The sequence below is a fragment of the Streptomyces chattanoogensis genome (assembly GCF_001294335.1).
GTDB lineage: Bacteria > Actinomycetota > Actinomycetes > Streptomycetales > Streptomycetaceae > Streptomyces > Streptomyces chattanoogensis.
In genome coordinates this window covers 1-57,671 of record NZ_LGKG01000135.1, presented here as the reverse complement: position 1 = coordinate 57,671, position 57,671 = coordinate 1, and the positions used below count along the sequence as shown (strand labels likewise).

At 71.7% G+C, this 57,671-nt stretch carries 44 protein-coding genes, 8 tRNA genes, 2 pseudogenes and 1 riboswitch (1 of these 55 running past the window's edge); of the genes and pseudogenes, 25 read left to right on the top strand and 29 right to left on the bottom strand.

From position 1 onward, the window contains the following. Nucleotides 1–1,133, top strand: the 3' portion of a protein-coding gene (locus ADL29_RS16685; protein ID WP_245689455.1) for an MFS transporter. Its footprint begins 232 nt before the window's first position; 1,133 of the gene's 1,365 nt are visible here — the last part of the coding sequence; its start codon lies off the left edge, out of view; its stop codon occupies nt 1,131–1,133. 88 nt (nt 1,134–1,221) lie between these two features. Beyond that, nucleotides 1,222–2,136 carry a phosphoribosylaminoimidazolesuccinocarboxamide synthase gene (locus ADL29_RS16680; RefSeq protein ID WP_053924427.1) on the top strand — a complete coding sequence of 305 codons (915 nt, stop codon included), beginning with the start codon at nt 1,222–1,224 and terminating at the stop codon, nt 2,134–2,136. A 78-nt stretch (nt 2,137–2,214) separates the two neighbouring features. On the opposite strand, the gene ADL29_RS16675 is transcribed toward ADL29_RS16680, so the two are convergent. The 8 genes from ADL29_RS16675 to ADL29_RS16640 all read right to left on the bottom strand — a co-directional run bounded on the left by ADL29_RS16675 (nt 2,215) and on the right by ADL29_RS16640 (nt 6,872). After that, nucleotides 2,215–2,287, bottom strand: a tRNA-Gly gene (locus ADL29_RS16675). A 34-nt stretch (nt 2,288–2,321) separates the two neighbouring features. Further along, the gene (locus ADL29_RS16670; protein ID WP_053924426.1) at nt 2,322–2,948 is read right to left on the bottom strand and encodes a response regulator transcription factor; all 627 of its coding nucleotides are present in this window, start codon (nt 2,946–2,948) and stop codon (nt 2,322–2,324) included. Beyond that, nucleotides 2,945–4,234, bottom strand: a complete 1,290-nt coding sequence (locus ADL29_RS16665) for a sensor histidine kinase (protein WP_053924425.1) — start codon at nt 4,232–4,234, stop codon at nt 2,945–2,947. Before ADL29_RS16665 ends, ADL29_RS16670 begins: the two co-directional genes overlap by 4 nt. Nucleotides 4,235–4,264: 30 nt before the next feature. Beyond that, nucleotides 4,265–5,059: an ABC transporter permease gene (locus ADL29_RS16660; protein ID WP_053924424.1), complete on the bottom strand. Its 795-nt coding sequence runs from the start codon at nt 5,057–5,059 to the stop codon at nt 4,265–4,267. Between the two features lie 14 nt (nt 5,060–5,073). Then, nucleotides 5,074–6,084 carry an ABC transporter ATP-binding protein gene (locus tag ADL29_RS16655; RefSeq protein ID WP_053924423.1) on the bottom strand — a complete coding sequence of 337 codons (1,011 nt, stop codon included), beginning with the start codon at nt 6,082–6,084 and terminating at the stop codon, nt 5,074–5,076. A 129-nt stretch (nt 6,085–6,213) separates the two neighbouring features. Then, a tRNA-Gly gene (locus tag ADL29_RS16650) sits at nt 6,214–6,286 on the bottom strand. A gap of 75 nt (nt 6,287–6,361) precedes the next feature. After that, nucleotides 6,362–6,433, bottom strand: a tRNA-Gly gene (locus tag ADL29_RS16645). Nucleotides 6,434–6,551: 118 nt separating this feature from the next. Then, nucleotides 6,552–6,872, bottom strand: coding sequence for a histone-like nucleoid-structuring protein Lsr2 (locus tag ADL29_RS16640; protein ID WP_052687155.1), 321 nt, complete (start codon nt 6,870–6,872; stop codon nt 6,552–6,554). A 299-nt stretch (nt 6,873–7,171) separates the two neighbouring features. Between ADL29_RS16640 and purS the strand changes: the two genes are divergently transcribed. The 6 genes from purS (at nt 7,172) to ADL29_RS16610 (ending at nt 12,808) form a co-directional block, all read left to right on the top strand. Further along, on the top strand, nt 7,172–7,435 hold the full coding sequence (gene purS / locus ADL29_RS16635; protein WP_053924422.1) for a phosphoribosylformylglycinamidine synthase subunit PurS: 264 nt from the start codon (nt 7,172–7,174) through the stop codon (nt 7,433–7,435). Then, nucleotides 7,432–8,112, top strand: coding sequence for a phosphoribosylformylglycinamidine synthase subunit PurQ (purQ, locus tag ADL29_RS16630; RefSeq protein WP_046927288.1), 681 nt, complete (start codon nt 7,432–7,434; stop codon nt 8,110–8,112). The genes purS and purQ overlap by 4 nt, the downstream gene beginning before the upstream one ends. Continuing rightward, nucleotides 8,109–10,358, top strand: a complete 2,250-nt coding sequence (gene purL / locus ADL29_RS16625) for a phosphoribosylformylglycinamidine synthase subunit PurL (protein WP_053924421.1) — start codon at nt 8,109–8,111, stop codon at nt 10,356–10,358. The genes purQ and purL overlap by 4 nt, the downstream gene beginning before the upstream one ends. 129 nt (nt 10,359–10,487) lie before the next feature. After that, entirely contained in the window at nt 10,488–11,030 is a 543-nt protein-coding gene (locus tag ADL29_RS16620) for an ArsR/SmtB family transcription factor (protein WP_053924420.1), read from the top strand. A gap of 34 nt (nt 11,031–11,064) precedes the next feature. After that, nucleotides 11,065–11,949 carry a M23 family metallopeptidase gene (locus ADL29_RS16615; RefSeq protein ID WP_053924419.1) on the top strand — a complete coding sequence of 295 codons (885 nt, stop codon included), beginning with the start codon at nt 11,065–11,067 and terminating at the stop codon, nt 11,947–11,949. 58 nt (nt 11,950–12,007) lie between these two features. Continuing rightward, a complete protein-coding gene (locus ADL29_RS16610) occupies nt 12,008–12,808 on the top strand; it encodes a maleylpyruvate isomerase family mycothiol-dependent enzyme (protein ID WP_053924418.1) in 801 nt (266 codons plus the stop codon). A gap of 58 nt (nt 12,809–12,866) precedes the next feature. Here the strand turns inward: ADL29_RS16610 and ADL29_RS16605 are convergent, their stop codons facing one another. The 3 genes from ADL29_RS16605 to ADL29_RS46600 all read right to left on the bottom strand — a co-directional run bounded on the left by ADL29_RS16605 (nt 12,867) and on the right by ADL29_RS46600 (nt 14,783). After that, entirely contained in the window at nt 12,867–14,333 is a 1,467-nt protein-coding gene (locus ADL29_RS16605; protein ID WP_053924417.1) for a sulfatase family protein, read from the bottom strand. An 88-nt stretch (nt 14,334–14,421) separates the two neighbouring features. Continuing rightward, the gene (locus tag ADL29_RS46605) at nt 14,422–14,667 is read right to left on the bottom strand and encodes a hypothetical protein (protein WP_157878506.1); all 246 of its coding nucleotides are present in this window, start codon (nt 14,665–14,667) and stop codon (nt 14,422–14,424) included. Next, nucleotides 14,565–14,783 (bottom strand): putative leader peptide, encoded by a 219-nt coding sequence (locus tag ADL29_RS46600; protein WP_425424251.1) that lies wholly within the window; start codon nt 14,781–14,783, stop codon nt 14,565–14,567. Before ADL29_RS46600 ends, ADL29_RS46605 begins: the two co-directional genes overlap by 103 nt. A 43-nt stretch (nt 14,784–14,826) precedes the next feature. Here ADL29_RS46600 and purF point away from each other — a divergent pair, with 43 nt between their 5' ends. Next, the gene (gene purF / locus ADL29_RS16600; protein WP_053924416.1) at nt 14,827–16,386 is read left to right on the top strand and encodes an amidophosphoribosyltransferase; all 1,560 of its coding nucleotides are present in this window, start codon (nt 14,827–14,829) and stop codon (nt 16,384–16,386) included. Between the two features lie 47 nt (nt 16,387–16,433). Continuing rightward, nucleotides 16,434–17,504, top strand: coding sequence for a phosphoribosylformylglycinamidine cyclo-ligase (gene purM / locus ADL29_RS16595; RefSeq protein ID WP_053924415.1), 1,071 nt, complete (start codon nt 16,434–16,436; stop codon nt 17,502–17,504). Between the two features lie 185 nt (nt 17,505–17,689). Here purM and ADL29_RS16590 read toward each other — a convergent pair whose 3' ends face one another. Next, nucleotides 17,690–17,941, bottom strand: a complete 252-nt coding sequence (locus ADL29_RS16590; RefSeq protein ID WP_046927295.1) for a DUF3073 domain-containing protein — start codon at nt 17,939–17,941, stop codon at nt 17,690–17,692. Nucleotides 17,942–18,265: 324 nt separating this feature from the next. Beyond that, nucleotides 18,266–19,402, bottom strand: coding sequence for a Leu/Phe/Val dehydrogenase (locus ADL29_RS16585; protein WP_107094995.1), 1,137 nt, complete (start codon nt 19,400–19,402; stop codon nt 18,266–18,268). Between the two features lie 303 nt (nt 19,403–19,705). Here ADL29_RS16585 and ADL29_RS16580 point away from each other — a divergent pair, with 303 nt between their 5' ends. Both ADL29_RS16580 and bldC read left to right on the top strand, forming a co-directional pair. Then, a complete protein-coding gene (locus tag ADL29_RS16580) occupies nt 19,706–20,542 on the top strand; it encodes a DUF8083 family protein (RefSeq protein WP_053924413.1) in 837 nt (278 codons plus the stop codon). 457 nt (nt 20,543–20,999) lie between these two features. Beyond that, complete coding sequence (gene bldC / locus ADL29_RS16575; protein WP_003949541.1) at nt 21,000–21,206, top strand: developmental transcriptional regulator BldC; 207 nt, start codon at nt 21,000–21,002, stop codon at nt 21,204–21,206. Nucleotides 21,207–21,747: 541 nt separating this feature from the next. Here bldC and ADL29_RS16570 read toward each other — a convergent pair. The 3 genes from ADL29_RS16570 to hrpA all read right to left on the bottom strand — a co-directional run bounded on the left by ADL29_RS16570 (nt 21,748) and on the right by hrpA (nt 26,425). Further along, the gene (locus ADL29_RS16570) at nt 21,748–21,981 is read right to left on the bottom strand and encodes a DUF6274 family protein (RefSeq protein ID WP_053924412.1); all 234 of its coding nucleotides are present in this window, start codon (nt 21,979–21,981) and stop codon (nt 21,748–21,750) included. A gap of 255 nt (nt 21,982–22,236) precedes the next feature. Next, nucleotides 22,237–22,311: transfer RNA gene (locus ADL29_RS16565), tRNA-Asp, on the bottom strand. 91 nt (nt 22,312–22,402) lie between these two features. Continuing rightward, nucleotides 22,403–26,425 (bottom strand): ATP-dependent RNA helicase HrpA, encoded by a 4,023-nt coding sequence (hrpA, locus tag ADL29_RS16560; protein WP_053924411.1) that lies wholly within the window; start codon nt 26,423–26,425, stop codon nt 22,403–22,405. A 206-nt stretch (nt 26,426–26,631) separates the two neighbouring features. Here hrpA and ADL29_RS16555 point away from each other — a divergent pair, with 206 nt between their 5' ends. Next, nucleotides 26,632–26,850, top strand: a complete 219-nt coding sequence (locus ADL29_RS16555) for a hypothetical protein (RefSeq protein ID WP_157878505.1) — start codon at nt 26,632–26,634, stop codon at nt 26,848–26,850. Between the two features lie 43 nt (nt 26,851–26,893). Here ADL29_RS16555 and ADL29_RS16550 read toward each other — a convergent pair. The 4 genes from ADL29_RS16550 to ADL29_RS16535 form a co-directional block, all read right to left on the bottom strand. Beyond that, nucleotides 26,894–26,967, bottom strand: a tRNA-Phe gene (locus ADL29_RS16550). Between the two features lie 4 nt (nt 26,968–26,971). Further along, nucleotides 26,972–27,046, bottom strand: a tRNA-Asp gene (locus tag ADL29_RS16545). Between the two features lie 48 nt (nt 27,047–27,094). Further along, nucleotides 27,095–27,167, bottom strand: a tRNA-Glu gene (locus ADL29_RS16540). An 82-nt stretch (nt 27,168–27,249) separates the two neighbouring features. After that, on the bottom strand, nt 27,250–28,776 hold the full coding sequence (locus ADL29_RS16535) for a metallophosphoesterase family protein (protein ID WP_053924409.1): 1,527 nt from the start codon (nt 28,774–28,776) through the stop codon (nt 27,250–27,252). A gap of 130 nt (nt 28,777–28,906) precedes the next feature. On the opposite strand from ADL29_RS16535, the gene ADL29_RS16530 reads away from it, so the two are divergent. From ADL29_RS16530 to ADL29_RS16505, 6 genes and pseudogenes are all read left to right on the top strand, one after another. Further along, entirely contained in the window at nt 28,907–29,257 is a 351-nt protein-coding gene (locus ADL29_RS16530) for a metallopeptidase family protein (protein WP_053924408.1), read from the top strand. Nucleotides 29,258–29,361: 104 nt separating this feature from the next. Then, entirely contained in the window at nt 29,362–30,039 is a 678-nt protein-coding gene (locus ADL29_RS42685; protein WP_211274332.1) for a hypothetical protein, read from the top strand. 238 nt (nt 30,040–30,277) lie between these two features. Continuing rightward, nucleotides 30,278–32,271, top strand: a pseudogene (locus tag ADL29_RS16520) (DEAD/DEAH box helicase). 194 nt (nt 32,272–32,465) lie between these two features. After that, nucleotides 32,466–32,538 (top strand) — tRNA-Lys (locus ADL29_RS16515). A gap of 290 nt (nt 32,539–32,828) precedes the next feature. Continuing rightward, complete coding sequence (locus ADL29_RS16510; RefSeq protein ID WP_053924407.1) at nt 32,829–34,340, top strand: serine/threonine-protein kinase; 1,512 nt, start codon at nt 32,829–32,831, stop codon at nt 34,338–34,340. Between the two features lie 149 nt (nt 34,341–34,489). Continuing rightward, nucleotides 34,490–35,623, top strand: a complete 1,134-nt coding sequence (locus tag ADL29_RS16505; protein WP_053924494.1) for a PP2C family protein-serine/threonine phosphatase — start codon at nt 34,490–34,492, stop codon at nt 35,621–35,623. A gap of 4 nt (nt 35,624–35,627) precedes the next feature. Here ADL29_RS16505 and ADL29_RS16500 read toward each other — a convergent pair whose 3' ends face one another. After that, on the bottom strand, nt 35,628–36,752 hold the full coding sequence (locus ADL29_RS16500) for a DUF2332 domain-containing protein (protein ID WP_053924406.1): 1,125 nt from the start codon (nt 36,750–36,752) through the stop codon (nt 35,628–35,630). Between the two features lie 452 nt (nt 36,753–37,204). Next, a riboswitch (cyclic di-AMP (ydaO/yuaA leader) is annotated at nt 37,205–37,337 on the top strand. Between the two features lie 12 nt (nt 37,338–37,349). Here ADL29_RS16500 and ADL29_RS16495 point away from each other — a divergent pair. Then, on the top strand, nt 37,350–38,543 hold the full coding sequence (locus ADL29_RS16495) for a M23 family metallopeptidase (RefSeq protein WP_053924405.1): 1,194 nt from the start codon (nt 37,350–37,352) through the stop codon (nt 38,541–38,543). Between the two features lie 124 nt (nt 38,544–38,667). Next, complete coding sequence (locus ADL29_RS16490) at nt 38,668–39,663, top strand: aldo/keto reductase (RefSeq protein ID WP_078971061.1); 996 nt, start codon at nt 38,668–38,670, stop codon at nt 39,661–39,663. A gap of 47 nt (nt 39,664–39,710) precedes the next feature. On the opposite strand, the gene ADL29_RS16485 is transcribed toward ADL29_RS16490, so the two are convergent. From ADL29_RS16485 to ADL29_RS16465, 5 genes are all read right to left on the bottom strand, one after another. Beyond that, the gene (locus ADL29_RS16485; protein WP_053924404.1) at nt 39,711–40,013 is read right to left on the bottom strand and encodes a hypothetical protein; all 303 of its coding nucleotides are present in this window, start codon (nt 40,011–40,013) and stop codon (nt 39,711–39,713) included. Between the two features lie 315 nt (nt 40,014–40,328). Next, entirely contained in the window at nt 40,329–41,657 is a 1,329-nt protein-coding gene (locus tag ADL29_RS16480; RefSeq protein WP_078971051.1) for a PrsW family intramembrane metalloprotease, read from the bottom strand. Between the two features lie 115 nt (nt 41,658–41,772). Continuing rightward, nucleotides 41,773–42,678: a tRNA (guanosine(46)-N7)-methyltransferase TrmB gene (gene trmB, locus ADL29_RS16475; RefSeq protein WP_053924403.1), complete on the bottom strand. Its 906-nt coding sequence runs from the start codon at nt 42,676–42,678 to the stop codon at nt 41,773–41,775. A 230-nt stretch (nt 42,679–42,908) separates the two neighbouring features. Next, nucleotides 42,909–44,120 carry an L-2-hydroxyglutarate oxidase gene (gene lhgO / locus ADL29_RS16470; RefSeq protein WP_053924402.1) on the bottom strand — a complete coding sequence of 404 codons (1,212 nt, stop codon included), beginning with the start codon at nt 44,118–44,120 and terminating at the stop codon, nt 42,909–42,911. A 164-nt stretch (nt 44,121–44,284) separates the two neighbouring features. Continuing rightward, nucleotides 44,285–45,733, bottom strand: coding sequence for an NsdA family TPR-like regulatory protein (locus ADL29_RS16465; RefSeq protein ID WP_006604728.1), 1,449 nt, complete (start codon nt 45,731–45,733; stop codon nt 44,285–44,287). Nucleotides 45,734–46,415: 682 nt separating this feature from the next. Here ADL29_RS16465 and ADL29_RS16460 point away from each other — a divergent pair. Continuing rightward, entirely contained in the window at nt 46,416–48,494 is a 2,079-nt protein-coding gene (locus ADL29_RS16460; protein ID WP_053924491.1) for an asparagine synthase-related protein, read from the top strand. A gap of 148 nt (nt 48,495–48,642) precedes the next feature. On the opposite strand, the gene ADL29_RS16455 is transcribed toward ADL29_RS16460, so the two are convergent. Together ADL29_RS16455 and ADL29_RS16450 are read right to left on the bottom strand one after the other, a co-directional pair. After that, nucleotides 48,643–50,604 carry a sigma-70 family RNA polymerase sigma factor gene (locus ADL29_RS16455; RefSeq protein WP_053924401.1) on the bottom strand — a complete coding sequence of 654 codons (1,962 nt, stop codon included), beginning with the start codon at nt 50,602–50,604 and terminating at the stop codon, nt 48,643–48,645. A gap of 242 nt (nt 50,605–50,846) precedes the next feature. After that, nucleotides 50,847–51,710, bottom strand: coding sequence for a TetR/AcrR family transcriptional regulator (locus ADL29_RS16450; protein ID WP_053924400.1), 864 nt, complete (start codon nt 51,708–51,710; stop codon nt 50,847–50,849). Nucleotides 51,711–52,102: 392 nt separating this feature from the next. Between ADL29_RS16450 and ADL29_RS16445 the strand changes: the two genes are divergently transcribed. Next, on the top strand, nt 52,103–53,467 hold the full coding sequence (locus tag ADL29_RS16445) for an NAD(P)/FAD-dependent oxidoreductase (RefSeq protein WP_053924399.1): 1,365 nt from the start codon (nt 52,103–52,105) through the stop codon (nt 53,465–53,467). Between the two features lie 324 nt (nt 53,468–53,791). Beyond that, nucleotides 53,792–55,355, top strand: a pseudogene (locus ADL29_RS16440) (SpoIIE family protein phosphatase). A gap of 58 nt (nt 55,356–55,413) precedes the next feature. On the opposite strand, the gene ADL29_RS16435 reads toward ADL29_RS16440, so the two are convergent. Beyond that, nucleotides 55,414–56,700, bottom strand: a complete 1,287-nt coding sequence (locus ADL29_RS16435; RefSeq protein ID WP_053924398.1) for an MFS transporter — start codon at nt 56,698–56,700, stop codon at nt 55,414–55,416. Nucleotides 56,701–56,874: 174 nt separating this feature from the next. Here ADL29_RS16435 and ADL29_RS16430 point away from each other — a divergent pair, with 174 nt between their 5' ends. Further along, entirely contained in the window at nt 56,875–57,435 is a 561-nt protein-coding gene (locus tag ADL29_RS16430) for a MarR family winged helix-turn-helix transcriptional regulator (protein WP_046927316.1), read from the top strand. The last annotated feature ends 236 nt before the right edge of the window (nt 57,436–57,671 follow it).

The following is a 57,671-nucleotide window of genomic DNA, read 5'->3' as shown; positions in this document are numbered from 1 at the left end:
CGGCCGCCGACCGCCACGGCCGCCGCCCCCTCGTCTACACCGCCCTGGCCGTCTCCTTCGTGTCGACCTGCCTGCTGATGGCGGGCCCGGCCGCCGGCTGGCTGCTGTGGCCCGGCCGCTTCCTCACCGGACTCGGCGCCGGCGCCCTCCTCACCGCGGGCAGCGCCTGGGTCAAGGAACTGTCCTGCCCGCCGCACGGCACCGCCGCCACCCCCGGCGCCGCCGCCCGCCGCTCCGGCCTCTTCCTCTCCGCGGGCTTCGCCTCCGGCGGCCTCGCCGCCGCCCTCATAGCCCAGTGGTCGCCCTGCCCGATGGTCATGGCCTACGTCCCCCATCTGCTCCTCGCCACGGCCGCGGCCGTCTCCGCTGCCCGCGTCCCCGAGACCTCGCCTTCACTGACCTCACCCTCGCCGGCCTCTCCCTCACTCACCCGCACACTTCGACTACATAACGTGAACACCGACGGGCTGCGAAGGGTTGCCTCCGCTAGCACAAACGCCGCCGAAGCCGCGAAAGCCCAGGCTGCGAAAGCCCCGGCCGAGGGTGCCGGGGAGGCCGGGCACCGCACCCGCACCCGCTCCTTCCGCCGCCTCGTCCTCCCCGTGGCGCCCTGGGTCTTCGCGGCCCCCGCCATCGCCTTCGCCGTCGTCCCCGGCCTCGTCGACGCACGCCTCGACGGCTGGGGGACCGTCTACGCCGGCATCGTCACCGCCGTCACCCCCGGCGCAGGCATCCTCGTCGCCCCGCTCGCCCGCCGCCTTGCCGCCCGGCACCGCATCGCCAACGCCGTCGCGGGCCTGGCCGCCATCGTCCTCGGCTTCGCGGTCGACGCCCTCGCCGTCGCCCACACCCAGCCCGCCGTCGCCCTGTTCGCCGCCGCGCTGCTCGGCGCCGGATACGGCCTGTGCGTGGCCCACGGCCTGACGGAGGTCGCCGCCCTCGCCCCGCCGCACCGCCTGGCCCGGCTCACCGCGCGCTTCTGGTCCGTCTGCTACCTGGGCTTTTGTGCCCCGTACGCGTTCACTCTGCTCACCGGAGCCTTCTCGCCGCCCGCGATCCTCGTCGCCGCCGCCGTCCTGGCCGCCCTCACCCTCGCCGCGGTCGCGCTGCGCGGAGTCCGTACGGCGTCCTGACCGTCCGGCCGGTGACCCTGAGGCGAAGATCCCCTTCCGTATACGGGAGAATCGGAGCGACTCCTGGATCAACCTACGCGGAGGCAGCGTGTCCGGTTTCGTAGAAAAGCCCGAGCCCGTGCAGGTCCCGGGGCTCACCCACCTGCACACCGGCAAGGTGCGCGACCTCTACCAGAACGCCGACGGCCAACTGATCATGGTCGCCAGCGACCGTCAGTCCGCGTACGACTGGGTGCTGCCCACGGACATCCCGGACAAGGGCCGCGTGCTGACCCAGCTGTCCCTGTGGTGGTTCGAGCAGCTCGCCGACCTGGCGCCCCACCACGTCCTGTCCACCGACGTCCCGGCCGGCGCCCCGGCCGACTGGGCCGGCCGCACCCTGGTCTGCAAGTCCCTGGCCATGGTCCCGGTCGAATGCGTGGCCCGCGGCTACCTCACCGGCTCCGGCCTCGCCGAGTACCGGCAGTCCCGTACGGTCTGCGGTCTGGCGCTTCCCGAGGGTCTGGCCGACGGTTCCGAACTGCCCGAGCCGATCTTCACCCCGGCCACCAAGGCCGCCGTCGGCGACCACGACGAGAACGTCTCCTACGAAGAGGTCGTCCGCCAGGCCGGCGCCGATGTCGCCGCCGAACTGCGCCGGACCACCCTCGCCGTCTACGGCCGGGCCCGCGACATCGCCCGCGAGCGCGGCATCATCCTGGCCGACACCAAATTCGAGTTCGGCTTCGACGAGCGCCCCGGGGGCGAGAGGGTGCTGACCCTGGCCGACGAGGTGCTCACCCCCGACTCCTCCCGCTTCTGGCCCGCCGACCAGTGGCAGCCGGGCCGCGCGCAGCCGTCCTTCGACAAGCAGTACGTCCGCGACTGGCTGACCTCCCCGGCCGCCGCCTGGGACCGTACGGGCGAGCAGCCGCCGCCCGCCCTCCCGCAGGAGATCGTCGACCGCACCCGCGCCAAGTACATCGAGGCCTATGAGCGCCTCACGGGTCTGACCTGGTCGTGACCGGCCCGGCCCGCCCCGGGGGGGGAGGGGCGGGCATGCGAAAAGGCCCCGGACCGAAGATCCGGGGCCTTCTTTCTGAGCGGACGACGAGGCTCGAACTCGCGACCTCAACCTTGGCAAGGTTGCGCTCTACCAACTGAGCTACGTCCGCCTGCCCGCCGCCTGAGCGCGCGGTGCGGGGTCCACTATAGCCAACCCCGGGCGCGGGCGATGCGTGCCGCGGTATGACGGTTCTCCGCGGACAGCTTCGCGGTGGCCGAGGAGAGGTAGTTGCGCACCGTCCCGGGCGAGAGCGAGGCCCGCACCGCGATCTCCGCGATGGGCGCCCCGTTCTCCGCGTACTCCAGCACTTCCGCCTCCCGCGCGGTCAGCGGCGAGTCCCCCGCGCTGATGGCGTCGGCCGCCAACTCCGGGTCGATGTACCGGTTTCCGGCGTGCACCGCACGGATGATCTCCGCGAGCCGCTGCGCCGAGACGGTCTTGGGGACGAACCCCCGCACGTCCGCCTCCAGGGCCCGTTTCAGATGTCCGGCGCGGCCGTGACTCGTCACGATCATGGTGCGGCACCCCGGCAGCCGGCTGCGCAGCGATGTGGCCACCGCCACACCGTCCGCCCCCGGCATCTGCAGATCCAGTACGGCCACATCGGGCCGGTGTGCCTCGGCCATCGCCAGCGCCTCGGGGCCGGACGCGGCCTGGGCGACGACCGCCAGGTCGTCCTCCAGGGCCAGGAGGGCCGCCAGCGCCCCCCGGATCAGATGCTCGTCATCGGCGAGCAGCACCCGCACCGGCGCGGGCTCGTTCCCGGTCATGCGGCGCCCTCCGTACCCTTCGTGTCAGCGGGCCGCAGCCCGGCACCGTCCCCGTCCACGGCCGGCGCATGCTCCAAGGGCACCTCGGCCCGCAGCCGGAACCGCCCTTCGGGCCGCGGCCCGGCCACCAGCGTTCCGTCGAGCGCCGCCAGCCGCTCCCGCAGCCCGGCGATCCCGGAGCCCGCGCCGCCGTCCGGCCCGGCCTGCGGCACCCCGTCGTTCTCCATGGTCAGCACCGCCGCGCCGCCGTCCGCCGCGACCCGCAGTACCAGCCGGCAGATACGGGCATCCGCGTGCCGCAGCACATTGGTTGTGCCCTCCCGTATGACCCAGCCGAGCGTCGACTGCACCCGCTCGGGCAGCCCGGCGCCGCCCTCCCCCTCGATCAGGCACTCCACGCCGGCGGCCCCCAGCACCGCCCGCGCCCCCGCCAGTTCCACCTGCAGATCGGCCTGCCGGTAGGCGCGCACCACGTCGCGCATCTCGCGCTGGGAGTCCCGGGTGATCCGCTGCACCTCGTCCATGTGCTCGGCCGCCTCGGGCCGCCCCTTGCGGGCCAGCCGCGCCGCCAGTTCGCTCTTGAGCGCGATCACCGCCAGGTTGCGCCCGACGACGTCGTGCATGTCCCGTGAGAAGCGGAGCCGCTCCTCGGCGACGGCCAGCCGCGCCTGGACGGACCGCGCCTCGTCCACCTCCCACATGACCGCGAGCGACCAGGCGCCGGGCCGGGCGGTCAGCAGGGAGATCGCGCCGCCCACCAGCAGCGCCCCGAAAGCGAACGCGCCCTTCAGCCAGTTGCCACTGGCCACGGCGAGCACGGTGCCCCCGACGACGGCGGCCGCCGCATTCGCGGCGCCGTAGACCCGCAGGGGTACGACCAGGGCGAACGCGCTGCCGACCGGTATCGGGAGATACCCGGCGGACAGGACGATCATCCCGTCGTGGAGCCCGTGCACCGCCTCCAGGGCGGCCATCAGGCCCAGGGCGACGACGGCCAGCACCACCCCGGCGATGATCCCCCGCCGGGGGGCATCGCCCCTGCCCAGATAGTGGTCCAGCGCGGGCCCGATCGCCGGGGCGCTCACGGCGGCCTGTGCCAGGCTCACCAGGGCGAGCGCCCCGCCCAGGGCCAGAGCCACGGGGCGGTGCTCCAGGCTGCCGGTCAGCGGAAAGACGCCCCAGCAGGCCGCGAAGAACCACTGTGAGGTGCTCAGTGTGCCCCGTGTGTAGGAGTCGACCTGCGCGAGCTTGCTGCGCCCCCGCCATCTCCGTACGCGTCCGATCACGTGATGCGTCCCCCCCCTGGTCGTGCCCGGTTACCGTCGCGGCTCCCACCGGAACCCGCGCTTCACAGCCAACACCCCGAGGCCGATCCACACCAAGCCGACGACCAGCCGCTTCACCGTCTCCCCGGCATCCGCCCCGCCGGTCCACCCGTCGCGCAGCAGACCTATCACCGGCGACATCGGCAGCAACTCCAGCACAGTGGCGAGCCGTTCGGGCAGCACCGTCAGCGGCACGATCATCCCGGACCCGGCCATCGACAGGAACATCAGCGGCATCACCGTCAGCTGTGCCGACTCCGCGGTCCTGGTGATCCCGGCGGATGCGGCGGCCAGCGCCACCACCGTCACCAGGCCGATGGCCACGCCCGCCAGCACCAGCAACGGCGCCTGCGGCGGCTCGGCGTCCATCATCAGCCCGCCGCAGGCCGCCAGCAGCACACACTGCGCCAGCGCGATGACCACCGTCGGCAGCGCCGTCCCCGCCAGCACCTCCCCGTCGGACAGCTCCCCGCTGCGCAGCCGCTTCAGTACGAGTTCCTCGCGCCGCACCACGAACGCGCTGGTCAGATTGGAGTAGACGGCGAAGAGCAGCACAAAGCCGATCGCCCCCGGCAGCAGCACCGTTCCCACCGTCAGCCCGGAGTTCTTCAGCGGCATCTGACTGACTGCCTGCCGCATCGCGAAGGCCATACCGATGGGCAGCACCAGCGAGGTGAACAGGGCGGTCTTGTTCCGCCCCAGCAGCCTCAGTTCCGACTTCCCCAGGGCACTCAGCCGCATGACCGCCGTCGTACGGGCACCCGTACCGGCCGCCGACACCCTCATCCCGCTCACTTGTCTCACAGTCCCTTCTCTTCCAGGTCGTCCAGCCCTTTCGCGATCCCCAGAAACGCCTCTTCCAGCGATGCCGAGCGGATGTCCAGCCCGCGCAGCTCGACCCCCTTGTCCCGGGCCCAGACCAGCACCCCGGTCGCGGCCCGCTGCAGCTCGCCGGTCCGCAGCCGTACGGTCCGCCCGGACATCTCGTGGCCGCCGACGCCCAGCTCCGCGAGCGGCGGCAGGTCCCCGAGGTGGAACCCGTCGGGCAGCTCGAAGGAGATCTGCGAGGGCCGCGCCGCCACCACGTCCGCGACCGTCCCGGTCGTCGCGATCCGCCCCTTGTGCATGATCGCCAGGCGGTCGGCCAGCTCCTCGGCCTCTTCCAGGTAGTGCGTGGTCAGCAGCACGGTCGTGCCGCCGTCGCGCAGTTCACGCACCAACTCCCAGGTCTCGCGCCGTGCTTCGGTGTCCAGACCGGTGGTCGGCTCGTCCAGGAACAGCACCTCGGGCCGCCCCAGCAGCGCCAGCGCCAGATCCAGGCGCCGCCGTTCACCGCCGGACAGCTGCTTGACGCGGATGTCGGCGCGGCGGTCCAGGCCCACCATCGAGAGCGCCTCCCGGGCGGGCCGCGCCCCGCTGGTGCACCCCGCCCACATCTGCACGGTCTCCAGCGCCGTCAGCTCCGACGGGAAGCCGCCCTCCTGGAGCATCACCCCGGTCCGCGGCCGTACCGCGGACCGCTCGGTGTACGGGTCGTGGCCCAGCACCCGAACCTGCCCGCCGCTCGGTGCGGCCAGGCCCTCCAGCAGCTCGACGGTGGAGGTCTTGCCCGCGCCGTTCGTCCCCAGCAGCGCGAACAGCTCCCCGCGCCGGACCGAGAAGTCGATCCCGCGCACGGCCTCGTAGTCCGGCCGGCTCTTCGTGCCGCGCGCGGCCTTCCCTGCTCTGCCGCGCCCGCGGGGCGTCCCCCCGTAACTCCGTCGCAGCCCCGTGACCTCGATCACGAAATCCCCGAAATCCCCGATGTCCATGTCTCCAGACTCGGGCCGGGGGACGGCCGGCGGCAGTGCGGTTTGTCATCACCGCAGATGACAAATGTCATTACGGAAACCGGGGCATGCAGAAGGCCCCGGATCAATGATCCGGGGCCTTCTTTTCTGAGCGGACGACGAGGCTCGAACTCGCGACCTCAACCTTGGCAAGGTTGCGCTCTACCAACTGAGCTACGTCCGCAGGCATCCACTCGGCTTTCACCGAGCGGCGCGACAGCTACTCTACCCGATCCCGAGGAGTGGTTGAGACTGTCAGAGCGGGTGACAGGGATTGCACACTGCGCCTCCCCCTTGGAAAGGGGGCGCTCTACTACTGAGCTACACCCGCGTGACTCCGTGAGGTCCGGCCTTTCGGCCTGGCCCCTCGGCGTGCTCCAGACTCTAGCTGATCAGTAGGGGTGCTGTGCAAGTCGGCTGTGCGCGGTCGCGGAGTGCCGGCAAGTTGGTTAGTGGTTGGCGGCGTTGAAGGCCTCGTAGACCTTCTTGGGGATCCGGCCGCGCGGAGGGACGTCCATCTGGTGGGAGCGGGCCCAGGCCCGGACCGCCGCGGGGTCGGGGGTGACCGCGGTCCGGTGGTAGGCCTTGCCGGACTTCGACCGCTTGCGGCCCGCCTCGACGAACGGGGCGAGTGCGGCGCGCAGTTTCTTCGCATTGGCGGGATTGAGGTCGATCTCGTACGACTTCCCGTCCAATCCGAAGGCGACCGTCTCTGCGGCTTCTCCGCCGTCGATGTCATCGGAGAGCGTTACTACTACGCGCTGCGCCACGGAAATCGGTCCTTTCGTGCAGCAACCCTGTCTTGACATGGGGTGATGCTGCGGATCCGGCTGATCGGAATCAATGCTTTTTCATTTGTACAGCGATGGGCATTGCATTGTGAAGCCCAGTTAATTTTCTCAGCGTGTCCTGCGCAATCCGGACCCTAGATCTTTTCCGGATTTTTTCTCTGGGCGCACCGCGGCCGATACCGGACCGTGATGGGGGGTTCTGTATATCTATGCGCGTAGATTTTCGAACGCGGTACTGTGAGGTCACCGCCTTACGCACCACACCACCGGGAGTGCCAGTGGCACGCGTCGTAGTCGACGTCATGCTCAAGCCGGAGATCCTCGACCCGCAGGGGCAGGCGGTGCAGCGCGCACTGCCACGCCTGGGATTCGAGGGGATCACCGACGTCCGTCAGGGCAAGCGTTTCGAACTCGAGGTGGAGGGTCCGGTCGATGAAGCCGCCCTCGCTCGCATCCACGAGATGGCCGAGACCTTCCTCGCCAACACCGTTATCGAAGACTTCACCGTTCGAGTGGACGAACCGGCCGAGGCCAGGTCATGACCGCTCGTATTGGAGTCATTACTTTCCCCGGCACGCTCGATGACCGCGACACCCAGCGCGCGGTACGGGTGGCCGGAGCCGAAGCGGTGCCGCTGTGGCACCGCGACAAGGACCTCAAGCAGGTCGACGCCGTGGTTCTGCCCGGCGGCTTTTCCTACGGCGACTACCTGCGGGCCGGGGCCATCTCCCGTTTCTCGCCGGTCATGGAGACCGTTATCGAGCAGGCCAGGGCCGGTATGCCGGTGCTGGGTATCTGTAACGGCTTCCAGGTGCTCACCGAGACCCACCTGCTGCCCGGCGCGATGCTGCGCAACAACCATCTGCACTTCATCTGCCGCGACCAGAAGCTGCGGGTGGAGAACGCCACCACCGCCTGGACCACCGATTACGCGGCCGGCCAGGAAATCTCCGTACCGCTGAAGAACATCGACGGCCGGTACGTCGCCGACGAGCGCACGCTCGACATGCTGGAGGCCGAGGGCCGCGTCGCCTTCCGCTATCTGGACGGCAACCCCAACGGCTCGCTCCGGGACATCGCCGGCATCACCAATGAGACGGGCAATGTCGTCGGCCTCATGCCGCACCCCGAGCACGCCGTCGAGCCGCTGATCGGTACGGGCCGTACCGACGGCCTCGGATTCTTCACCTCGATCCTGAAGAAGCTGGTCAACGCATGAGCCTCGACACCGTCAAGCACGCAACCGAGACGCCCGACGTCGAGCAGCCCTGGGCCGAACTGGGCCTGAAGCAGGACGAGTACGAGCGGATCCGGGAGATCCTGGGCCGCCGTCCCACCGGTGCCGAGCTCGCCATGTACTCGGTCATGTGGTCCGAGCACTGCTCGTACAAGAGCAGCAAGGTGCATCTGAAGCAGTTCGGCGAGAAGGCCCCCGAGAACGACGCCCTCCTCGTCGGCATCGGGGAGAACGCCGGTGTCGTCGACGTCGGCCAGGGGTACGCGGTCACCTTCAAGGTGGAGTCGCACAACCACCCCTCGTACATCGAGCCCTACCAGGGCGCGGCCACCGGTGTCGGCGGCATCGTCCGCGACATCCTGGCGATGGGCGCCCGGCCGGTCGCCGTGATGGACCCGCTGCGCTTCGGCGCGGCCGACCACCCCGACACCAAGCGGGTGCTTCCCGGTGTCGTCGCGGGCATCGGCGGCTACGGCAACTGCCTGGGCCTGCCGAACATCGGCGGCGAGGTCGTCTTCGACCCCTGCTACCAGGGAAACCCGCTGGTCAACGCCCTGTGTGTGGGCGTGATGAAGCATGAGGACATCCACCTGGCGAAGGCGTCCGGGTCCGGTAACAAGGTCATCCTCTACGGGGCCCGTACCGGCGGCGACGGCATCGGCGGCGTGTCCGTACTGGCCTCGGAGACCTTCGACGACACCAAGCCGGCGAAGCGTCCGGCCGTCCAGGTCGGCGACCCGTTCCAGGAGAAGCTCCTCATCGAGTGCACCCTGGAGATCTTCCGGGAGAACCTCGTCACCGGCATCCAGGACCTCGGCGGCGCCGGGCTGTCCTGTGCCACCAGTGAGCTGGCCAGCGCCGGCTCCGGCGGTATGCGCGTCGAGCTGGACACCGTCCCGCTGCGCGACTCCTCCCTCTCGCCCGAGGAAATCCTCATGAGCGAGTCGCAGGAGCGGATGTGCGCGATCGTCGAGCCCGGGAAGGTCGACCGCTTCCTGGAGATCTGCGAGAAGTGGGATGTCATCGCGACCGTCATCGGTGAGGTGACGGATGGCTCGCAGCTGGAGATCTTCTGGCACGGCGAGCAGATCGTGGACGTACCGCCGCGCTCGGTCGCCCACGAGGGTCCGACCTACCACCGGCCGTACGCGCGCCCGGACTGGCAGGACGCCCTCCAGGCCGACGACGCGAACAAGCTGGCGCGGCCGGCGAATGCGGAGGAGCTGCGCGCGCAGATCCTGCAGCTGGTGGGCTCGCCCAACCAGGCCTCCAAGGCGTGGATCACCGACCAGTACGACCGTTTCGTCCAGGGCAACACCGTGCTCGCGCAGCCGGAGGACTCCGGCATGGTGCGCATCGACGAGGACTCCGACCTGGGTGTCGCCGTCGCCACGGACGGCAACGGCCGCTACACCAAGCTCGACCCGTACGCGGGTGCGCAGCTGGCGCTGGCGGAGGCGTACCGCAATGTCGCCGCCTCCGGTGCCAAGCCGCTCGCCGTCTCCGACTGCCTGAACTTCGGCTCGCCGGAGGACCCGGCGGTGATGTGGCAGTTCGCCGAGGCCACCCGTGGTCTGGCGGATGCCTGCCAGACCCTCGGCACCCCGGTGACCGGCGGCAATGTCTCGCTCTACAACCAGACCGGCGAGGTGGCGATCCACCCGACGCCGGTGGTTGCGGTGCTCGGCGTCATCGACGATGTGAACCGCCGCACCCCGATCGCCTTCGCCGACGAGGGCCAGCTGCTCTACCTCCTGGGTGACACCCGTGAGGAGCTGGGCGGCTCGGCCTGGTCGCAGGTGGTGCACGACCACCTCGGCGGGCTGCCGCCGAAGGTCGATCTGGAGCGTGAGCGGCTGCTCGCCGAGATCCTGATCTCGGCCTCCCGTGACGGCATGGTCGACGCGGCGCACGATCTCTCCGACGGCGGTCTGATCCAGGCCCTGGTGGAGTCGTGTCTGCGGGGCGGCAAGGGCGCGCGCCTGGTGGTGCCGGACGCGCTCGACCCGTTCGTCTTCCTCTTCTCGGAGTCGGCGGGCCGGGCGATCGTCGCCGTACCGCGCAGCGAGGAGCTCCGCTTCACGGACATGTGCGGTGCGCGGGGGCTGCCGGCCACCCGCATCGGTGTGATCGACGGCGCGGAGATCGACGTCCAGGGGCAGTTCAGCATTCCGCTGAGCGAGCTGAAGGACGCCCACGAGGGGACGATCCCGAGCCTGATCGCCTGAGCGCTGCTCTTCCGTACGCCTCACCAGACGGCCCGCCGGTACGCCCGGCGGGCCGTTTCGGTTTCCCGGGGCGGAGCCTGCCGAGGAACAGTGCTTGCCAGGGATTACGTAATTACGTAATCTCCAACTATGGATCTCGAGCAGCGGGTCGCGGAGCTGGAGCGCCGCCTGGCCGCGCTGGAGCGGGCCGCCGGGCGGCCGGCCGGGCCGGCCGCCGGCCCATCGGCGCCCGCGTCCTCGCCCGAGCGGGACCCGGACGACGATTTCTGGGCCCTGAACGGCCTGAAGGAACAGCTCGCCGAACTGGGCGCGGACAACGGCGGGGTGCTGTTCACCGGCGCGGTACGCACGCCCACCGGGAAGCGCTACGAGTGGCAGTACGCGCTGGCCACCGACACCGTGCTGGTCCGCGACTGGGGCGAGGCCGCGGAGTCCTTCGCGGCGCTCGGCCAGCCCGTACGGCTGCGGCTGCTGCGCGAGATCCTCGGCGGGCGCTGCACCGCCGCCGAACTCACCGAGATCGACGGCATGGGCACGACCGGCCAGATCTACCACCATCTGCGGCAGCTGACCGCCGCCGGCTGGCTGCACTCGGCCGCCCGGGGCCGCTACGAGGTGCCGGCCGGCCGGGTCGTACCGCTGCTGGTGATGCTGACCGCCGCCGGGCGCTGACCCCACCCGGCCGATTTCAGGGGGAAACACACATATGAAGTCCCAGTCCCAGTCCCAGTCCCGGTCCCGGTCCGCCCAGTCGCCGGCGCTGCGGAAAACCGCCCAGTGGGCCGCCCGCGTCTGCCTCCTGGCCTGGCTGGTGATCATGGTCGCGGGCTACTTCGTCGACGGTCTCTACTGGTGGGGCTGGATCCCGCTCGGCCTGTGGCTGATGCTCGGGTTCGGTGTGAACCGGCGGGCTGCCGGGGCCGAGGCGGGCCCGGTGACGGCGGCCACGGTCGAGGCGGTGGCGGTCGGGGCGCCGGTCACCGGCCGCTGGAAGGCGCTGAACAGCCCCGCCGACAAGGTCCCCAGCCATGGAACCCGGGCCTACGGACAGGCCTACGCCATCGACATCACGGCGGAGCCGGAGGACGGTTCCCGCCCCGGCTTCGGCTGGTGGCCCCTGGCGCGGCGCAGCGAGGACTTCCCGGCGTTCGGCGCGGATCTGCTCGCCGTCGCCGAGGGCACCGTCGTCCGCGCCGAGGACGGCCAGCGCGACCACCTCAGCCGTACGTCCTGGCCGGCGCTCGCCTACTTCTTCGCCGCCGAGGCGGTCGTCCGCTCGCTGGGCGGCCACCGGCGGGTGATCGGCAACCATGTGATCCTCGACCTGGGCGACGGTACGTACGCGCTCTACGCCCACGTCCGGCGCGGCTCGCTGACCGTCCGGCCGGGCGACCGGGTGCGGGCCGGGCAGTTGCTCGGCCAGTGCGGCAACTCCGGCAACAGCACCGAACCGCACGTCCACTTCCAGCTCATGGACACCGCCGACCCGGACACCGCCGACGGTGTGCCCTTCACATGGACGGACGTCGGTGTCCCGCGCAACGGCGAGACGTTCGTCGTCGCGGCGGCGGTGGCGAAGCGCGCCGGCTGACCGCGTCCGGCCGCTGAATTCCGGGGCGGCTGTCAGTGGTGCCGCCTACGCTGATCCCATGTCATCTGCCGCCCGGAAGCCGCGCGTTCGCCAGTACGACGCGAAGAAGACCCGTGCCGCCGTCACGGCCCAGTTCGATCATGTCCGCCGGGCCGTGGCGGGCCTGGCGCCGGAGCAGCTCGCGCTGCCGACCAGGCTCGGCGACTGGACGGTGCGGGATCTGGTCGTGCATCTGGCGATGGCGGTCGGCAGCGTGCCGCGGAGTCTGCGGGAGCCGGCCCCGGAGCGGGTCGAGACCGAGCTGCTGGAGTGGCCGTTCGCCACCGCCCCGCTCGCCGCCGGGATCGACGACGACACCCGCGCCCTGGCCGCCGCGAACGATCCCTACGACCTGCTCACGCGCACCGCCGGGAAGCTTGCCGAAGGGCTCCCGCAGGCCGCCGACGACCGTGTCGTGACCACCCGCGTCGGCGCCATGCGGCTGGCGGACTTCCTCGTCACCCGCTGTATCGAGCTGGCGGTGCACACCGACGATCTCAACGCCGCCGTTCCCGGCCTCGACATCCCCTACGACCGGCAGGCCCAGGCCATAGCCACCCGGCTGCTGGCCGATGCCCTGGCCGTCAAGGCGCCCGGCGGCTCGGTCGAGGTGCGGGTGCCGCCGTTCGCGGTGGTGCAGTGCATCGAGGGCCCCAGGCACACCCGCGGCACCCCGCCCAATGTCGTCGAGACCGACCCGCTGACCTGGATACGCCTGGCCACCGGCCGTACGACCTGGGCCGAGGCGCTGGACGCGGCGAGCGTCAGCGCCAGCGGGGAGCGGGCGGACATCGGCGACCGGCTGCCCGTGATGAGCTGAGCGGGGCGGGCGGCGGGCGCGGGCGGCGGGCCCGCCCGGTGGCGCGCCCGCCCTCGGCTCATCCCTTCGGCTTCGGATACGGCAGCAGGTCCGCGTCCACCGCTTCCCACGCCCGCCGCAGCCGCCCCAGCAGCTGCTGCTCGTCCACCGCCTTGTCGGCCTGTTCGCGGGGATCGTCCGCCAGGTCGAAGAGCCGGTCCTTGCCGTCCTTGCCCCGGTAGTACTTCCAGTCGCCGCGGCGCAGCGCCCGTTCGCCGCGTACCCGCCAGAACAGATCGCGCTCCGCGAGCCGCTCCCCGCGCAGCAGATGGCCCGCCAGGCTCCTGCCGTCCAGCGGGTACGCGCGATGCGGGCGGGTCCCCGCGATCTCCAGCAGGGTCGCCGTCCAGTCCGGGGTGAACACCGGCTCATGGCTGACCTGCCCTCCGTCGAGCCGGGCCGGCCAGCGCACGATCGTCGGCACCCGGATGCCGCCCTCCTGGAGCGAGGCCTTGTTCCCGGACAGCGGCCAGTTGTACGACCAGCGCTCGCCGCCGTTGTCGCTGGCGAAGAAGACCAGGGTGTCCTCCTCCTGGCCGGACCGCTCGAGGGCGGCCAGCACCTCGCCGATCGAGTGGTCCAGGTCCTCGACCATCTCCTTGTACTTCGCCAGCGACCCGCCGTCGTCATGGAACAGCGCACGCGGTTCGCCCGCCTTGATCCGGCGGACGATCTTCGCGCTCTCCTCGGTGTCGCCGTCCGCGATCCACGGCCAGTGCGGAGTGGTGAAGTTCAGATTGAGCAGCCAGGGCCGGTCGTGGTCGCGCGCGACGTACTCGACCGCCCGCTCGGTGATGATCCGGGTGTAATAGCGCAGGTCCTTGTACTCGGCGTCGCCTTCGTACAGGTCGTACTCGCCGGCCAGGCCCAGCTTCGAGTAGTACTCCAGCGCCCCGCCGAAGTTCCCGAAGAAGGTGTCCCAGCCCGACTTGGTGGGGCTGTAGTCCGGCAGATAGCCGCAGTGCCACTTGCCGATCAGCGCCGTCGCATAGCCCGCATCGCGCAGCAGGGAGGCGAGGGTGGGGTGGTTCGGGTCCAGCCCCACGCTTCTGTCGGCGATGGGCTCGGCCAGCCCGCCCTGGGTGCGGCCCGGGTAGCGGCCGGTGTAGAGGGAGAAGCGGGTGGGGGAGCAGGTCGCGGAGCCCGCGTAGGCGTGGGTGAAGCGGACGCCCTGGCGGGCCAGCCGGTCGAGGTGGGGGGTGCGGATGTCCGGTGACCCGTACGAGGAGAGATCGGCCGAGCCCAGGTCGTCGCCCAGGATGAAGAGGATGTTGGGGCGGCGCGAGCGGCGGCCGGGGGCGGCCCGGAACGCGCGCTCGCGGAACTCGGGCGCCTCGGCGGCCGCGGCGCCCGGCGCGGCCGCCACGGTGCCGAGCCCGCCGACGGCGGCCGCGGCACCCACGCCGCCGGCCAGGCTTCCGAAGGTGCGGCGTGAGAGGGAGGGACGGGCGGGGTGGTCGAGGTGGGCGGGGTCGACGGAAGACATCGGTGCGGCTCCAGAAGAGGTCGGATCGGGCCGTGATGCGGCGCGTCGGCCTCCCGGGACGGCGGTCGGCGAAGGGGCGTCGCGTATCTCACAGGGGCAGGGCGAGGTCATATGCGACGCAAGCCGCATAGCGAAGGAACGCGTCATACCGGGTGAGTCGGTAAAGGTGAGAGAAGGCGCAGCTCAGAGGGGTCGGCGGAAGCGCCCGAGAGGGGCCGTCGCTACCCGCCGCTACGCGGCAGATGCGCAGCGACAGATGGCGCTGGCGACGCGACCGAGGTCGACGTGGCGGCGCCGTACCAGGGGCCGCGGGAGGCGGGGCGCCCGGTGACACACCAGGTGCGCCAAGGGCTGCGGGGTCTGCATGGGCAGAAATCCTGGCCGTGATCGCGTGACTGCGTCAAGCACGCTTAACGCTGCGTTCATGCACTCATCCAGGTTCGGGACCATCCCCGGTTCGGATGAATCCGCGACCTGCCCTAGACTCGGGGACGTGCCACGTGGTGACGGACGACTCAGCCACGACCTGCTCCCCGGCGAGAAGGGCCCCCAGGACGCTTGCGGCGTCTTCGGTGTCTGGGCTCCGGGTGAAGAGGTCGCCAAACTCACCTATTTCGGGCTGTATGCGCTGCAGCACCGTGGACAGGAGTCCGCGGGCATCGCGGTGAGCAACGGCTCCCAGATCCTCGTCTTCAAGGACATGGGCCTGGTCTCCCAGGTCTTCGACGAGACCTCCCTCGGCTCCCTCCAGGGCCATATCGCCGTGGGCCATGCCCGCTACTCCACCACCGGTGCCTCGGTGTGGGAGAACGCCCAGCCGACGTTCCGTGCCACCGCGCACGGCTCGATCGCGCTCGGCCACAACGGCAACCTGGTCAACACCGCCGAGCTGGCGGCTCTGGTCGCCGCGCTGCCCCGCGAGGGCGGCCGGGCGACCCAGGTCGCGGCCACCAACGACACCGACCTGGTGACCGCCCTGCTGGCCGGCCAGGTCGACGAGGACGGCAAGCCGCTGACCGTGGAGGAAGCCGCGCCCCGCGTGCTCCCCAAGGTCAAGGGCGCCTTCTCGCTCTGCTTCATGGACGAGCACACGCTCTACGCCGCCCGCGACCCGCAGGGCATCCGCCCGCTGGTCCTCGGCCGCCTGGAGCGCGGCTGGGTGGTCGCCTCCGAGACCGCCGCCCTCGACATCTGCGGCGCCAGCTTCATCCGGGAGATCGAGCCCGGCGAGCTGGTCGCCATCGACGAGGACGGGCTGCGCACCAGCCGCTTCGCCGAGGCCCGTCCCAAGGGCTGTGTCTTCGAGTACGTCTACCTCGCCCGTCCGGACACCGACATCGCCGGCCGCAACGTGTACCTCTCCCGGGTGGAGATGGGCCGCAAGCTGGCCGCCGAGGCGCCCGCCGACGCCGACCTGGTGATAGCGACGCCGGAGTCCGGCACGCCCGCCGCGGTCGGCTACGCAGAGGCCAGCGGCATCCCGTACGGCTCCGGCCTGGTCAAGAACTCCTACGTCGGCCGGACCTTCATCCAGCCCTCGCAGACCATCCGCCAGCTCGGCATCCGCCTCAAGCTCAACCCGCTCAAGGAAGTCATCCGCGGCAAGCGCCTGGTGGTCGTCGACGACTCGATCGTCCGCGGCAACACCCAGCGCGCGCTGGTGCGGATGCTGCGCGAGGCCGGTGCCGCCGAGGTTCACATCCGCATCTCGTCCCCGCCGATCAAGTGGCCCTGCTTCTTCGGCATCGACTTCGCCACCCGCGCGGAGCTGATCGCCAACGGGCTGTCGGTCGAGGAGATCGGCAAGTCGCTGGGAGCGGACTCGCTGGCGTACATCTCCATCGACGGCATGATCGAGGCGACCACCATCGCCAAGCCGAATCTGTGCCGCGCCTGCTTCGACGGCGAGTACCCGATGGAGCTGCCCGACCCGGAGCTGCTGGGCAAGCACCTCCTGGAGTCGGAGACCGCGGCGCCGGCGAAGTCTGATGTGGACGGCGTCCAGACGCTCACGGCCGGGGTCGGCGGCGCCGATGCGCTACGCCGCCCGTAACGCCGGCCCTCCACGCCCGTCCCTCCACGACACGAAAGTTCTCAGCCATGTCCGCTGAATCCTCCGGTGCCAGCTATGCAGCCGCGGGTGTCGACATCGAAGCCGGCGACCGCGCCGTGGACCTGATGAAGGAGTGGGTGAAGAAGGCCACCCGCCCCGAGGTCGTCGGCGGGCTCGGCGGTTTCGCCGGCCTCTTCGACGCGTCCGCCCTCAAGCGGTACGAGCGCCCGCTGCTGGCCTCGGCCACCGACGGCGTGGGCACGAAGGTCGACATCGCCCGCAAGATGGGCGTCTACGACACCATCGGCCACGACCTGGTCGGCATGGTCGTCGACGACCTGGTCGTCTGCGGCGCCGAGCCGCTGTTCATGACCGACTACATCTGCGTCGGCAAGGTCTACCCGGAGCGGGTCGCGGCGATCGTCAAGGGCATCGCCGAGGGCTGCGTCCTGGCCGGCTGCGCGCTGGTCGGCGGTGAGACCGCGGAGCACCCCGGGCTGCTGGGCACGGACGAGTTCGATGTGGCCGGCGCCGGTACGGGCGTCGTCGAGGCGGACCGGGTGCTGGGCGCGGATCGCATCCGTACGGGCGACGCGGTGATCGCGATGGCGTCGTCCGGACTTCACTCCAACGGGTACTCGCTGGTCCGCCATGTGCTGTTCGACCGGGCCGGGATGGCCCTGGACCAGGACGTTCCGGAGTTCGGCCGCACGCTCGGCGAGGAGCTGCTGGAGCCCACCAAGATCTACTCGCTGGACTGTCTGGCGCTGACCCGTACGGCCGAGGTGCATGCGTTCTCGCACGTCACCGGCGGCGGGCTCGCCAACAACCTCGCCCGGGTCATCCCGGACGGCCTGCACGCGACCGTCGACCGTTCGACCTGGACCCCGGGCCCGGTCTTCGACCTGGTCGGCACGGCGGGCTCGGTCGAGCGCCTGGAGCTGGAGAAGACCCTGAACATGGGCGTCGGCATGATCGCCGTGGTCCCGCAGGAGTCGGTGGAGGTCGCCCTGACCACGCTGGCGGACCGCGGGGTCGACGCCTGGGTCAGCGGTGAGATCGTCGAGCGCGGCGAGCACGCCGAGGCCGTGACCCTGACGGGCGACTACGCCAGCTGAGCGGGCAGAGCAGAGGGGCCGCCGCACCGGCGGCCCCTTCGGCTTTCCGCGCGATCATCCCAACGGCTCAACCGGCCGCGATCACCGCACCGGCTCGGAGCAGCACAGAACCCGGCCCCGGGGAACACCCCGGACCGGGTTCTCGATGCTTTTCGGTGCCGAATACGCGCTGAGCGCGCAGGGCGTCAGGCGCGACGACGCTGGTCGGAGGAGCCGCCCTCGTCCTCGTCGTCATCGTCGTCGTTGTACCGATCCGCGTACTGGGCGTACGGGTCGTCGTCCTCGTCATCCTCGAACGGCTCACCGTTCGGCGGCTGCTGGCTCGACGGCGATGCTCCCAGCTCGTCGGCCAGTCGTGAGAGATCCGTCCCACCGCTGCTGTACTTCAGCTGGCGGGCGACCTTTGTCTGCTTGGCCTTGGCCCGGCCGCGCCCCATGGGTCGACCCCCTCAATGACGGGGCTCAGTGGCCCCAGAGTCTTGACACGCGTTCATGATTCAGAGCGGGCTCTCGACAGAGAGACCGGCCCGTAGAGCTTTAACGGTACCTGCTTCCGCGGCCATACGGTACGTCGCCCGCATCACCCACCGCTCGGCATGACCTGCGGTCGCCCTTATCCCGCTGGTCAACTGCAATTTTAACCTGTCCTGTACGGCGACCCGCCGACGGGTGGTGAGGGATGTCTCCCCAACCTCCCGCGGCGGGCCGCGCAAGGGCATGTTTTCGGCCAGGAGATCGTTGTTCGATTCCTCCCGGGCCGGTCAGGCCTGCCCGGCCCCCTTGGCTTCCCTGGCCTCCGCCATCCGGGCCTCGGCCAGCCGGTCGGCGGCCGCCGCCGGGGGAATGCCGTCCGCCTTCGCCCGAGCGAATATCGCCAGCGTGGTGTCGAAGATCTTCGCCGCCTTGGCCTTGCACCGGTCGAAGTCGAATCCGTGCAGCTCATCGGCCACCTGGATGACACCGCCGGCGTTCACCACGTAGTCGGGGGCGTAGAGGATGCCGCGGTCGGACAGGTCCTTCTCGACGCCGGGGTGCGCCAGCTGGTTGTTGGCCGCGCCGCACACCACCTTGGCGGTCAGTGCGGGCACGGTGTCGTCGGCCAGCGCACCGCCCAGGGCGCACGGCGCGTACACGTCCAGGCCCTCGGTGCGGATCAGCGCGCCGGTGTCCGCGACGGCGGTCACCCGGGGGTGCCGGGTGAGGATCCGCTCCACCGACTCGGCACGCACATCGGTGATCACGACCTCGGCGCCGTCCTGGAGAAGGTGCTCGACCAGGTGGTGGCCCACCTTGCCGACGCCCGCGATGCCGACCTTGCGGCCGCGCAGCGTCGGATCGCCCCACTGGTGCTGGGCCGAGGCTCGCATGCCCTGGAAGACGCCGTAGGCGGTCAGTACGGAGGAGTCGCCGGCGCCGCCGTTCTCGGGGGAGCGGCCGGTGGTCCACTTGTTCGTCCGGGCGACCACGTCCATATCGGCGACGTACGTACCGACATCGCACGCGGTGACATAGCGGCCCCCGAGGGAGGCCACGAACCGGCCGTAGGCGAGCAGGAGTTCCTCGGTCTTGATCACATCGGGGTCGCCGATGATCACGGCCTTGCCGCCGCCGTGGTCGAGACCGGCCAGGGCGTTCTTGTACGACATGCCGCGCGAAAGGTTCAGCGCGTCCTGTACGGCCTCCTCCTCGGAGGCGTACGCGTGGAAGCGGGTGCCACCGAGGGCGGGGCCCAGGGCGGTGCTGTGGATGGCGATCACGGCCTTGAGGCCGCTGCCGCGGTCCTGGCAGAGAACGACCTGCTCATGGCCGCCCTGCTCCGATCGGAACAGGCTCTGCAGAACGCCGCCGTCGACGCTGACGGAGGCGGGACGTACGTCGGTCACTGTGGTGACTCCCATAGTCGCGGAGGACGCCCCCCTGCGGGTGGGGAGGGCCGGTTGACAGCAGCGTAAGACCTGCGGAGGGCCCCGTTCGGCCCGGTACCGGGGATCACCCCCTCGCGGGGGACGGGCATGCGACGATTTGCCGTATCCAGGGCCGGGCAGGGGCGGACAACTCCCGGTGGCGGGCTTCCTCTTGGCCCCGCCCACCCCACTGACCGCACCTGGCCGCGTCGACCGCAGTGAACGCATTGAGCGCAACGCACACCATGGAACGTAGCGTGAACGAACCTGGACGGACTTCCCTGTGAAGGAGCGGGCGTGGCCGTGGCGTCGTCGGTGAGGGTCCCGTATATGGCATATCTGCGGGTCTACGAGCCGCTGGCAGCGTTCCCCGAGCCGGAGCGCTCCCACTGGGCGCGCTATGCCAGGCGCGAGGAGCTCCCCACCGCGCAGGACGAGCAGCGCCGGGCGCTGGCCGATCTGCTGCCGGTGCCGCCCGTACCGGTGCCGGTCCACGAGAGCGCCGATGCCTTCGTCGCCGTCGTGGACGACGTGGTGTGTGTCTGCCCGTGGCGCACCCGGCTGCGCGGCTGGCAGGCGCTGGAGGGGCTGGAGGAGCTGCTGCCGGCGTCGGTGCTGGATGCGGCGCTGCCCCCGGTGGTGCGCCTGCAGGCGGCCACCGACTACGAGCGGTGGCGCGAGCGCAACCCGGATGCGCGGCCCTGGATCCGGGCCGCCACATGGCACGTTCCGGTGCGCTGGTTCGTGCTGTTCGACGACGCCGAGCGGGTGTTCACCAAGAGTGACGAAGGGCCCGTGCTGCGTTACCGGACGCCAATGGTGCAGGCCAGACGGCGGGTCGCGCGCGGACTCCGTACGCTGCGGAATTCGTTGGAAGAGGGTCCGCTGATCGACGGCCTGGTAGATGTGGGGCGCTGGCTCGAAGAATTCCACCCGCGTTCTCTCGTGGAGCTGGATTACGGAGGCCTGGTGCACGCGGTGCCCGAAGGGCAGCTCGCCGAGGACCGTTCCGCCGCGGAAGTGGCGGAGGGACTGGCGGCGCTGCGCGACGGGGACGGCGAGCGGGCCGGCGCCGCCTACGAGAAGCTCTCGGAACGGTGGCGTGCGGTACGCGAGCGCCAGTTCTCCAGCTGAGAGCCGCAGGCGCGGGACGTAGGTCCTGATCCGGGCGATTGGCGCAAGCGTGACCTAAAGCACTGACTTCGGGCCTTGCCTCCAAGACGTACCCTCGTGCCAAAATAGGACAAGGAGCCTTACTGGGGCTCCTTCCGTCCAACTAAGGGCGGATAGATCGGTATTGCGCTCCTTGAGGGGACTGTGACGCTTGATCACGTTGTGACTGATCGTCACGGTCGAGTGACTGTCCGTTATGGCATGGTCCATCGGCTTCCGCCGAGGTTGAACACCTGAGAGGGCAATTCCATCGGTTTGGCCGACGTGGCTGGACAGATGGTGTAGTTGTAGTGCCGAGGACAAGCCGTTCGTCCTATAACCGACTCGGCCCGCGTCCGCCATTTCGGGCAACGCGGGTCAAGGTGCAGAATTTAGAGGAAAGAACCGTGATGGTTCGGTTCTCCCGAGGAGGCCGCTCATGACCGCTCGCACCCCTGACGCCGAGCCGCTGCTTACCCCCGCCGAGGTTGCCACGATGTTCCGCGTGGACCCGAAGACGGTGACCCGCTGGGCCAAGGCAGGCAAGCTCACGTCCATCCGCACGCTCGGAGGGCACCGGCGTTACCGCGAGGCTGAGGTCCGCGCACTGCTCGCGGGTATCCCGCAGCAGCGCAGCGAGGCCTGAATAACCGCATAACCAGGCATTTTTCGGGGCCCCCAACCCGGAGAACGCCTTTTTCGCACCACTTTGCTCGACCTGCTCCACCTAAGCACCACAGCTTCATACGACGCGGCGCCTGCCCCAACAGGTCCCACACCCGCACTATCTGGGTACGTCACCGATCGCGCTGGACTCCGCCGGGTCCAGCGCGATCTTTTTGTGTACGGCCGCCCCTCGGCCGTTCTCCGGCCGCTCATGGCGGCTGGGCCGCCCCGGCGCCGACGTCGCCTCCAGTGGCTGCCAGGGTGCCGTCAGGCGCTCTGAAGGGGCCGTTCCGTGTGGACCTGACGCTCTCGATTCGGCCCCTTCCGAGGGTGGTGCAATTGCACATATTAAATTGACTGGTTGTAGGGCGGGCGTAAGTTCCCCATCCGGTGAAACTTGTTCGGTGACACCCGTCACACGCCACGGTTCTTGAAGCGGGTGCGACGGCTGGGGTATTGGACTTTCCGCTCGCCGTCCCAACAGCCTTCCACCGCAAAGACGGTGGGGCAGCCGCCCTAGGTCACTGACCGGCGGGACTTTGGTCCTCCGCCGCAGGCCGCCCGCGGACGGCCGGCGACGAGGCGGCGGGCTCCGCGGGCGCGGCGGCCCCCGGGCGGGCCCTGCGCGGCTCCATGACGAGCCGCAGCAGCCGATGGCAGACGGGGCAGTGCCGCGTCAGATGGCCATACCTCGTGGCGGCCGACAGATGGGCGCGCAACAGCGCCCTGGTCTCGTGCCTTGCTGCAGTCGTCATCCGCACGCACCTCCCCGGCCCCAAGCTTCCTCTGTGAGTACCGGGGGCCCGTGCCGCCGTCAAGACGGCCGGAGGGGCACGGAGCGGGCCGGGGGCCGTACGAAGCCGCGGCCAGGGGCCGTTGAAAGGGCCCGCACCCTCGAGGGATACGGGCCCGGCGGCACGGACGGCACCGAGCGATATCTGCGCCGCGGGCGCGGCCGGGCCGGGAAGCACTACGGCCCGCATCGGATGCCGATGCGGGCCGTAAAAAAGCGGTCCTGACGGGATTTGAACCCGCGGCCTCCACCTTGACAGGGTGGCGAGCACTCCAAACTGCTCCACAGGACCTTGCGTGTGCTTTCCGCTTGCGGCGGGCTGCGAAGCAAGACTGTACAGCAGGTCAGGGGGTGCGGTCGAACTCGATGCCGGTGGCGGTCCCTCACCGCGGTACGGCGGCGTCCACGGCCTTCACGATGCGCTTGTCCGAGACCGGATACGCGGTCCCCAGCGCATGCGCGAAGTAGCTGACCCGCAGCTCCTCGATCATCCAGCGGATCTCCCGGGCCGCGGCCGGCACCGGGCGCCCCTGGGGGAACTGCTCCAGCAGCCAGGCGTATTCGTCCTGCATCTCCTTCACCTTCGCCATCCGGGTGCGGTCCCGTTCGGCGTTGGTGGGCAGCTGCGTCAGACGGCGGTCGACGGCCACCAGATAGCGCATCAGATCCGGCAGCCGCTTGGCGCCGTGCGCCGTGACGAACCCCGGCTTGATCAGCGCCGCCAGCTGCTCCTTGATGTCCGCCAGCGACGGCAGCAGCGAGGGGAACGTCGTGTCCTTCAGACGCCGCTCGCACGCCTGCCAGGCGGCCAGCACCTCCTGGGCCTGCTGAATGGTCTTCAGGGTGGCGTCCACCAGGTCGGCCCGCACCGCGTCGAACAGCTTGCGGAAGGACTCCTCGTCCCACGCCGGGCCGCCCCGCGCCGCGATCAGCCGGTCCGCCGCGGCCGTCACGCAGTCCTCGAAGAGGGCCCCGATCGAGCCGTGCGGATTACGGGACAGCGCCAGCTTCTGCTGATTGCTCAGCTTGCCCTGGGCGAACTTGGCGGGGTTGGAGGGGACGTTGAGCAGGATGAGGCGGCGGGTGCCCGCCCACATCGCCTCCAGCTGCTCGGCCTCGGTGTCGAAGAGCCGTACGGCGACGCTGCTGCCCTCGTCCACCAGTGCCGGGTACGCCTTCAGCGGCTGGCCCGCGCGCCGGGTCTCGAAGGTGCGCGGCAGCGCGCCGATCGTCCAGGACGTCAGCCCCGTGCGCTGCTCCAGGCCGGCCAGCGCCGCCGCGCCGTCGCCCTTCACACCCTTGCGGTCCCCGGCCGGACGCTCGGCGGCCTGCTCGAAGGCCTTGGAGATGGCGGCCCGGGTCTTCGGCTTGAGCTTCAGCCGCAGCGCCTCCAGGTCCTTGGCCTCGGCGAGCTTGCGGCGCCGTTCGTCGACCACCCGGAAGGTGATCTTGAGATGGTCGGGGATCTTGCCGGTGTCGAAGTCGGCGGCGTCGACGGGGACGCCCACCATCCGCTGGAGACCCGCGGCCAGAGAGGCCGTCAGGGCGCCCTGCAGCGGCACCGTGGAATCCAGGAAACGGGCCGCGAAATTCGGCGCCGGCACGTAATTGCGGCGGATCGGCTTGGGCAGCGACCGGATCAGCTCCGTCACCAGCTGCTCGCGCAGGCCCGGGATCTGCCAGTCGAAGCCCTCCGAGGAGACCTGGTTGAGGACCTGGAGAGGGATATGGACGGTCACACCGTCCGCGTCCGCGCCGGGCTCGAACTGATAGGTGACCTTGAACTTCAGCTTTCCCTGCCGCCAGGAATCCGGGTAGTCGTCCTTGGTGACGGCCCCGGCGGATTCGTTGATGAGCATCGAGTGCTCGAAGTTGAGCAGCTCCGGCTCGTTCTGCCGCTTCTGCTTCCACCACGCATCGAAGTGCGCGCCGGAGACGATGTCCTCCGGAATGCGCTGGTCGTAGAAGTCGAAGAGCGTTTCGTCGTCCACGAGAATGTCGCGGCGCCGGGCGCGGTGCTCCAGCTCCTCGACCTCGCCGAGGAGTTTGCGGTTGTCATGGAAGAACTGGTGATGGGTGCGCCAGTCGCCCTCCACCAGCGCATTGCGGATGAACAGATCCCGCGAGGTCTCCGGATCGATCCGCCCGTAGGCGACCTTGCGCTGGGCGACGAGCGGGACGCCGTAGAGCGTGACCCGCTCGTACGCCATCACCGCGGCCATCTTCTGTTCCCAGTGCGGCTCGCTGTAGGTGCGTTTGACCAGGTGCTGGGCGAGCGGCTCGACCCATTCGGGCTCGATCCTGGCGTTCACCCGCGCCCACAGCCGGGACGTCTCGACCAGCTCCGCGGACATCACCCAGCGCGGTGGCTTCTTGAAGAGCGCGGAGCCGGGGAAGACGGCGAACTTGGCGTTGCGGGCGCCCAGGTATTCGTTCTTGGCGTCCGTGTCCTTCAGCCCGATATGCGAAAGCAAACCGGAAAGCAGGGAGCTGTGGATACGGTCGGGAGCCGCGTCCTCCTCGCTCAGATGGATGCCCATGGACTTGGCGACCGTACGCAGCTGCGAGTAGATGTCCTGCCACTCGCGTATCCGGAGATAGTTGAGGAATTCGGTCCGGCACATCCGGCGGAAGGCGGACGAGGACAGCGTCTTCTGCTGTTCGCGCACATAGCGCCAGAGGTTGAGGAAGGCCAGGAAGTCGCTGGTCTCGTCCTTGAAGCGGGCGTGCTGCTGATCGGCCTGCTGCTGTTTGTCCGAGGGCCGCTCGCGCGGGTCCTGGATGGACAGCGCCGCCGCGATGACCATGACCTCGCGGACACAGCCGTTACGGTCCGCCTCCAGCACCATCCGCGCCAGCCGCGGGTCCACCGGCAGCTGGGACAGCTTGCGCCCGAGCGGGGTGAGCTGTTTCCTCGGCTCCTTCTGCTTCGTGTCGAGCGCGCCCAGCTCGCTCAGCAGATCGATGCCGTCCTTGATGTTGCGGCGGTCCGGCGGATCGATGAACGGGAATTTCTCGATATCGCCGAGGCCGGCCGCGGTCATCTGCAGGATGACGGAGGCCAGATTCGTACGGAGAATCTCCGCATCGGTGAATTCCGGCCGGGCGAGGAAATCGTCCTCGGAATACAGCCGGATGCAGATGCCGTCGCTGGTGCGGCCGCAGCGGCCCTTGCGCTGATTGGCGCTGGCCTGCGAGACCGGTTCGATGGGCAGCCGCTGCACCTTGGTGCGGAAGCTGTAGCGGGAGATCCGGGCCATGCCCGGGTCGATGACGTACCGGATGCCCGGAACGGTCAGCGAGGTCTCGGCGACGTTCGTGGCCAGCACGATCCGTCGCCCGGTGTGCCGCTGGAACACGCGGTGCTGCTCGGCGTGCGACAGCCGGGCGTACAGCGGCAGCACCTCGGTCAGTGGGAGGTTCTTCTTGATCAGCGCGTCCGCGGTGTCGCGGATCTCCCGCTCGCCGGAGAGAAAGACCAGGATGTCGCCCGGCCCCTCGGCCTGCAGCTCGTCCACCGCGTCGCAGATCGCCGTGATCTGGTCGCGGTCGGCGTCCTTGAAATCGGCCGCGGTCTGGCCGCCCTCCTCCAGCAGCGGGCGGTACCGCACCTCGACCGGATACGTACGCCCGGAGACCTCGACGATCGGCGCCTCGCCGAAATGCCGCGAGAAGCGCTCCGGGTCGATGGTCGCGGAGGTGATGACCACCTTCAGATCCGGCCGCTTGGGCAGCAGCTGCGCCAGATATCCGAGGATGAAGTCGATGTTGAGGCTGCGCTCGTGCGCCTCGTCGATGATGATCGTGTCGTACTGGCGCAGCTCGCGGTCCGTCTGGATCTCGGCGAGCAGAATGCCGTCCGTCATCAGCTTGACGAGGGTGTCGCCGCCGACCTGGTCCGTGAAGCGGACCTTCCAGCCGACCGCCTCGCCCAGCGGGGTCTTCAGCTCCTCGGCCACCCGCTCGGCGACGGTACGGGCCGCGAGCCGACGCGGCTGGGTGTGCCCGATCAGGCCCCGGACGCCGCGGCCGAGCTCCATGCAGATCTTCGGGATCTGCGTCGTCTTCCCGGAGCCGGTCTCGCCCGCGACGATCACGACCTGGTGGTCACGTATCGCGGCGAGGATCTCGTCCTTCTTCTGGCTGACCGGCAGCTCTTCCGGATACGTGACCTCCGGCACCGCGGCGCGCCGCTGCGCGACCCGCAGCTCCGCCTCCTCGATACCGGCCGCGATCTCGCCGAGCACGGCCGCGCGGGCCTCGGGTTTACGGATCCGGCGCGCACCGTCGAGCCGCCGCCCCAGCCGCTGCTGGTCGCGGAGCATCAGCTCGGGAAGACGCTCCAGCAAGGAAGGCAGGGCGGGAGCGGTGCCGTCGGGCAGGGCGGAGGCAGGCTGACTGGACATACGTCCCCCAGGATCTCACCTAGCCGAATCGGGTGGCGAACCATTTGCGGAGGCCGTCGTCACACCGCGCACAAGTGAGTGATATGCGGAGTATGACCCGGTGTGCCATCCGGGTGGCGGCATTTCCCGGCCGCGGCGGGCGCCCGGCGTCGCCGCCCACGCCAAAGGAGTGGCCCGCTCTCGAACGCGTACGCGACGATGACCGCATGAACAAGGGATTGGGACGCATAGCGGGCGTCGCCTTGATGGCCGCCGGGATCGCGCTCGCCGTCTGGATGGTCCTCGGCGCTCCGCACCTGGGCTTCGGGCTGGCGAAGGTGGTGGCGCACCTGGTGGCCTGGGGGGCGGTCTTCGCCGGTGGCGGGCTGGCCTTCTGGCAGCGAGGGAACCGGACCACGGAGGAGGCGACCGCCGAGCAGTCATAGCAGAAGGCCCCGATTCGGTGAATCGGGGCCTTCTCAAAGGGTGTGGCTGGGGCCGGGGTCGAACCGGCGACCTATCGCTTTTCAGGCGATCGCTCGTACCAACTGAGCTACCCAGCCGCAGCGGTCCTGACGGGATTTGAACCCGCGGCCTCCACCTTGACAGGGTGGCGAGCACTCCAAACTGCTCCACAGGACCTTGCATTGTGCGAAAGCGGCCGAAACCATTCTCACACACGGTAATGCGTGCCCCCAACGGGATTCGAACCCGTGCTACCGCCTTGAAAGGGCGGCGTCCTGGGCCACTAGACGATGAGGGCTGGTGGCCACCTTGGCGTCGTTACCGGCGCCGTCGGGGACGTGAGAAGCATATGGGATGGGAGGACCGTTCGCCAAAACGGTTTACCGGGGGTGGTCGGAAGGGGTGCCGGCCGGGCGTGGCGCGGGGGTGGCGCCGGGCCGGTTCTCGTGCGGGAGATGGCGGCTGACCTCGGCACGGGACAGGCCCAGGCCGCCGAGGGTGATCTCGTCCCAGGCCTGCAGCCGCTTGGTCCGGCGGTCCAGGTAGAGCACCGATGCCTGGACCGGCGCGGGCCTGGTGTTCTGGACGGCGCGCAGCCCGCCGCCGCCCGTGGAGCCCTCGACCATCAGTCGGGTGCCCTGGGGGAGCGTGAGGCGCTCGCGGTGGTGGAGGTGCCCGGCCAGTGCCAGCGGGACCAGTCCGTCGGCCTCGGTCGCGGCGACGGGGTTGTGGGCCAGTGCGATGTCGACGGGGGTGCCGGCCAGCCGTTGGGTACGCAGTGCGTCGGCGAGCCGCCCGCCGGCCGTGCGTTCCGCCGGGTCGCCGGCCGCCACCACCGACCGGTCCGGCGTGAACTGCGGATCGCCGACGCCCGCGATCCGCACCCCGGCCACCTGGGTGACCCTGCCGTTGTCCAGGACGGTGACGTGCTTGCGGCCGGTCAGGTACTTCTGCGTGGTGCGCGAGTCGTGGTTGCCGCGCACCCAGACGTACGGTGCGCCGAGGGTGGAGACGGGGTCCAGGAAGCGGTTCTCGGCGGCCGAGCCGTGGTCCATGGTGTCGCCCGTATCGATGATCACGTCGATCCGGTACTGGGCGACCAGGGAGGCGATGATCCGCCAGCCGGCGGGGTTGAGGTGGATGTCGGAGACGTGCAGGACGCGGAGCGTGGTGGGGTCCGGCTGGTACACCGGGAGCGTCGAGGCGGCGTCGTACAGCTTGGTGACGTTGGTGACCAGGCGGGCCAACTCCTCCTGGTAGACGTGGAATTCGCTGACGATGCTGCGGGCGTTGCCGACCACGGAGGGGGCCGAGGAGAGCAGTCCGGAGAACTTCGGCTCCAGGACGGACTTGGGGTTCCAGGTGGCGTACGCGGTGGCCGCGGAGGCGGTGAGCAGGGTGAGGGCGAGGCCGCCGGCGGCCAGGGCGCGGCGCGGGCGGCGGTGGACGGCCAGGCTCAGCGCGGCGGCGCCGCAGGTCACGGCGGCGCAGGAGCGCAGGGCCAGGCCGATGGCGCCGCGGGTGACGTCGTGGGTGACCTCGGCCTCCAGTCCGGCGAACCGCTCGGGGTGGTCGACCAGCTCTTGGGAGCGGACCGGATCCAGCCGGTCGACGTCGACATCGAGCCGCAGGGGCGCGTAGTGGCTGTGGAGTTCCAGGTCGCCCAGGGGTGCGACGTCGATCCGGGTGCCGCCCGTCAGGGAAGGGCGCAGCGCCATGCTGGTGTCCATCGGGCCGACGGGGGTGCGGGCGGTGCCGAGGACGAGCAGCCCCAGCCAGGCGCCGAGGACGGTGACGGCTATCAGGCCGAGGGTGCGGGCGAGGGGCCGGGGCGGCTGGACGACGTCGGCCATCAGGGGTGCGGGGCTGTCGGCGGTCGGTGTCCGGGAGCGCGCTGAGCCGTCCATTGGTCGCGCATGCCCCGGAGTGGTGGTCGTCAATCGGGGAGCGGACGGCTCCGGTTCCGTGCCGGGCGGGCCGCGCCGGGAGTGTGTCCGTGGGGCGTACGGGAGCGGAGATACGGGGGAGAATGGCGGTGTGCTGGAAATGACGCGCGAGGAGTTCGAGGAACTGGTCGCCGAGGCGCTGGACCGGATCCCGCCGGAGCTGACCCGGCTGATGGACAACGTGGCGGTCTTCGTCGAGGACGAGCCCCCGGCCCACGACCCCGAGCTGCTGGGGCTGTACGAGGGCACCCCGCTGACCGACCGCGGGGAGTGGTACGCGGGCGTGCTGCCGGACCGGATCACCATCTACCGGGGGCCGACACTCCGGATGTGCCAATCCCGCGAAGATGTGGTCGCCGAGACGGAAGTGACAGTCGTTCACGAGGTGGCCCACCACTTCGGGATCGACGACGAGCGGCTGCACGCGCTGGGCTACGGCTGAGGCGATCGGCCGCGCGGGGCGCGTGTCCTCAGGCGGGGGCCGGGAGTTGCTGAGGTAACAGCCCGCGCCGCCGTCCCTGCGCCCCGGATCCGGAGGTCCCGCCCGTGCACCCGAACGCGTCAGGCCATACGTCCCCCCTTGCTCCCGGTTCTCCCGGCGGCGCGTCCCCGTCGCCGTCCCCGGCCGCTCGTCCGCTGGGCCGGGCCGCCGCCGCGGCGATGGCCGTCACGGCCCTGGCCGCCTCGCTGGCCGGCTGTATGAGCGTCAGCGATCCGGAGCCGCCGAAGCCGTCGGGCAGCGCCGCGCAGCACGGTGACGGGAAGGACGCCCCGCCCCGCCCCGGCCGGCTGGCGGCGGACGGCCGCGGCGACGGTCCGCGGCGGACGGTGCGGGGCCACGGGCACCGGCACGCGGGCGGCAAGGATGACGAGGATCCCTCGGCGGGCGCGACGCCGACGGCGCCCGACCGGAGCGCGCCGCCCCGGCAGGCGGAGCCGTCCGGCCCGGTGCCCAGCGAGGAACAGGGCGGCGGGCACAGCAGCCCGCCCGGGGGCGGGTCCCCGGATCCGGCGCCCTCGCGCACCGACCGGCCGTCCACCCCGCCGGCCTCGCCGGCCCCGAGCACCCCCACCGCGCAGCCCACCCAGCCGCCGAGCGGCTCGCCGCAGCCCTCGCAGGCCTCCGGTCTGACGCCGTCGGCGCCGGTGTCCGGATCGGGGTCACATTCGGCGTCGCAGCCGATGTATTCGCAGCTGGAGCCGGGTGACTGGCCCGAGGCGTGAGGGCTGGGCGAGGGGCGCGTACGGTGGTGGAACCGGGGGCGGCGTGAACGGCATTTGCCTTCCGGGGGGCAAGGTGCGTATGGTGGTAGATCGTTTGATCCCATTTGCCCGGCGCCAGAACAGAAGCGCGCCGCGTGGCGCGTTCTCTCCCTTGCCGTGGCTGACCGCATAGAGGCGGTCGTGTGAAACACACGGAGTTTGGGCGCGTGCCGAGACTCCGGAAGGTTTCGCATTTCGCATGTCCATTTCCCCTGAGCAGTCCGTCATGCCCGCAATCGACGAGCGGGACGAGCAGACGGCCCCCGAGGTGACCGACGTCACGGTCCAGGCCGACGCCGACACCGACACCGACGCCGACACCGAGCCCACCGTGACCTTCGCCGACCTCGGACTGCCCGAGGGCGTCGTCCGCAAGCTCGCGCAGAACGGCGTCACCACCCCCTTCCCGATCCAGGCCGCCACCATCCCGGACGCCCTGGCCGGCAAGGACATCCTCGGCCGCGGCCGCACCGGCTCCGGCAAGACCCTCTCCTTCGGTCTGCCGACCCTGGCCCGCCTGGCCGACGGCCGCACCGAGAAGAAGAAGCCGCGCGCCGTCATCCTCACCCCGACCCGTGAGCTGGCGATGCAGGTCGCCGACGCCCTCCAGCCGTACGGCGATGTCCTCGGGCTGAAGATGAAGGTCGTCTGCGGCGGTACGTCCATGGGCAACCAGATCTACGCCCTCGAGCGCGGCGTCGACATCCTCGTCGCCACCCCCGGCCGCCTGCGCGACATCATCAACCGCGGCGCCTGCTCCCTGGAAGACGTCCAGGTAGCCGTCCTCGACGAGGCCGACCAGATGTCCGACCTGGGCTTCCTGCCCGAGGTCACCGAGCTGCTCGACCAGGTGCCCGACGGCGGCCAGCGGATGCTGTTCTCGGCCACGATGGAGAACGAGATCTCCACGCTGGTCAAGCGTTACCTGACCAACCCGGTCAGCCACGAGGTCGACAGCGCCCAGGGCAACGTCACGACCATGACCCACCACGTCCTCGTCGTGAAGCCGAAGGACAAGGCGCCGGTCACCGCCGCCATCGCCGCCCGCAAGGGCCGCACCATCATCTTCGTCCGCACCCAGCTGGGCGCCGACCGCATCGCCGAGCAGCTCGTGGACGCCGGTGTGAAGGCCGACGCCCTGCACGGCGGCATGACCCAGGGCGCACGCACCCGCGTCCTCGCGGACTTCAAGGACGGCTACGTCAACGCGCTGGTCGCCACCGACGTCGCCGCCCGCGGTATCCACGTCGACGGCATCGACCTGGTCCTGAACGTCGACCCGGCCGGCGACCACAAGGACTACCTGCACCGCTCGGGCCGTACCGCCCGCGCCGGCCAGTCCGGCACGGTCGTCTCCCTCTCGCTGCCGCACCAGCGCCGCCAGATCTTCCGCCTGATGGAGGACGCGGGCGTGGACGCCTCGCGCCACATCGTCGGCGGCTCCGGCGCCTTCGACGAGGACGTCGCCAAGATCACCGGCGCGCGTTCGCTCACCGAGGTCCAGGCCGACGGTGCCAACAACTCCGCGAAGCAGGCCGAGCGCGAGGTGGCCGAGCTCACCCGCGAGCTGGAGCGGCTGCAGCGCCGCGCCACCGAGCTGCGCGAGGAGGCCGACCGGCTGACCGCCCGCGCCGCCCGCGAGCGCGGCGAGGACCCGGCCGAGGCGCTCGCCGCGGCCGCCGCGGCCACGGAGGACACGGAGGCGGCCCCCGAGGCCGCCATCCCGGCCCAGGCGACGTCGGACGAGGCGCCGCGCCGCTCGTACGAACGCCGTGACGACCGGGGCAACTTCGCCGCGACGACCGTGCGGGCCGTTCCTTCGACCGTCGTGACGACCGCCGTGACGACCGGGGCGGTTTCGGCCGTGACCGTCGTGACGACCGCGGTGGCCGTTCCTTCGAGCGCCGCGACGACCGTTCCGGCGGCGGCTTCCGCTCCGGTGGCGGCGACCGTCCGAACCGCTCCTTCAACCGCGATGACCGCTCCGGTGGCCGCCCCTCCGGCGGTTACCGCTCCGGTGGCGGCGACCGCCCGTTCAACCGCGACGACCGCTCCGGCGGCCGTCCGTCCGGCGGCGGCTTCCGCTCCGGTGGCGGCGACCGTCCGTACGGCCGCCGCGACGACCACCGCGGCTCCGGCGCCCCGGCCTTCGGCCGCCGCGAGGACAAGCCGCGCTGGAAGCGCAACGGCTGAGCGCTGATCCGCTGATCCGCCACAGGGCCCGTACGGCAGTCAACTGCCGTACGGGCCCTGTGCGTTGGGGGCCTGACGGCGAGGGGTGCCGGCCCGCCGCCGGGTCCCGGGCGGCCTGTCCGACGGCACATCGGGGAGCCCGATGGCTAATGGCTTCGGGCTGTGGCGTGTGCTCGGGCTATGCTGCTCGGTGCGGGCCATTAGCTCAATTGGCAGAGCAGTGGACTTTTAATCCATTGGTTCAGGGTTCGAGCCCCTGATGGCCCACCGCCATGGGGCGGGGAAACGCCCTCCCGCCTGCGATGCAGCGCTCCTCCCGGCCGAGGCCGGAGGGAGCGCTGCGTCATTTCCAGCGGGGCGGCCGGCCCCGTCCGCCGCGAACAGGCTGAGCCGCTACGGCAGTTGTCCCACGCGCCCCGAGGCCCGTCCCGCCGGCCGGAATGCCGTGCCGCATCCCCCGGAATCCGCTGCCATGGCCATGCAATCTGCAGCAGCTATGGTGCTCCCGCAGCATGTTCAGGCCCGCTCAGGCGTGCGGAGAAGGCGAAGGTCTCACAGTGTCCGATCTGGGGCGGCTCATAGCCGGCCGGTACCGGCTGGCAGAGCGTGTGGGACGCGGTGGCATGGGGACCGTGTGGCGGGCCGAGGACGAGTTGCTCGGCCGGCACGTCGCCGTGAAGAAGCTGCACGTCCCGCCGCATCTGCAGGACGACGAGATCCAGACGCTCTACGAGCGCACCCGCCGGGAGGCCCGCAGCGCCGCCCGGATCGCCCATCCCCACGTGATCGTGGTGCACGACGTCGTCGACGACGAGGGCCTGCCGTGCATCGTCATGGAGTACATCCCCTCGGTGACGCTGAGTGATGTACTGAAGCGGAAGGGCCCGCTGCCGCCCGGCGAGGCGGCCCGGATCGGCCGCAGCATGGCCGCCGCACTGCGCGCCGCGCACGACGCCGGAGTGCTGCACCGGGACGTCAAACCGGCCAATGTCCTGCTCGGGCACGACGGCCGCATCGTCCTCACCGACTTCGGGATCGCCGTGGAGTCCGGAACGCCGTCCCTGACCAGGACCGGTGAGCTGGTCGGGTCGATCCAGTACCTCGCGCCGGAACGCCTCCGGCCCGGGATCGCCGAGCCCGGCCCCGCCTGTGACCTGTGGTCGCTGGGAGCGACGCTGTACCAGGCCGTCGAGGGGCGCCACCCGTTCCAGCGCGACACCGCGATCGAGATGGCGTACGCCATCGCCGTCGACGCGTACGAACCCCTGCGCGAGGCCGGGGACCTGGCTTCGGTGATCGAGGGCCTGCTGGTGAAGGAACCCGGCCGGCGCATGGACGCGCACGAGGCCGAACGCCTTCTCGGCCAGGTGGCCGTGACGGGGACCGCGTCCGTCGATCTGCCCACGCGGCCGGAACGTGCGGCGGCTCCCGCGGCCCCTGCACGAGCGGGCGGGCGCGGCCGCCGGGTGGCGCTGTGGTGTGCCGCGGCGGTGGCGGCCGCCGCCACCGCCACGGGCGGCGTGCTGCTGTGGCCCGAGGACGGCACCGCCCCGAAGGTCGCCCGCCCGACCGCGGCGAAACCTTCCGGCCACTCCTCGAGCCCCACTCCTTCCCCGCCGCCACCGCTGCCCGCCGGATACCACCTCAAGAAGGCCGGCCAGGGCTTCTCCGTCCCCATACCGGACGGCTGGCGGCCCAAGGACATGCCCAGCGGTGAAATCGCCTACCTGGACCCGACGGGACGGGTGGGCGTGCGGGTCAATGTCGTCGAGTTCGCGGGGTCCGATCCCGTCCAGCACTGGCATGACACCGAAGAGGCCCAGACGCGCCGGGACAACCGGAACTACGAGCGGGTGCGGATGGCCCCCACGACGTTCCGGGGGCGGCCCGCGGGGTACTGGGAGTTCACGTTCGACGGCACGCTGCGGGAGTACCGGGCGGTCGAGTTGGCGTTCTCCGGCGCCGACGGCACGCAGTACGTGGTCTACCTCTGCGCGCCGAACGCACAGTGGCACGAGTACCGGCCGGTCTTCGACAACGCCGTCAAGGGAATCCGTTTTCGCGAATAGCGCTCCCGGGCGCCGCCCGTCCCGCCCGCCCCGCCCGTGACCCGTACGGCCCACGGCGATTCGCCGGCCGGGCCCGCAGCCGAAACCCTTGGGACGTCGGAGGCCTCGGCGGTGGCGAGAGCCTGGGCAGCGGGAAGAGGCCGGTGCGGATGCTTCGAGGCGGCGGGAACCGTACGGGCGAACGGGAGGAGCGCCATGGCCGGATGTCCCCGCTCGGCCGCCGCCCGGCCCGCTGGCTCCCCGCCGTCCTGATAGCCGCGGGCATCGCGTTCGACGTGGTCACGCCGCCTCAGTACACCGCCGCACCGTTCTTCTCCGCCGCCCCCCTGGTCGCGGCGCCCCTCTACTCCTTCGCCGGCACGGCCGTCACGGTCGCCGCGGCGCTCCTGGGCGAGTTGCTCATCGCCATGTACCACAGCACCCAGGACAACACCCAGTCGGCCACCGAGGGCCTGACCGTCATGGTGGTCGCCTTCCTGGCGCTCGGCATCAACCGGGTCCTCCGGCTGAGCGACGCCCGGCTCGCCTCCGTGCGGAACGTCGCCGAGGCCGCCCAGCGCGCCCTGCTGCCCACGCCGCCCGCCCGGATCGCCGGGCTCGCGGTCGCCGCGCGCTATGTGGCCGCGCACGCCGGCGCCCGGATCGGCGGCGATCTCTACGCGGTGCAGGACACCCCGCACGGCGTCCGGCTGATCGTCGGCGACGTACGGGGCAAGGGGCTGGAGGCGGTGGAGGCCGCGGTGGTCGTCATCGGCGCCTTCCGGGAGGCGGCCGAACAGGAGGCCACGCTGGAGGCGGTGGCGGGCCGCCTGGAGCGGGCGCTCCAGCGGGAGGGCGGGCGGCGCGAGGGACTGGACCAGATGGAGGGCTTCACCACGGCCGTCCTGGCGGAGGTCCCGTCCGGCGCGCACTCCGTCCTGCGCATCCTCAACCGCGGCCACCCGGCCCCGCTGCTGCTCGGTCCCGACGGCGGCCTGTGCGAACTGAACCCCGCCTCGCCCGCACTGCCGCTGGGGCTGAGCGAGGTCGCGGGCTGGCCGGACCGGGTGGACGAGACGTTCTTCCCGGCCGGCTCGCTGCTGCTGCTGTTCACGGACGGGGTCACCGAGGCCAGGGACCGGGCCGGCTGCTTCTACGACGCACCGAGCCGGCTGCGCGGCCGCCGATTCCCCGGGCCGGACACCCTCCTGGACGATCTGGTCCGGGACGTCGCCCGGCACACGGGCGGGCCGCAGGCGGACGATATGGCGCTGCTGGCGGTGCAGCGGCCGCTGGGGGAGTAGACGGTCAGGCCGTCCCGTCCTGCGGGAGCCCGTCCTGCGGCAGCCCGGATTCCGGGAGCCAGTGCAGGCTCTCGCCGTGCGGACCGGTGAGGGCGAGGGGACGCTCGTCCAGCGCGAGAGTGAGCAGCGGGGCGTCCTCGGGGCGCAGGGTCCGGTGCACCGGGGCGGTGATCCAGGGCAGGACGCCGTGGTGCTCGTGGGAGATCCAGTGGCCGGGGCCGCTCCGCCCGGCGAGCAGCGACCGTACGAGCGCGGCGAACCGCTCGCGGCGGGCGAGCGGGAGGGAGTCCAGGACGCCTGTGTGGAAGACGACCAGCGTCGCCCCGGGCGGCGCCTCGGCGGCCAGCGCGGGCAGCTCGTCGACGAGATCGCCGCGCACGATCCGGGGGCGGGGCAGGGACCGTACGGCGTCGACCGCGGCCGTCAGCCGCTGCGCACGGTCCTCCTCGCCGGGCCAGACGAGGGACTGGAGCCAGCGGAGGTCATCGCGTTCGGCGGCCGGGTCGAGCGGATCGAGGTCGATGCCGGCGCGCCAGACGATCTCGGGGAGGCGGGCGGGGGCCTGCGGTACGGGGCCGGGGCCGGCGGCGCTCGTCCGGCAGGTGAGCGTCACCGGGCTGCCGGGCGCCCCGCATTCCGTCCCGGAGCCCGCGCCGTCGGCCTCGTACCGGTACCGGTACAGCTCCGGCCGGAGGCGCAGCCCCGCCGACGCCCCGACCTCCAGCAGGGCGAGCGGCTGGGGCAGGCGGGCGAGCAGCGGCAGCAGCGCGGCGCAGCCGGCCGGTTCGTTCGTCCGGCCGGTGCGCCGCATGATCACCGCACGGACCTCGTCCCAATGCCGGACCGTCCACTCGCGCCAGCGTCCGTACGCCGTTTCGTTGCGCGGTCCCAGTTCGGCGTGCGGGCCGTCGAGATGGCGGACGGCGGCCAGGAGGAGCTCCGGTCGCTGTTTGTCCCCGGCCGGCAGTGATCCCGACAACAGATCGCAGAATTCGGCGTCCTGGCTGATCCGGGCGGTCAACTCCGCGTGCGCGTCGGACCGTCCCCGCGCCTGCTGCCAGGAGAATTCCCGGTACCGATCCGCCACTGTCTGCGCGCTGTTGACGACGTTGACCACGTTGACGACCATGATCCGACGTTACTGCTCTCACGCTCCGTAAGGGTCGGGCACCCCTGCGCATAACAACTGGCGCACAATCGCCCGAAGATCGTTTGGTGACGGCAGGTCAATTCGCCCGACTTACGCGCCCGGTGAGGGAAAAGTCCACGTCACATCTCCTGTCCGGCGCACAAGGTTTCGCGGGAAGGCTTGGAAAACGACTGCGATCTCTATTACTGTCCGATAACGGAGCGCGGTCGTCCCAGCCGTCGCAGAGGCGGCACCGCGCGCCGACGCCGAATCCTGCAAGCGCACGCCACGTACGTCGTCATGCACTTCATCAGGGCACGCAGCAGTATCCGTACGGACCGGGCCGATCCGGGCCAATCCGCACCGTTGTGAACCGATCCGCAGCGATCCCAGTGATCCGCGGCGATCTGCAGCGAACTGCAAAGAACTGCGCACTGAGTGCACGACGTTCTACATGAACTGCGCCGGGGGAACCGGGGAACCACCACCTTGGGGTGAATCGGACGCCTCGCGCCAGAGGCGCCCGTAGGAGACCTTCCTGCTCCGAACCCGTCAGCTAACCCGGTAGGCGCGAAGGAAGGAAAGGAGTGCGCCCCCGTGGCGTCCAACAGGCCCGCCCCTCAGGCTCCGTCCGCCGCCGACCTCGATGACTGGGGTCCCTACGACGACCGGACCGCCCGTTTCGACGGTCCCGGTGTCATTGGTTCTGGTTCCGTCGGTTCTGGTTCCGTCGGTTCCGGAGTTGTCTACGAAGGCGGTGACGGCGAGGGGCCGTGGGAGGAATGGAACCCCACCGAGGAGTCCGTCCGCCCCGTCCGCGGCAAGCACCGGGTGGCCAAGCAGCGCAGCGGCGGTCTCGCGCGCAGCGGCACGGTCCTGGGCGTCGGCGTCATCGCGGCGGTCGGCGCGGGGGGCATGGCCACGGCCGAGGGCCGCCCGCCGGTCCCGATCTCGGTGCCCGACCTCGGCAGCATGGCCGACGACGTCGCCGAGAAGCTGCCGGACGCCAAGTCGCTCCCCGGCATAGGCGGCCTCATATCCGACGACGGATCCGACTCCGGCCCGGACGCCGCCGACTCCTCCTCCGCGCCCTCCGGCCCCCTCTCCCAGGCGGGCCTCACCCGGTACGAGGCCGCCCAGGGCGCCAACGCCGGCGAGGCGCTGCGCAACCGCATCCTGCAGCAGGCCGACGCGGCGCAGGACGCCGCCGAGCAGGAGCGGCGCGACGCCGAGGAGGCGGCCGCCGTCGCCCGGGCCGCGAAGGACGCCGCCGCGCAGCAGCAGACGGCCGAGAAGGCCGCGGCGGCCAAGAAGGCCGCGGAGCTGGAGGCCAAGCGCAAGGCGGAGGCGGCGGCCCGCAAGAAGGCGGAGGCCGAGCGCCTCGCCGAACTCGCCAAGAGCTTCATCACCCCGGTCGCCTCGTACACCCTCACCGCCAGCTTCGGCCAGGCCGGCGACCGCTGGGCCGCGGACCACACCGGCCAGGACTTCGCCGCCCCGACGGGCACGCCGGTCAGGGCGGTTCACTCCGGCACCATCACCCAGGCGGGCTGGGCCGGCGCGTACGGCTACCGCATCGTCCTCACCCTCGACGACGGCACCGAACTCTGGTTCTGCCACCTCTCCTCGATGGTCAAGACCTCCGGCAAGGTGAACACCGGCGAGGTCATAGGCCGCGTCGGCGCCACCGGCAACGTCACGGGCCCCCACCTCCACCTGGAGGTCCGCCCGGGGGCCGGCGACCCGATCGACCCGATGCCGTGGCTGCGGGAGCACGGCCTGGATGTCTGATGCGCCGGGACGTCTGGGGCGGCCAGGACGTCTGCAGCTGCCGGGCCGTCTGCGGCTTCGGAACTCCTGAAGCGCCTGAGGGGCGGGGGGAATATCCCCCCGCCCCTCCATGCTGCACATATACATGACGTCTACACATAACCCCACCGTCACCGCCGCCGCTGCTCCTGCATCCTCCTCCTGCGCCCGCTCCCTCGGCTCGCTCTCCGTCTCGGCCCTCTCCCTCGGGGGCAATGTGTTCGGCTGGACGGCGGACGAGGCCGAATCCTTCGCCGTACTCGACGCATACGTGGCCGGCGGCGGCAACTTCATCGACACCGCAGACGTCTACTCCGCCTGGGTCCCCGGCAACCAGGGCGGCGAGTCCGAAACCGTCATCGGCAACTGGCTGGCGTCCCGCCGCAACCGCTCCGACGTCGTCATCGCCACCAAGGTGGGCGCCCCCTCGCACCCCCGCCTCAAGGGCCTGTCCGCCGCCACCATCAAGTCCGCGGTGGACGAGTCCCTCACCCGCCTGCGCACCGACTACATCGACCTCTACTACACCCACTACGACGACGAGTCCGTCGAGGTCGGAGAGTTCCTCACCACCCTCGACGACCTCGTCAAGGCCGGCAAGGTCCGCGAGATCGCGGCCTCCAACATCTCGGCGGCGCGCCTGGAGGAATCCCTGGCCTTCTCCGCCCGCGAGGGCCTGGCCCGATACGTGGCCCTCCAGCCCCACTACAACCTGGTCTCCCGCGACACGTACGAGGGTGAACTCGCCGACGTCGCCGCCCGCCACGGCCTGGCCGCGGTTCCCTACTACGCCCTCGCCTCCGGCTTCCTGACCGGCAAGTACCGCCCGGGTGCGACGGTGGAGAGCGCCCGCTCCGCCAAGGCCGCCACCTATCTGTCCACGGACCGGGGCCGCCGCGTCCTCGAGGCCCTCACCACCGTCGCCACCGCCCGCAGCGCCGAGCCCGCCACCGTAGCCCTCGCCTGGCTCGCCGCCCGGCCCACCGTCGCCGCCCCCATCGCCAGCGCCCGCACCGTGGCCCAGCTCCCGGCCCTCCTGGCGGTCGCCGAACTGACCCTCACCGAGGCCGAACTGAGCCTCCTGAACGACGCTTCGGCCTGACCCCGCACGGAGGGGCCGGCCGACCGCCGCCCGGCCCGTCCCGGCGGTCACTTCCGCCGGTCGGCCACCACGAACGACACCACGGCGACCCCACCGGCCACCGCAAACACCGAGGGCCAGGCACCGACCTTCTTGGCCAACAGGTGCGACCCCACAAAAGCCGCCACGTACGCACCACTCAATGCCACAGCAGTCCTCGTCCCGGCCTGCTCCTGCCACTCTTTGGCCGCCACAGCCCCCGCCGCCGCAAGAGCCACACCCCCGAGGGGCCGCTTCCCCGTCCACCTGGCAACGCCGTAGCCGCCCACGAGCCCACTTGCCGCAACCACACTTGTCGGTACGCCACTCATGGCAGAAACCTCCACATCAAAGGCAACCCTGCCGACTCTACGTCTGGCCCTGTAGCGGACTGCGCAGGTTCAAAGGAGCCGTGGCAAGTGGCTCGAGTTACACCGCTCGCGGACATGGCGCAGACGAGGGGCTGATCCTTCGATGTGGGACCTACATCCTGGGAGGACGACCAAAGCCGTACAAGAGATGCCGTACCGCCGTTTCAGGGCCGGTGTCCCGACGGGTCTGGACGCTCGTATGGGCGGAGATGCCGGGGACGAGGGCATCGGCAGGCACATGGGTACCCACACCGGAGGTGGCGGCGCGGGTCGGTATCAGCGCTGGTGCGGCAAGTACGCCCGATGCGTCCGCACCAACGCCTCCGCCAACGCCACCTGTGCCCAAGGCTGGTACTGCCACAGCTGTAGCAACAACCCCTGCTCCCGGCTGCTGAAGTCCGCCGTCGGTCCCGTCAGGTGTGCCCTCCGCCGGTGGAAGGAGAGGGTGGTGGCCAAGGCGGTGTATTCGGTGACGGCTCGGGCGGCGGTGGGGCCCTGGGTGCGGCGGGCTATGGAGCGGGCCAGGGTGCGGGTTTTGAGGGAGGAGAGGGCGGTGGGTTCGGCGGGGGCGAGCCAGCCGGTGGCGGTGTAGGGGGCGAGGTAGTGGCGGAGGGAGAGGAGTTCCTGGTGGCGGGACCAGATCGCCAGCCAGGTGAGGGTGAGGAAGACGGGGACCATGAAGAGGCCGTAGACGGTGAGGAAGCCGAGGTCGCCGAGGGAGGTTGCGCGGTTCCAGATGGCATGGAGGAGGACGGCGGTGAGGAGGCCGAGGAGGGTGAGCGTGGCGCGGGTGGTGCGGCGGCGGGGGTAGCGGGTGGCGGCTATGCCGAACGCGAGGCCGGTGAGCATGGTGAAGAGGGGGTGGGCGAAGGGGGAGACGATGATGCGGATGAAGAAGGTGCCGGCGGTGAGGGAGTGCAGGCCGGAGTGGCCCATGGACCGGTCCTCGCCGAAGGCGCTGCCCAGATAGAGGATGTTCTCGGTGAAGGCGAAGCCGGTGGCGCTGAGACCGGCGATGGCCAGGCCGTCCGTGATGCCGTCGAAGTCGTGCCGCCGGAAGCGGTAGAGGAGCAGTACGGCGGCGGCCTTGACCGATTCCTCCACGACCGGGGCGATGACCGTCGCACCCCAGGCCTCGGCGTCGACCGGGGACGCGCCGACGATATTGCCGACGAGCCAGTCGGTGGCGAAGCCGTTGGCGAGGATCGCGACCAGGGTGGCCGCGCACGCCCCCCAGGCGAAGGCGAACGCGAGATTGCGCCACGGCTCGGGCTCTATGCGGTCCAGCCAGCAGAACGCCGCGATGAGGGGCGGTACGGGGAAGACGGCGAGCCCCAGGCCGACCAGAAAACCCTCGCTGCCGGTCTGGCGGCGGACGATCGCGAGGATGGCCACCCCGGAGAGCGCCAGCAGTGAGACCAGGGTGAGGGCGCGAACGGTCCTGCTGCGCCACGGCGCGGGGCGGCGCGGACGCGGGTGGAGCGGAGAGGCGTGGGTGTCCGCGTGCGTTGCGTGCGTGTACGGGCGCGGAGGGTGGGTGTACGGGTGCCGGTGGGGCGCGTACGCCGGGAGGGGCGGCTGCGGGGGCTGCTGGGACGGGTCCATGGACGCATACGGGGACGAGGACGGGGACCAGGACGGGGACACCTGTCGACCCTAACGAGGGCCCGGGGCGTGGGGGATGGGGCCGCCCCCGTTGCTCCGGGCGGCCGTTCCCTCGCTACCCCCGTCGCCGGAAGATCAGGTCGTGCACGACATGGCCCTTGTCCAGGCCCTGCCCCTCGAACTTGGTGAGCGGGCGGAAGTCCGGCCGGGGCGCGTACGAGGGGTGGAGGTTCTCCAGCGTCGGCTCGGCGGAGAGGACCTCCAGCATCTGCTCGGCGTACGGCTCCCAGTCGGTGGCGCAGTGCACCAGGGCGCCCGGGGCGAGCCGGGTGGAGGCCAGCGCGACGAATTCCGGCTGGATCAGGCGGCGCTTGTGGTGGCGCTTTTTCGGCCAGGGGTCGGGGAAGAAAACGCGCAGGCCGGCGAGGGAGGCGGGGGCGAGCATCTCGCGGAGGAGGATGATCGCGTCGCCGTTGGCGACCCGGATGTTGGACAGGCCGTTCCGCTCCGCGAGACCGAGCAGATTGCCCTGGCCGGGAGTGTGCACGTCACAGCCGAGGATGCCGGTGTCCGGATCGGCGGCGGCCATCTGCGCCGTGGCCTCGCCCATGCCGAAGCCGATCTCCAGGACCACCGGCCGGCCCTCGAAGAATGCGTCCAGATCGATACGGGAGAGCCCGTCGATGTCCCGGCCCCACTTCGGCCACAGGCGGCGCAGCGCATCGGCCTGCGAGGGCGAGACGCGGCTGCGGCGGGGCTGGAAGGAGCGGATCCGCCGCTCGTGATGCGAGCCCGCGGGGTCGGCTGCGGGGCCGGTCCCGTCGGGGAACATCGGCTCGCCGCGGCGTGGCACGGCCGCCGATGCGGCGGTGGCGCCGAGGCGGGCGGCCTCCTGGGCGGTCGGGGGCTGCGGGCCGGTCGCCGTGGCGGCAGGGGCCTGCGCGCCGGCTTCCATGCCGTCGGCCTCGGGGGCTTCGGGCTGGGCGACGTGGGTTTCGGGGGTGGCGGGATTCTCGGACACAGTGTGTTGATTCTACGGATGGTGCGGGAGAGCCCGGGAGCAGCGCAGGCTACGGCCCTGCGTGACGGCGGCCGGCCCGCGGACCTGCCTTACGGCGACGGCGACGGCGACGGTGACTGTCCGGTTCCGCCGCGCTCACGGGCGTAGGGCTCGTGCCCCCGGGCGTACGGCTGCACCCCCGTGCTTTCGGGCTCCCCGTGCTCCCGGGCGCACGCACGGCCACTCCCGCCTCACCGCCCCACCAGCCCCAGAACTCTCCGCGCCACCTCCCGCCCGATGGGCAGCGATGCCGTGGCCGCCGGCGAGGGGGCGTTCAGCACATGGACCATCCCCGGCGACTCCGCGAAGAGGAAGTCGTCGACGAGGGTGCCGTCGGGGAGGACGGCCTGGGCGCGGACGCCTGCGGGGGAGGGGACGAGGTCCTCCTCGCGGGCGGCCGGGAGGAGGCGGCGGACCGCTTCGGTGAAGGCGCGGCGGGAGAGGGAGCGGTGGAGTTCGCCGGCGCCGTAGCGCCAGTGGCGGCGGGCTATGCGCCAGGAACCGGGGTAGCCCAGGGTGCCGGCCAGGTCGGCGGGGCTCAGCGTGCTCCAGGTGTAGCCCTCGCGGGCCAGGGCGGGGACGGCGTTCGGGCCGATGTGGACGGCGCCGTCGATGCCGCGGGTGAGATGGACACCGAGGAAGGGGAAGGCGGGGTCGGGGACGGGGTACACCAGGCCGCGGACCAGGGAGGCGCGGTCGGGGGCGAGGGTGAAGTACTCGCCGCGGAACGGGACGATCCGCATGCCGGGGGCGTCGCCGGCCAGCCGGGCGATGCGGTCGCAGTGCAGACCGGCGCAGTTGACCAGGGCGCGGGCGCGGTGGACCGTGCCGGAGGCGGTACGGACCGCCACCCGGCCGGGGCGGCGGCCGATCGTCGTCACCTCGGCGCCGTAGACGATGCGGGCGCCGGCGTCCTGTGCCAGCCGGGCGTACTGGCGGGCGACCGCGCCGAAGTCGCAGATGCCGGTCGTCCCGACATGGATGGCGGCCAGGCCGCGCACCTCGGGTTCGTACTCCGCTATCTGGGCGGGCCCCAGCTCGCGCACCGGCAGGCCGTGCTCCCGGCCGCGCTGGATCAGGCCGTGCAGCCGCGGCAGCTCGCTGCGGTCCGTGGCGACGATCAGCTTGCCGGTGACCTCGTGCGGGATGTCGTACTCGGCGCAGAACTTGACCATCTCGGCCGAGCCCTGGAGCGCGAAGCGGGCCTTGAGGGAGCCGGGCGGGTAGTAGATGCCGCTGTGGATCACACCGCTGTTGCGGCCGGTCTGATGGCGGGCGGGCCCCGGCTCCTTCTCCAGCACCACGACGCGCGTGCCCGGCGCGGCGCGCGTGATCGCATACGCCGTGGAGAGCCCGACGATGCCGGCACCGATCACCAGCACATCGCAGTCGTACGCCGCCACTGCACCTCCCCAACCGGACAACCGCGGATCCGCCCCTGGCCGGGGACCCGCGCGTCATCGCTGACGACGTACTCCATCATGACGCCCACCACTGACAATGCGGCAGGTACGAGCCGTGGCAGGCCGCTCGCCGGGCCCCGCGCCCCGCCCGGCCCCCGGCTCCCTCAGGCCGGCGCCGCCAGCAGCGGCCGCGCCCGCTCGCGCAGCTCCACCACCCGCGGCTCGTCGCCGTACGGCTCCAGGCGGTGCAGCAGATCGCGGACGTACTCCGTCGTACGGGCCGAGGAGATCCTTCCGGCCACCTCGACGGCCCGGGTGCCCGCCGCGCAGGCCGCGTCCAGATTGCCCGACTCCAGTTCGGCAACCGCGGACACCACAAGCCGCAGCCCGTGGGAGCGGACGAACTCCTCCGTGGGGCGCGAGAGCGCCTGCTCCGTGAAGCGGCGGACCTGGCGCGGCAGCCGCAGATCGCGGTAGCACTCGGCGGCGTCGGCGGCGAACCGCTCGTAGGAGTAGAAGTCCAGCCAGGAGGGGTCCGGATCGCCGCTGCGGGAGCGCTCCAGCCAGCCCTCGGAGGCCTTCAGCGCCACCTCACAGGCGCGCGCCTCGCCGGCCTTGGCCTGCGCCCGCGCTTCCACCAGGCGGAAGAAGCTCATGGTGCGCGCGGTGGCCAGACCGCGGTTGCGCTCCAGGGCCGCCTGGGCGAGGTCGACGCCCTCGTCGGCGAAGCCGCGGTAGGTCGCCTGGAGGGACATCGAGGCCAGGACATAGCCGCCCAGGGGGACGTCGGCGGCGGCGCGGGCGAGCCGCAGCGCCTGGATGTAGTAGCGCTGCGCGGCCTCCTGCTGGCCGGTGTCGAAGGCCATCCACCCTGCGAGCCGGGTGAGTTCGGAGGTCGCACCGAAGAGCGCGCGGCCGACCTCGTCGCTGTACGAGGCGAGCAGCAGCGGTGCCGCGTCCACCCGGAGGCACTCCGGCACCATCGACGAACGCCAGTCCCCGCCGCCGTACTTGGAGTCCCAGCGGCGCGCGTCCTCCGCCGCCTCGCGCAGCTTGCTGACGTCGCTGTGGCCCACATGCTGCGGGATCCCGGCGTCCCCGGCCGCCGCGGCATCCTTGTCGCGCGCCTCCGCCGCCTCCCGCGCCACCGAACTGTCGGCCGGGGATATCAGCCAGCGTGAGGCGGGCGTGGCGTACGCGCTGACGGCGAACGATCCGGCCAGGCTCTGCCAGATGCCGCCGCCGCCCGCCCGCCGTCCGGCCAGATCAAGTCGGTAGAGCTCGGTCGCGGACCGCACCGCCGCGCCCACATCGCGGGGGAATGCCAGGCCGACCTCGGGCGCCGGGTCCGCGTCGGCCAGCCCGATCTCGTGCAGCGGCACCGGCCGGCCGAGCTTGCTGCCGATCGCGGACGCGATCAGATGGGGCGCGGCGCCCTGCGGCACCATGCCCTTGGACACCCACCGGGCCACCGACGTCTTGTCGTAACGAAGCGTCAGTCCACGCTGCGCACCGAGGTCGTTGACCCGGCGCGCCAGTCCGGCATTGCTGATACCCGCGAGGGCGAGTACGGTGCCGAGCTTTTCGTTCGGCCCGCGTATATCCCTGGACATGCGCACCCCTCGACACAGCGACAGCCTCCCCGGTACCCCGGGGCATGCGTCCACCCAGAGTAGTTCGCCGGATCCCGACCGTTAAGGGCCGGTGTCCCGGATGGCGAGATTCGTGTTCAAACAGGGGTGCGGGAATTGGCATGTGCTCCGGGTACGTGTGCCCGTGCGCCCGTCCGTGCGCGCTGGCCGCACTGTGACGGGAGCGCTTCCATGGGTGCTGCGTGGGTTGGCCCGCTGCACTGGATCCAGTGGGCTGGGGGATACCGTCACCTCATTCCCCGCGGGTGACGGTCCGGTCCGGGAGGCGAAGCCCGCTTCCCGGACCGTCGCGCAGACCGGCCGCCGGTCGGTCATGGCACCGCTCGACATGACGCCCGAATGCGTCAACTCGGCGGTACCGCACGCACATTGGCCGAAAATCGATGGGTGATGATTTCGCGCCGCGGCTCACCAGGAGCCGCCCCGGGGGCCACACGGGGGGCCACCCGGGGCAGACGCGCCACCCGCCCGCGGCCTGCGGCGCCCGCACACGGGCCCCGCTCCACCCCTCCCGCACGCCCCGTCATGGCAGCATGGTCCGCGCAACACCATGGCGACAGCTTGGCGATCCGCCGTACGGGACGGCCGTTGTACGGGGCGGCTGTCGGCCCCTCGGCGGGCGGGGAATCGGGTGGAGGCGGCGATGCGCTGGTTGGTGGGGTGGAGCAGTGCCGCCACGGGGCCGGCCGCCGGGCGGGAGGGGCCGACCGTCCTGCCCGTAGGCGCCCAACTCCTGTGGGGCGACCCGGATCCGCTGTGGGCGGTCGGCGACTGGCGCCCCGACGAGGTACGCATCGTCCAGGCCGACCCCGAGACCCGGCTCGCCGTCTTCGGCGTCTGCGGTGCCACCGACGACCAGCTGCGGGTCGGGCTGTTCGCGGCGCGCGGGGGCGCACTGCGGCATCTGACCGCATGGCCCGGGAGCTACACCGCCGTCGTCCAGGTGGGGCGCCGGATCACCGTCACCGGCGACCTGGCCGGCGCCCGTCCCGTCTTCCACACCGCCTGGGCCGGCGGCACCGCCTACGCCACCGCCGCCCTCCCGCTCGCCGACCTCATAGAAGCCAGCCTCGACGTCGGCCACCTCGCCGCACTGCTGGCCTGTCCGGACGCCCCCGAGGCGCTCGGCACCGGCACACCGTACGAAGGCGTCCGCCGCATCCCGCCCGGCCATGCCCTGGTGCTGCGCGGCGGCGCCCGCGACATCACCTCCTACGAGCCGACGGCCTCGCTCGCCGTCGCCGCGCCCCAGACCGCCCCGGAACAGGCCGTGGACGGGGTCCGCGAGGCGCTGGTCGAGGCCGTACGGGCCCGTCTGGCGAGTCCCCGGCACGCCCCCGCCCCGGAGGGCCCGGACGGTCTCGACCCCGGGCCGGTGCCCGGCATGGGACCGGCCGAACGACGGGCCGCACGCGGCGCACCGGCCCCCGGCATCGGCGCCGACCTCTCCGGCGGCAGTGCCTCCGGCACCCTCGCCCTGCTCGCCGCCGGCCTCCCCGGGCAGCCCGGCACCCTCAACGGTCACGGCGCGCGGCTGCTCGCGGTCACCTTCAACGACCGGGCCACCAACGGCGGCCGTGACCACCGCGAAGCCGAACTCGAACGCGCCCGCAGCATCGCCGACGACCCCCGACTGCGCCATGTCGTCGTTGCGGCGGGCGAGGAGGCCCTCCCGTACGCCGACCTCGCATCCAATCCGCTCACCGACGAGCCCGGCCCCTCCCTCACCGCCGCCGCCCGCCACCGCCGACGGCTGCTCGCGGGCAGCGCCGACCACTTCGTCGGACACGGCGCCCGCCAGGTCCTCGACGCCCATCCGGCCCGGCTCGCCGACCTCCTCATGGACCGCCGGCGGCGCCATCTGCTGCGCCCGGTCACCGCGCTCGCCAAGGCCGACGGCCCCTCCGCGCAGTCCGTTCTCGTCCCCTTCACCGTCTACCGCGCGGCCCGCAAGCTCGCCCGTACGCCCTACGGGGAGGGCATCGCCGATACGGCACGGCGCCTGCTGGAGCGGGAGTTCGCCGACGAGCCGGCGGCCGGCGGCGCGGTCGACGCCTCGCTGGCCGCCCTCGCCTGGTGCCGCCCGGGGCCCGCCGCGCGCTGGCTCACCGGCGAGGCCCTCGCCCAGGTATCCGCGCGGCTCGCAGAGGCGGCAACCCGCTTCCCCACCGTGGTACGCCCCGGCGAACTCCGAGCCCGCGCGTCACTGGCCCGCCAGGCCGCCGACCACCGCGTCTTCGAGCAGGCCGCTGAGGTCCGCAACCAGCGGCTGCACGCCCCCTTTCTCGACAACCAGGTCGTGCTCGCCTGCCGCGCCCTGCCGGACACCTTGCGGGTGCAGCCGGGCGCGCGGGCGGCGGTGCTCCGCTCGGTGCTCTCCGGCGCGGGCGTACGGGACCTGCCGCCCGGCTGGGGCGCCACCTCGCACCCGACCCACGCGGCCGAGGTACGGGCCGGCCTGCGCAGCGCCGTCGGCGAACTGGTCGGACTCTTCGATGCGCCGCTGCTCGCCGACGCCGGGCTGGTGGAGGCGAGGGTGGTACGCAAGGCCCTGCGCGCGGCGGCCGAGGGCGAGCCGCTGCCGCTGGACGGCCTCGCCGACCTGGTCTCCACGGAACTGTGGCTGCGGCGGCTGCTGGCGCGGCGGGGTACGTGCTGGACGGGCGCGGCGGCGCGTCAGCGGGCGCTGGCGGGTGGTGTGGTGCCGCGCGCACGCCTGTGACCGGGCAGTCGCGTACGAGCCACAAGTAGGCCCGGGCAACCGCGGTTTCACGTGAAACAACGCCCTGGTCATGCCGCGGTCCGTGGTTCCACGTGAAACATCCCCGGCGCCCGCCGCGCCCCGCCGGGGAAGCGTCCCTGCGCGGACCTCAACGGCAACTGATCTGGGACCGCGCCCAGTCCGCCACCGCCACCGCATCCACGGCCGACACCGGCTCGACCACCAGCCGCAGCGTTCTACGGCCCGTCAGCGGGACATGCACCGGCACCCCCGGCTCCCCGGCACGCACCACGCCGGACCCCCACAGCCGCACCCCGTCCGCGTACACCGAGAACCGCACCGCACCCAGTCCCAGGCTCAGATCGTCGACCCCCGCGACCGCGTCGTACGCGGTGCACTGCCGGTTGAGGTCGATCAGCACCGAGGACGGCCCGTGCACGCTCACCCCGTGCGCGTACGCCGTGCCGTCGACCTGCGGTCGCTGCCGATGCCACACCAGGCCGCTCTCGAACGCCCGCACCTCCGGCGCGGTGCCGTCGCCGGTGACGTCGTACGACAGCGAGTTGAGGCGGTACGCGGTGGTCGGGGCGGGCTTCGGCGGCTTCGGAGGAGGCGGCGTCGGGGTGGGCGTGGGCTTCGTGGTCGGGGTCGGCGTGGGTGCCGGCTCCGGCGGCTTCGCCGTCCGCGTCGGCGCAGGAACGGCGGCAGGGGTCGGGGTGGGCTTCGGGGCCGGTGAGTGCCCGGCGGCCGGCGGTGCCGGCTCGGGGGTGTGCCCGGGCGGCTCGGGCGGTGTGGGCGAGGGCGTCCGCGGCGCGGAGGGCGCCGGCGGTTGCGGTTCGGCCTGAGGGGCCGGCGCCGGCTTCGGGGAACCGGTGAGCGCCAGCGCGAGTGCCGCACCCGCCGCCGCCACCATCGCGACCCCTATCCCGACCTTGAGCGGAGCCCCCATCGCCTCGCTCGCCGCGGCGCCACCCGCCGCCCCGGAAGCCGTACCGGAACCGGCCCCGCCGGCGGCCGCGGCCGCACCGGCCCCCGCCGCGGCACCCGCACCCGCGGCGCCCACCACGGCGGCCGCGGCCTTGACGGCGTACCCCGCGGCGAACCACCCGATGACCGCGACCGGCAGCAGCGCCCCGATCCGCTCGTTGACGTCCGCGACCTCCAGCGCCGCCGTACGGCACCGGGCGCATTCGTCCAGATGCTTGCGCAGCCCCCGCTCGGCCCGCATCCGCAGCCCGCCCCGGGCAAAGGCGCCGAGCCGGTCGGCGTACCGGGCGCAGTCGCCGCCGGCGGTCAGCGCCCGGCTGACGTGCGCCTGCAGATACGCCTGGCGGAGGCCCTCACGGGCGCGGTGCGCCAGGACGGCGGTGGCGTTCGCGGTCAGCCCGAGCAGCGGGGCGACCTTGCTCGGCGACTCGTCCTCGATCGCGGTGTGCCACAGCACCGTCTGATAGCGCTCCGGCAGGCTCCGGAACGCCTGCACCGCCATCGTCTGCTCGGCCACGTGCATGGCGCGCACCTCCGCGCCCAGGTCCTGGGTGTCGTCATCCATCGACGACCCGGCAGCGGACACCGCGAACACCGCGAAGTCCTCGACCAGCTGCTCCCGTCTCTGGGTCTTCGCCCAGGCGGCCGCGACGCGCCGGACGGTCGTCAGCAGATAGGCGCGCACCGCGGAATCGGGGCCCGCCCCGCCGCGCACCGCCTGCAGCGTGCGCGCGAAGACCTCGCCGGTCAGATCCTCCGCGGTGTGCCTGTCCCGGCAGCAGCTGCGCGCATAGCGCCGCACCGCCTCGGCATGCCTGCGGTACATCTCCTCGTACGCGGCGTCGTCACCGGCCCGCATGGCGGCGATCAACTGCTCGTCGGAAGGCGGAAGCCCGGCCCCCTCGCCGGCCCCCTCGCCGGTCCCCGGACCGCTGACGGGACCGCCGGCCGGCCCCGGCCCACCGGAGCGTCCGCGCTGCGCCGGCACCCCACGCCCGGCGTCCTCGCCACGGTCCGCCGGGGGAGTGGCTCCCAAGGGCCCGGTCTGCCCCGGAACCTGCGACGAGGCCGGCCCGCCCCGTGCCTCACCGCCGCGCCGTTCGTCCTGCCCGTCACCATCCATCGCCGAGGCCCCCGAACACGCCGTCACACCGGAACACCGCGCAAGCGTGCCACACCGGGCGCCGTAGCTACACGGGCCCGGCGGGCAACCACTCATCCGAGGATCGTTCTTGTACGACCGCACTGGCGTTCACCCGTACGGGGTGCTTTCCCCGGAGCGTACGGACGACACCGGAGCGGCGGCCGGGCCCGCCCGGCGTCCCCGCATGAGGGGGCCGCCCGGACGGGTCCGGCCGCCGGAACTCACCCGGCGGGGCGCGACCGCAGCCCCTCCAGCAGGATCTCCAGCAGCCGCGCGGAGGCGGCCTGCTGCTGACCGGGATCGGGCAGCGACGGCGCACCCGTGGCGATCACCAGCAGCACATCGGCGACGGTCACATCGGCCCGCAGCTCACCGGCCGTCCTGGCCCGCTCCACCAGCCGCCCGACGACCTCCAGCAGCGCCTGTGCGCCCGCCGTCTCCTCGGCACCGTCCGGCCCGCCCTCCGCGACGCCCGTGGCGGCCGGTGCCGGCTCACCGCGCTCGTCCTCCGGCGCGCCGCGCTGGGCGGCCACCCGGGGGCCGTCGGCCGGGCCGTCCGCCTCCGACGCCGCCCGCTGCTGCGGCACCCGCACCCCGGCCGGCTCGTCGGCCGGCCGCTCGGCGTCCGCGCTCACCCGCAGGATGCTCGGCGGCAGCAGCCGTCCCGCACCCGAGGCGACCGAGGTCCGCAGGAAGCGGGAGAGCGCCGACCATGCGTCGTCCTCCTGGCCCAGCGCCGTGCGCGCCTGGTCCGTCAGCCGCGCGGTCTCCTCCTCGGCTATTCGCCTGACCAGTACGTCTTTGCTCGGGAACCGGCGGTACACGGTGCCCACGCCGACCCGGGCCCGCCGCGCCACGTCCTCCATCGGCGCGCCGTACCCCAGCTCGCCGAACACCTCACGCGCGGCCCGCAGGACGTGCTCGAGATTCCGCTGTGCGTCCACCCGCAGCGGCGTGTTCCGGCCGCCGGCGCCCGTACGCTTGCCATTGGCCTTGCCGTGACCGTTGGTCCCGCCGCCGTCGGACGCCTCCGCGGTGTCCGCCGTGGCAACAGCTGTCGGCCATTGAGAGCCCTGAATATGCATAGTGATTCCCCCGGTAATGACGTCTCCCCCCGGAGACTCCCCGCCCTGACTGCCGGGGTGTACCGACGAGCGGGTGCACCCCAACGGGGTACGAACATAGTTGAGCCCGGGTCAAGAATGAAGGGGGTGTTCCGCACAGTGCGCCCCCCGATCGGCCCAACGGGCCGGATCCGCCCCGATTGCGCACCCGTCACCGTCCCGCCACCTGTGCCCTGACCTGCGCACCTTGCACCGCACCCGCGGAAGATGACCGTCCGCCCCGGCGACCGCCCCCGCTCATGCATTTCGTCGGGGCTGTGGACAAAGCCGTTCCCGGGGTGCGTCATGGACACAGTGGTGTCCGGGTCGACCTCGCGAGGAGAACCTCTGTGACGGCAGTGTCTTCCAACGAAATGGCGCGCATTCTCGTGGTCGGTGGTGGCTATGTGGGGATGTACACCGCCCTGCACCTCCAGCGGAAGCTGAAGAAGGAACTGCGGCAGGGCACCGCCGAGATCATCGTGGTCGACCCCGAGCCGTATATGACGTACCAGCCGTTCCTGCCGGAAGCCGCGGCCGGCTCCATCTCCCCGCGCCACGTCGTCGTACCGCTGCGCCGGGTGCTGCCCCACTGCCAGGTCGTCATCGGGGAGGTCACCGCCATCGACCACACCGAACGCAAGGCGGTCATCACCACCCTCGCCGCCGAGGAAACCGGCGAGGGCGCCATCCAGGTGGCATACGACGAACTGATCCTCGCGCCCGGCTCGGTCTCCCGCACCCTTCCGGTACCCGGCCTCGCCGACGTCGGCATCGGCTTCAAAACCGTCGAAGAGGCCATCGGCCTGCGCAACCACGTCCTCGAACAGCTCGACATCGCCTCCTCCACCCGTGACCCCGAAGTCCGCGATGCCGCACTGACCTTCGTCTTCGTCGGCGGCGGCTACGCCGGCGTGGAGGCGCTGGCCGAACTGGAGGACATGGCCCGCTACGCCGTCCGCTACTACCACAACATCGAGCCCGGCGACATGAAGTGGATCCTGGTGGAGGCGACCGGCCGGATCCTGCCCGAGGTCGGCGAGGAGATGGGCCGTTACGCCGTACGTGAGCTGCGCGCCCGCAATATCGACGTACGGCTGGAGACCCGCCTGGACTCCTGCGAGAAGCGCATCGCCGTCCTCAGCGACGGTGCCCGCTTCCCGACCCGGACCCTGGTGTGGACCGCCGGCGTCAAACCGCACCCCATCCTGGCCGCTACCGGACTCCCGCTGAACGGCCGCGGCCGCCTCAAGTGCACCGCCGCGCTCCAGGTGGACGGCGTCGAGCACGCCTGGTCCGCCGGGGACGCCGCCGCGGTCCCCGATCTGACGGCCGATCCGCCGGCCGGGCCCGACGAGCCCCGTGCGACGTGCGCGCCCAACGCCCAGCACGCCCTGCGGCAGGCCAAGGTCCTCGCCGAGAACGTCGCGGCGACCCTCCGCGGCGGCGAGATCGCGGACTACGCCCACTCCTACGCCGGCTCGGTCGCCTCGCTCGGCCTGCACAAAGGCGTCGCCCATGTCTACGGGCGCAAGCTCAAGGGCTACCCGGCGTGGTTCATGCACCGCGCCTACCACCTCAGCCGGATCCCCACCTTCAACCGCAAGGCGCGGGTGCTCGCCGAATGGACCCTCGCGGGTCTGTTCAAACGCGAGATCGTCTCGCTCGGCTCGCTGGAGAACCCGCGCGCCGAATTCGAACTCGCGGCGGGCACCGGCCGGCACAACGAAGCCAGCTGACGGCCCCGCCCCACCAGGGAAATTGAGGCTGCATCGGCCCCGGGGCGCAAGGACGGACCGGAGTGCGGAACTCCACGCCGAGCCCCCGACGTCTGACGGATGTCAGTCCGGTCGGCCACACTGGACGTGTGACCATGGGTGGGCTCGTATCTGCAAAGAGTGACAATCACGAGGATTCTGGACGTTTGCTGCATTCCGCGAGAGGGCGCCGAGGGTGCCCCCAGCCGACACTCCACCGGCCCCCGGCCGGGCGGAGCCGAGGGGAGTTCCCCCATGCCGACGGCCCGATCCCGCGCGACGACGCGAAGTAAGAGGTACCCCTCCGTGATCTTCACGCGCTGGAGCGCCAAGCTCCCCGGCACACAGCGGCGCACGGCCGCACGAGCCGACCGCGCCGCACCGCCCGCCGGGCCTGCCGCGCCGCCGTCGTCCGCCACCCCGGAGCCCGGCGAGGCACCGACCACCTCCGGTACGGGATCCGTCCCCGCCGCCCGCGCCGAGACCGCCTCCGCCGAGCCCTCCGCCCCCATGGCCACGCCGCCCACCGTCGACGCGCTGTCCGTCCACGACATCCTCGGCACCATCCCCGCCCTGGTGGCGGTCGTCTACGGCCCCGAGCACCGCATCGCCTACGTCAATGGCGCCTACGCCGGCGTCTTCGGCCCCCGCCCCGCCGGCCACACCGCCCGCGAAGCCCTCCCCGAGCTCGCCGAACTGGGCCTGCTGCCGCTCATGGACCAGGTGCTGCGCAGCGGCAAGCCCCGTACGGTCAAATCCCGCAAGGTCCCCGGCGGCGCCGGCCCGGACCGTACCCGCGACGGCTACTACACCTTCACCTGCACCCCGATCGAGGTCGCCGCCAGCGGCCCGGCGCCCGACCCGGAGGTCGCCTGCGTCGCCCCGCACAAGGGCGTGCTGGTCTTCGGCGCGGATGTCACCGACCAGGTCGGATGTGATGGGGCGTGGGGTGCGCGCCGCGGCCGTCATGGGCCAGCTGCGCACCGCCGTCCGCGCCTATGCGCGCCTCGACCTCCCGCCGCACGAGGTGCTCCAGCTCCTGGACGGCCTGGCAGCGGAGATCGACGCCAGTCAGATCGCGACCTGCGTCTATGCCGTCCACGACCCCAACGAAGGGCGCCTGGTCTACGCCTCGGCGGGCCATCTGCCCATCCTGGTGCGCGACGCCGACGGCGTGGTCCGCCGCGCCGCCGAGCCCACGGGACCGCCGCTGGGCACCGGAGGCTGGCTGCACACCTCCGGCTCCGTCCCCCTGGGCCCCGGCTGCAGCGCCGTCCTCTACACCGACGGCCTCGTCGAACGCCGCGACAAGGACATCGACGACGGCGTGGACGCCCTGGAAGCCGCCTTCGCAGGCGCCACCGGCTCCCCCGACATCGTCTGCGACCGCCTGCTCCGCTCGCTCGGCATCACCGCCACCCACGACGATGACGTCGCCATCCTCGTCCTCCAGCACCCCGAACGCACCGGTCACGACGCCGAGCTGTTCCACAACGCCGCCCTGGAACTCCACGGCGGCACCGAAGCGGCCCCCCGCGCCCGCGCCTTCGCCTCCGGCGTCCTGGCCTCCTGGCGCTTCTCCCCCGAACTCCACGACCTCGGCGTCCTGGCCGCCAGCGAACTGGTCGCCAACTCCCTCCAGCACGGCACACCCCCCATGCGCCTCCGCCTGCGCCGTACGGACCGCCGCCTGATCATCGAGGTCACCGACGGCGACGACCACCTGCCCCGCCGCCGCCGCGCCGAGCCCGCCGACGAGGCCGGCCGCGGCATCTCCATCGTCGCCACCATCGCCTCGTCCTGGGGCTCCCGCCGCACCCCGGGCGGCGGCAAAGCGGTGTGGTGCGAGTTCGCGCTGCCGCGGGGCTAGAAAGGACTCAGGGGCCGGACGGGGACGTACGCATTCCCCGTCCGGCCCCTGCGCCGTTTCACGCCGCCGCGGCCACCGACTCCGTCCGCGGCGCCGGAACCGCCGCCACCTGCCGGTGCGGATTGTCCTGCACCGGCCGAAGCATCCGCCCCAGCCGCAACGACAGCACGCTGATCCCCACCGAACACAGCACCAGCATCCCGATGTACACCACGGACATCCCGTGCCCCACCATCAAGGCACCCACCGCCGGCCCAACGGCCAACGCCAGCTGCTTGACCAGAGCGAACGCCGAGTTGTACTGACCTATCAGCGAGGGCGGAGCCAGATCGGCCACCAGCGGAGCCACCGTCGGCGACAGCATCGACTCACCTATGCCGAACAGCGCATACGTCGAGATCAGCAGCGTCGTCGCCACGGCCTGCGCACCATGCACCAGCCCGGACACACCGGCGGCCATCCAGGCCACGGTCCATATCCCGCCGACCACGGCCATCACCCGGCTGCGCCGCCGCCGCTCGACCAACCGCAGCACCACGAACTGCGCCGCCACGATCGCCGCCGTATTGGCCGCCAGCGCGATGCCGAGCGTGGCCGGCGCGATCCGGGTCACCTCGGTCGCGTACGCCGCCAGCCCCGACTCGAACTGCCCGTAGCAGGCGAAGAAGAGCACAAAGCCCAGCACACACAGCCACACCATCCGCCGGTCGGCGAACAGCGCCCGCCACGCCCCCTTGGGCCGCTCCTCGGTCGGCACCGCATCCTCGACCTTCGGCACCCGAGGCAGCCGTACGGAAGCGATCGCGGCACCCAGCACCAGGAACATCACGGCCTCGATGGCGAACAGCCGCACAAAACTCGCCGGATGCGCGGCGTCGACCAACAGGCCGCCGATCAGCCCGCCGACACCCAGCCCCAGGTTGTTCAGAAAGAACTGCGTGGCGAACGCCCGCGACCGCGTCACCGTCGTCGAGCACCACACGATCATCGTTGCGAGCGCCGGCTGTATCACCGCGATACCCGCACCCAGCGCGATGGCCGACGCGATGACCAGCGGCTCGGTGGCGGAGAGCCCCAGGCCCAGCGCCCCGACGGCCGCCGCGACCGTACCCGCGATGGCCACCGGCAGCGGACCCCGCCGGTCGATCACCCGGCCGGTCAACGGCAGCACGGCCAGCGCCGCCACGGCCAGCATCGCCAGCACCGCACCGGCCGTACTGGGTCCAAGGTCCCGCACCTTCGCCACGTAGACATACAGATACGGAACCGTGAAGCCGTTGCCGAACGCACTCAGCGCGTTCCCCAGCTGGATCCGGCGCAGCGCGGCGCCCATCGCGGTGGTCACACTCACCTACCTAGGTCAGGTCAAAAGACGAATAAGAAGGACGACCCCCGGGCTGAGGCGCCCCCAGCCGGACCGGACAGTCACGGCCTGAAGACTTCAACCCTAAAGTTCGAAGCTAAAGAGTACACAACGAAGGACTTCGACGCCAATGACTTTCGTGTCATACTGCGCCGCATGCCTGAGCCCTCAGATGCGGCGCCCGACGCGAACGAGCCGAGCCTCGAGGAACAGATCGCGGCCTACCAGCGCGAGTTCCAGGACCTCGACCCCCAGGTCGAGCAGGTCGTCTCCGCACTTCAGCGCCTCAACCGGCGGATGAACGTCGCTTACGGACGCCAGACCGCAACCCTCGGCCTGAGCAACGCCGAATGGGAGGTCCTCAAGGCCCTCGTGGTCTCCGGAGCCCCCTACCGGCTGGGCCCCGGCGAACTCGCCAAACGCCTCGGCCTCACGCCGGCCGCCATGACCCACCGCATCGACCGCATGGCGAGCGAAGGTCTGGTGACCAGGGAGCGCGACGAGAACAACCGCGTACGCGTCATCGTCGAACTCACCCGCGAGGGCCGCGAGAAGTGGCTCGAGACCATGCGCCTCTCCTCGGTCTTCGAGGAGGACCTCCTCCAGGACCTCTCGAGCGAAGACCGCCGCCACCTGGGCGAGGTGCTGACCCGCTTGCTGCGCCGAGTAGAGGACGCCCAACCGGACGCCGAAGGCCGCCTCAACGACCTTGGCTGACCCCCGACCGGCTCAAGTTGACACGCTCCTGCCCCATCCGTAGTGTTCTCCGAGTTGCCACACAGCCGTAACGGTTCTGCGGCAGCCATCCCGCCGCATCGCGGCACACCACTACTGCACGGCCCCTCACCGGGAGTAATTTCGGCATGCCGAAATTAGGACCGGGACTCGATTATGAGTCGCCGAGGAATTCCGCTAAAGTAGTGACCCCGACAGGGAATCGGAACTGAATTCGA

Coding starts and splice junctions, on each gene's coding strand:
- ADL29_RS16670 (WP_053924426.1), bottom strand. CDS start 2,948: ATGACCGGGAACGAGCCCGCGCCGGTGCGGGTGCTGCTCGCCGATGAC.
- ADL29_RS16660 (WP_053924424.1), bottom strand. CDS start 5,059: ATGAGGGTGTCGGCGGCCGGTACGGGTGCCCGTACGACGGCGGTCATG.
- ADL29_RS16655 (WP_053924423.1), bottom strand. CDS start 6,084: ATGGACATCGGGGATTTCGGGGATTTCGTGATCGAGGTCACGGGGCTG.
- purQ (WP_046927288.1), top strand. CDS start 7,432: ATGACCGCTCGTATTGGAGTCATTACTTTCCCCGGCACGCTCGATGAC.
- purL (WP_053924421.1), top strand. CDS start 8,109: ATGAGCCTCGACACCGTCAAGCACGCAACCGAGACGCCCGACGTCGAG.
- ADL29_RS16620 (WP_053924420.1), top strand. CDS start 10,488: ATGGATCTCGAGCAGCGGGTCGCGGAGCTGGAGCGCCGCCTGGCCGCG.
- ADL29_RS16615 (WP_053924419.1), top strand. CDS start 11,065: ATGAAGTCCCAGTCCCAGTCCCAGTCCCGGTCCCGGTCCGCCCAGTCG.
- ADL29_RS16610 (WP_053924418.1), top strand. CDS start 12,008: ATGTCATCTGCCGCCCGGAAGCCGCGCGTTCGCCAGTACGACGCGAAG.
- ADL29_RS16605 (WP_053924417.1), bottom strand. CDS start 14,333: ATGTCTTCCGTCGACCCCGCCCACCTCGACCACCCCGCCCGTCCCTCC.
- ADL29_RS46600 (WP_425424251.1), bottom strand. CDS start 14,783: ATGGTCCCGAACCTGGATGAGTGCATGAACGCAGCGTTAAGCGTGCTT.
- purM (WP_053924415.1), top strand. CDS start 16,434: ATGTCCGCTGAATCCTCCGGTGCCAGCTATGCAGCCGCGGGTGTCGAC.
- ADL29_RS16590 (WP_046927295.1), bottom strand. CDS start 17,941: ATGGGGCGCGGCCGGGCCAAGGCCAAGCAGACAAAGGTCGCCCGCCAG.
- ADL29_RS16585 (WP_107094995.1), bottom strand. CDS start 19,402: ATGGGAGTCACCACAGTGACCGACGTACGTCCCGCCTCCGTCAGCGTC.
- bldC (WP_003949541.1), top strand. CDS start 21,000: ATGACCGCTCGCACCCCTGACGCCGAGCCGCTGCTTACCCCCGCCGAG.
- ADL29_RS16570 (WP_053924412.1), bottom strand. CDS start 21,981: ATGACGACTGCAGCAAGGCACGAGACCAGGGCGCTGTTGCGCGCCCAT.
- hrpA (WP_053924411.1), bottom strand. CDS start 26,425: ATGTCCAGTCAGCCTGCCTCCGCCCTGCCCGACGGCACCGCTCCCGCC.
- ADL29_RS16555 (WP_157878505.1), top strand. CDS start 26,632: ATGAACAAGGGATTGGGACGCATAGCGGGCGTCGCCTTGATGGCCGCC.
- ADL29_RS16535 (WP_053924409.1), bottom strand. CDS start 28,776: ATGGACGGCTCAGCGCGCTCCCGGACACCGACCGCCGACAGCCCCGCA.
- ADL29_RS16505 (WP_053924494.1), top strand. CDS start 34,490: ATGCTTCGAGGCGGCGGGAACCGTACGGGCGAACGGGAGGAGCGCCAT.
- ADL29_RS16500 (WP_053924406.1), bottom strand. CDS start 36,752: ATGGTCGTCAACGTGGTCAACGTCGTCAACAGCGCGCAGACAGTGGCG.
- ADL29_RS16490 (WP_078971061.1), top strand. CDS start 38,668: ATGACGTCTACACATAACCCCACCGTCACCGCCGCCGCTGCTCCTGCA.
- ADL29_RS16485 (WP_053924404.1), bottom strand. CDS start 40,013: ATGAGTGGCGTACCGACAAGTGTGGTTGCGGCAAGTGGGCTCGTGGGC.
- ADL29_RS16480 (WP_078971051.1), bottom strand. CDS start 41,657: ATGGACCCGTCCCAGCAGCCCCCGCAGCCGCCCCTCCCGGCGTACGCG.
- ADL29_RS16465 (WP_006604728.1), bottom strand. CDS start 45,733: ATGTCCAGGGATATACGCGGGCCGAACGAAAAGCTCGGCACCGTACTC.
- ADL29_RS16460 (WP_053924491.1), top strand. CDS start 46,416: ATGCGCTGGTTGGTGGGGTGGAGCAGTGCCGCCACGGGGCCGGCCGCC.
- ADL29_RS16455 (WP_053924401.1), bottom strand. CDS start 50,604: ATGGATGGTGACGGGCAGGACGAACGGCGCGGCGGTGAGGCACGGGGC.
- ADL29_RS16450 (WP_053924400.1), bottom strand. CDS start 51,710: ATGCATATTCAGGGCTCTCAATGGCCGACAGCTGTTGCCACGGCGGAC.
- ADL29_RS16445 (WP_053924399.1), top strand. CDS start 52,103: ATGGCGCGCATTCTCGTGGTCGGTGGTGGCTATGTGGGGATGTACACC.
- ADL29_RS16430 (WP_046927316.1), top strand. CDS start 56,875: ATGCCTGAGCCCTCAGATGCGGCGCCCGACGCGAACGAGCCGAGCCTC.